At 67.9% G+C, this 57,671-nt stretch carries 45 protein-coding genes and 1 riboswitch (2 of these 46 running past the window's edge); of the genes, 19 read left to right on the top strand and 26 right to left on the bottom strand.

Annotated features, from left to right (window positions below; translation table 11 throughout):
* Positions 1-575, top strand: the 3' portion of a protein-coding gene (locus IHV25_RS03745; RefSeq protein ID WP_192533772.1) for an anaerobic ribonucleoside-triphosphate reductase activating protein. 91 nt of this gene lie to the left of the window's left edge; the window shows 575 of its 666 coding nt (coding positions 92-666); its start codon lies off the left edge, out of view; the stop codon is at positions 573-575.
* A 326-nt stretch (positions 576-901) separates the two neighbouring features.
* On the opposite strand, the gene IHV25_RS03740 is transcribed toward IHV25_RS03745, so the two are convergent.
* The 8 genes from IHV25_RS03740 to IHV25_RS03705 all read right to left on the bottom strand — a co-directional run bounded on the left by IHV25_RS03740 (position 902) and on the right by IHV25_RS03705 (position 12,036).
* The gene (locus IHV25_RS03740; protein WP_192533771.1) at positions 902-1,330 is read right to left on the bottom strand and encodes a PaaI family thioesterase; all 429 of its coding nucleotides are present in this window, start codon (positions 1,328-1,330) and stop codon (positions 902-904) included.
* Between the two features lie 251 nt (positions 1,331-1,581).
* Positions 1,582-3,717: a sodium-translocating pyrophosphatase gene (locus tag IHV25_RS03735; RefSeq protein WP_192533770.1), complete on the bottom strand. Its 2,136-nt coding sequence runs from the start codon at positions 3,715-3,717 to the stop codon at positions 1,582-1,584.
* 689 nt (positions 3,718-4,406) lie between these two features.
* Positions 4,407-8,204, bottom strand: coding sequence for a cobaltochelatase subunit CobN (gene cobN, locus IHV25_RS03730; RefSeq protein WP_197974943.1), 3,798 nt, complete (start codon positions 8,202-8,204; stop codon positions 4,407-4,409).
* A gap of 6 nt (positions 8,205-8,210) precedes the next feature.
* Complete coding sequence (gene cobW / locus IHV25_RS03725; RefSeq protein WP_192533769.1) at positions 8,211-9,314, bottom strand: cobalamin biosynthesis protein CobW; 1,104 nt, start codon at positions 9,312-9,314, stop codon at positions 8,211-8,213.
* Between the two features lies 1 nt (position 9,315).
* Positions 9,316-10,248, bottom strand: a complete 933-nt coding sequence (locus IHV25_RS03720; RefSeq protein WP_192533768.1) for an energy-coupling factor ABC transporter ATP-binding protein — start codon at positions 10,246-10,248, stop codon at positions 9,316-9,318.
* Positions 10,236-10,994 (bottom strand): cobalt ECF transporter T component CbiQ, encoded by a 759-nt coding sequence (cbiQ, locus tag IHV25_RS03715; protein WP_192533767.1) that lies wholly within the window; start codon positions 10,992-10,994, stop codon positions 10,236-10,238. The genes IHV25_RS03720 and cbiQ overlap by 13 nt, the downstream gene beginning before the upstream one ends.
* 14 nt (positions 10,995-11,008) lie before the next feature.
* On the bottom strand, positions 11,009-11,365 hold the full coding sequence (locus IHV25_RS03710) for an energy-coupling factor ABC transporter substrate-binding protein (protein WP_192533766.1): 357 nt from the start codon (positions 11,363-11,365) through the stop codon (positions 11,009-11,011).
* A gap of 2 nt (positions 11,366-11,367) precedes the next feature.
* Positions 11,368-12,036: an energy-coupling factor ABC transporter permease gene (locus tag IHV25_RS03705; RefSeq protein ID WP_192533765.1), complete on the bottom strand. Its 669-nt coding sequence runs from the start codon at positions 12,034-12,036 to the stop codon at positions 11,368-11,370.
* Positions 12,037-12,131: 95 nt separating this feature from the next.
* Positions 12,132-12,401: riboswitch (cobalamin riboswitch) on the bottom strand.
* Positions 12,402-12,885: 484 nt separating this feature from the next.
* On the opposite strand from IHV25_RS03705, the gene IHV25_RS03700 reads away from it, so the two are divergent.
* On the top strand, positions 12,886-13,269 hold the full coding sequence (locus IHV25_RS03700) for a pyrimidine dimer DNA glycosylase/endonuclease V (RefSeq protein WP_192533764.1): 384 nt from the start codon (positions 12,886-12,888) through the stop codon (positions 13,267-13,269).
* 345 nt (positions 13,270-13,614) lie between these two features.
* Here the strand turns inward: IHV25_RS03700 and IHV25_RS03695 are convergent, their stop codons facing one another.
* The 11 genes from IHV25_RS03695 to IHV25_RS03645 form a co-directional block, all read right to left on the bottom strand.
* Positions 13,615-14,154: a DciA family protein gene (locus IHV25_RS03695; protein ID WP_192533763.1), complete on the bottom strand. Its 540-nt coding sequence runs from the start codon at positions 14,152-14,154 to the stop codon at positions 13,615-13,617.
* A 13-nt stretch (positions 14,155-14,167) separates the two neighbouring features.
* On the bottom strand, positions 14,168-15,034 hold the full coding sequence (locus tag IHV25_RS03690) for a phosphoribulokinase (RefSeq protein ID WP_192533762.1): 867 nt from the start codon (positions 15,032-15,034) through the stop codon (positions 14,168-14,170).
* 660 nt (positions 15,035-15,694) lie between these two features.
* A complete protein-coding gene (locus IHV25_RS03685; RefSeq protein WP_192533761.1) occupies positions 15,695-16,759 on the bottom strand; it encodes a class 1 fructose-bisphosphatase in 1,065 nt (354 codons plus the stop codon).
* A gap of 596 nt (positions 16,760-17,355) precedes the next feature.
* The gene (locus tag IHV25_RS03680; RefSeq protein WP_192533760.1) at positions 17,356-17,649 is read right to left on the bottom strand and encodes a thioredoxin family protein; all 294 of its coding nucleotides are present in this window, start codon (positions 17,647-17,649) and stop codon (positions 17,356-17,358) included.
* A 31-nt stretch (positions 17,650-17,680) separates the two neighbouring features.
* Complete coding sequence (locus IHV25_RS03675) at positions 17,681-18,847, bottom strand: permease (protein WP_192533759.1); 1,167 nt, start codon at positions 18,845-18,847, stop codon at positions 17,681-17,683.
* A 190-nt stretch (positions 18,848-19,037) separates the two neighbouring features.
* Complete coding sequence (locus IHV25_RS03670) at positions 19,038-19,409, bottom strand: ArsR/SmtB family transcription factor (protein WP_192533758.1); 372 nt, start codon at positions 19,407-19,409, stop codon at positions 19,038-19,040.
* Between the two features lie 389 nt (positions 19,410-19,798).
* Positions 19,799-20,482, bottom strand: coding sequence for a ribulose-phosphate 3-epimerase (gene rpe / locus IHV25_RS03665; RefSeq protein ID WP_192533757.1), 684 nt, complete (start codon positions 20,480-20,482; stop codon positions 19,799-19,801).
* Positions 20,483-20,737: 255 nt separating this feature from the next.
* Entirely contained in the window at positions 20,738-21,817 is a 1,080-nt protein-coding gene (locus IHV25_RS03660) for a hypothetical protein (protein ID WP_192533756.1), read from the bottom strand.
* 547 nt (positions 21,818-22,364) lie between these two features.
* Entirely contained in the window at positions 22,365-24,230 is a 1,866-nt protein-coding gene (locus IHV25_RS03655) for an acyltransferase family protein (protein ID WP_242018777.1), read from the bottom strand.
* A gap of 667 nt (positions 24,231-24,897) precedes the next feature.
* Entirely contained in the window at positions 24,898-25,554 is a 657-nt protein-coding gene (locus IHV25_RS03650; RefSeq protein WP_274605234.1) for an MBL fold metallo-hydrolase, read from the bottom strand.
* A 12-nt stretch (positions 25,555-25,566) separates the two neighbouring features.
* A complete protein-coding gene (locus IHV25_RS03645; protein ID WP_338048581.1) occupies positions 25,567-26,238 on the bottom strand; it encodes an NUDIX domain-containing protein in 672 nt (223 codons plus the stop codon).
* A gap of 296 nt (positions 26,239-26,534) precedes the next feature.
* On the opposite strand from IHV25_RS03645, the gene ettA reads away from it, so the two are divergent.
* The 10 genes from ettA to IHV25_RS03595 all read left to right on the top strand — a co-directional run bounded on the left by ettA (position 26,535) and on the right by IHV25_RS03595 (position 41,399).
* A complete protein-coding gene (gene ettA, locus IHV25_RS03640) occupies positions 26,535-28,217 on the top strand; it encodes an energy-dependent translational throttle protein EttA (protein ID WP_192533753.1) in 1,683 nt (560 codons plus the stop codon).
* 574 nt (positions 28,218-28,791) lie between these two features.
* Positions 28,792-29,370 (top strand): manganese efflux pump MntP, encoded by a 579-nt coding sequence (locus tag IHV25_RS03635; protein ID WP_192533752.1) that lies wholly within the window; start codon positions 28,792-28,794, stop codon positions 29,368-29,370.
* 450 nt (positions 29,371-29,820) lie between these two features.
* Positions 29,821-30,762: a VPLPA-CTERM sorting domain-containing protein gene (locus tag IHV25_RS03630; protein ID WP_192533751.1), complete on the top strand. Its 942-nt coding sequence runs from the start codon at positions 29,821-29,823 to the stop codon at positions 30,760-30,762.
* A 457-nt stretch (positions 30,763-31,219) separates the two neighbouring features.
* Positions 31,220-31,972, top strand: a complete 753-nt coding sequence (locus IHV25_RS03625; RefSeq protein ID WP_192533750.1) for a VPLPA-CTERM sorting domain-containing protein — start codon at positions 31,220-31,222, stop codon at positions 31,970-31,972.
* Positions 31,973-32,277: 305 nt separating this feature from the next.
* On the top strand, positions 32,278-32,904 hold the full coding sequence (locus IHV25_RS03620) for a hypothetical protein (protein WP_192533749.1): 627 nt from the start codon (positions 32,278-32,280) through the stop codon (positions 32,902-32,904).
* Positions 32,905-33,238: 334 nt separating this feature from the next.
* Positions 33,239-36,337 (top strand): hybrid sensor histidine kinase/response regulator, encoded by a 3,099-nt coding sequence (locus IHV25_RS03615; protein ID WP_192533748.1) that lies wholly within the window; start codon positions 33,239-33,241, stop codon positions 36,335-36,337.
* Positions 36,338-36,439: 102 nt separating this feature from the next.
* A complete protein-coding gene (locus IHV25_RS03610) occupies positions 36,440-36,826 on the top strand; it encodes a response regulator (RefSeq protein ID WP_192533747.1) in 387 nt (128 codons plus the stop codon).
* 54 nt (positions 36,827-36,880) lie between these two features.
* Positions 36,881-38,107 (top strand): protein-glutamate methylesterase/protein-glutamine glutaminase, encoded by a 1,227-nt coding sequence (locus IHV25_RS03605; protein ID WP_242018776.1) that lies wholly within the window; start codon positions 36,881-36,883, stop codon positions 38,105-38,107.
* A gap of 4 nt (positions 38,108-38,111) precedes the next feature.
* The gene (locus IHV25_RS10635) at positions 38,112-39,437 is read left to right on the top strand and encodes a CheR family methyltransferase (RefSeq protein WP_197974941.1); all 1,326 of its coding nucleotides are present in this window, start codon (positions 38,112-38,114) and stop codon (positions 39,435-39,437) included.
* 729 nt (positions 39,438-40,166) lie between these two features.
* Positions 40,167-41,399: a LysM peptidoglycan-binding domain-containing M23 family metallopeptidase gene (locus IHV25_RS03595; RefSeq protein WP_192533746.1), complete on the top strand. Its 1,233-nt coding sequence runs from the start codon at positions 40,167-40,169 to the stop codon at positions 41,397-41,399.
* 281 nt (positions 41,400-41,680) lie between these two features.
* Here the strand turns inward: IHV25_RS03595 and IHV25_RS03590 are convergent, their stop codons facing one another.
* The 3 genes from IHV25_RS03590 to IHV25_RS10385 form a co-directional block, all read right to left on the bottom strand.
* Positions 41,681-42,208, bottom strand: coding sequence for a CHAP domain-containing protein (locus IHV25_RS03590; RefSeq protein ID WP_192533745.1), 528 nt, complete (start codon positions 42,206-42,208; stop codon positions 41,681-41,683).
* A 508-nt stretch (positions 42,209-42,716) separates the two neighbouring features.
* A complete protein-coding gene (locus tag IHV25_RS03585; protein WP_338048580.1) occupies positions 42,717-43,133 on the bottom strand; it encodes a bactofilin family protein in 417 nt (138 codons plus the stop codon).
* Between the two features lie 70 nt (positions 43,134-43,203).
* Positions 43,204-44,526, bottom strand: coding sequence for a peptidoglycan DD-metalloendopeptidase family protein (locus tag IHV25_RS10385; protein WP_274605233.1), 1,323 nt, complete (start codon positions 44,524-44,526; stop codon positions 43,204-43,206).
* 606 nt (positions 44,527-45,132) lie between these two features.
* Here IHV25_RS10385 and IHV25_RS03575 point away from each other — a divergent pair.
* The 7 genes from IHV25_RS03575 to IHV25_RS03545 all read left to right on the top strand — a co-directional run bounded on the left by IHV25_RS03575 (position 45,133) and on the right by IHV25_RS03545 (position 50,870).
* Entirely contained in the window at positions 45,133-45,633 is a 501-nt protein-coding gene (locus IHV25_RS03575; RefSeq protein WP_192533743.1) for a phosphatidylglycerophosphatase A family protein, read from the top strand.
* 70 nt (positions 45,634-45,703) lie between these two features.
* Complete coding sequence (locus IHV25_RS03570) at positions 45,704-46,243, top strand: CinA family protein (protein WP_192533742.1); 540 nt, start codon at positions 45,704-45,706, stop codon at positions 46,241-46,243.
* Positions 46,244-46,560: 317 nt separating this feature from the next.
* A complete protein-coding gene (gene fliI / locus IHV25_RS03565) occupies positions 46,561-48,048 on the top strand; it encodes a flagellar protein export ATPase FliI (RefSeq protein WP_192533741.1) in 1,488 nt (495 codons plus the stop codon).
* An 83-nt stretch (positions 48,049-48,131) separates the two neighbouring features.
* Positions 48,132-48,605 (top strand): flagellar FliJ family protein, encoded by a 474-nt coding sequence (locus IHV25_RS03560; protein WP_192533740.1) that lies wholly within the window; start codon positions 48,132-48,134, stop codon positions 48,603-48,605.
* Positions 48,606-48,621: 16 nt separating this feature from the next.
* Positions 48,622-49,527, top strand: a complete 906-nt coding sequence (gene exbB, locus IHV25_RS03555; RefSeq protein ID WP_192533739.1) for a tonB-system energizer ExbB — start codon at positions 48,622-48,624, stop codon at positions 49,525-49,527.
* Between the two features lie 3 nt (positions 49,528-49,530).
* Complete coding sequence (exbD, locus tag IHV25_RS03550; protein WP_192533738.1) at positions 49,531-49,983, top strand: TonB system transport protein ExbD; 453 nt, start codon at positions 49,531-49,533, stop codon at positions 49,981-49,983.
* Positions 49,980-50,870, top strand: a complete 891-nt coding sequence (locus IHV25_RS03545) for an energy transducer TonB (protein ID WP_192533737.1) — start codon at positions 49,980-49,982, stop codon at positions 50,868-50,870. The genes exbD and IHV25_RS03545 overlap by 4 nt, the downstream gene beginning before the upstream one ends.
* Positions 50,871-51,262: 392 nt before the next feature.
* Here the strand turns inward: IHV25_RS03545 and IHV25_RS03540 are convergent, their stop codons facing one another.
* The 4 genes from IHV25_RS03540 to IHV25_RS03525 form a co-directional block, all read right to left on the bottom strand.
* On the bottom strand, positions 51,263-53,803 hold the full coding sequence (locus IHV25_RS03540; protein ID WP_192533736.1) for a penicillin-binding protein 1A: 2,541 nt from the start codon (positions 53,801-53,803) through the stop codon (positions 51,263-51,265).
* A 285-nt stretch (positions 53,804-54,088) separates the two neighbouring features.
* Positions 54,089-55,603 carry a GGDEF domain-containing protein gene (locus IHV25_RS03535; RefSeq protein ID WP_192533735.1) on the bottom strand — a complete coding sequence of 505 codons (1,515 nt, stop codon included), beginning with the start codon at positions 55,601-55,603 and terminating at the stop codon, positions 54,089-54,091.
* Positions 55,604-55,706: 103 nt separating this feature from the next.
* Positions 55,707-57,149 carry an N-acetylmuramoyl-L-alanine amidase gene (locus tag IHV25_RS03530; protein WP_192533734.1) on the bottom strand — a complete coding sequence of 481 codons (1,443 nt, stop codon included), beginning with the start codon at positions 57,147-57,149 and terminating at the stop codon, positions 55,707-55,709.
* A 197-nt stretch (positions 57,150-57,346) separates the two neighbouring features.
* Positions 57,347-57,671, bottom strand: the final stretch of a protein-coding gene (locus IHV25_RS03525) for a heme biosynthesis protein HemY (RefSeq protein WP_192533733.1). It continues 1,073 nt past the right edge of the window; the window shows 325 of its 1,398 coding nt (coding positions 1,074-1,398); the start codon falls outside the window, past its right edge; it ends in the stop codon at positions 57,347-57,349.

Below are 57,671 nucleotides of genomic sequence, written 5' to 3'. Positions count from 1 at the left end.
CGGGAGAGCTGGTGGCGACGGTGTTCCTGCAGGGCTGCCCCTGGCGCTGCCCCTACTGCCACAACCCCCACCTTCTGGACACCCGGGCGGACGGAAGCGTCACCTGGCCCTGGCTGGAGGCCTTCCTGAAAACGCGGGAGGGCCTGCTGGACGGGGTGGTGTTCTCGGGCGGCGAGCCCCTGGTCCAGGGCGGCCCGAACGGCCCCCTTGCGGCCGCGATCGCGCACGTCCGGGCCCGCGGCTTCCGCCCTGCCCTTCATACCGGGGGCGCGTGGCCCGAGCGCCTGCGGGCGGTCCTGCCGCTTCTGGACTGGGTCGGCTTTGACATGAAGGCCCCGTTCGAGGACTACGACGCCCTGACCGGACGCGAGGGCAGCGGCCTGCGGGCGCGCGAGAGCCTGGAAGCGCTGCTGGAGAGCGGCGTGCCCCACCAGATCCGCACCACCGTCCACCCCAGGCTTCTGCCCGACGAGGCCCTGGACCGCCTGAGGGCGGACCTGGCGGCCCTTGGGGCCTCCGAGCCCGTCATCCAGAAATTCCGCAAGGAGGGATGCGTGACCGGGAGCCTGCTGTAGGCTCTCCCCTCCCGGTCCCGGGTCTCGGCCTTCGGTGCCGGATCCCCCTCCCGCGCAGGATTGCGGACCGTACCAGGTCACCCGGTGCCTGCCGGGTCGAGGGTGCGTACCAGGTCAGGGATCGGCCAGGACAACCCATTCAGGGACACCAACCGTTCCGGGGCAGTGACCGCACAAGACCACCCGACCAACACGCCCGAACAGGCGGCGACCGGGGTCCCTCCAGACAGTCCCATATGAGTGAAAAGGACGGGCGGAGCCCGCAAAGGAGGGACCGGCCCGCCCAACGGACCCGCCGGAGCGGCGCGGCACCTGAGCCCCACCCCTCAGCTTGTCTTGGGCGTCACAAGAAAGGTTGCGCTGGCGATGGCCACAAGGCGCTCCCCGTCATCGAGCACGTCCGCCCCCGCCACCATGACCGAGCGCCCCTTCTTGACCAGGGAGGCCCGGGCCAGAATCTCGCCCCCGGACGAGGACCGCACGGCCCGCAGATAGCGGATGTTCATATCCAGGGTCACCGTATAGACGTCCGGCTCCAGGCAGCTCAGAACCGCGTGGGCCATGGCCTCGTCGGCGGCGGTGGCCAGAACGCCGCCCCCGATCAGGCCGCCCCCCTGACACAGGTCGGGCGACGCGGGGATCCGGATCTCCGCAAGGCCGTCGCGGGCGAACTCCACCCGCCCGCCAAGGGTCTTGAGAAGAAGGTTCGCGCACTGACCCGGTTTCAGAACGGCTTTCAGATAGGACTTCGGCATGGAGGCATCCCCGTTTCATGGAAGTGGCTGTGCATGACCCCGCCTGGTCTGCCCGGGATCGTGCCCCCTCCCGCGAACCATCGGGACAGTGCCGGAGGCCACGCCTGCCGGAGGGGCTGAAAAGGGACGCAAAGTCGGATCATGGGCGCCTATCTTGTTTCCTTTCAAAGGTTCCTGGCAAGAAAAAAGCTCCGGCAGGTGTCCCCGCCGGAGCCTCCAACCGGTGTGATCCGGTCCCGTTGTACCTGTGCCTAGTGCGCCATGATGGCCAGCAGCAGAAGGGCAACGATGTTGGTGATCTTGATCATCGGGTTCACAGCCGGACCGGCGGTGTCCTTGTACGGATCGCCAACCGTGTCGCCCGTGACGGCCGCCTTGTGGGCTTCCGAGCCCTTGCCGCCGTAGTTGCCGTCCTCGATGTACTTCTTCGCGTTGTCCCAGGCACCGCCGCCCGCCGTCATGGACAGGGCCACGAACAGACCGGTGACGATCACGCCCATCAGCATGCCGCCCACCGCCGTCAGGGCCGCAGCCTTGCCGGCAATGATGGCAATGAAGATGAACAGGACAATCGGAGCCAGAACCGGCAGCAGCGAGGGAACAACCATCTCCCGGATTGCCGCACGGGTCAGCATGTCAACGCAGTGGCCGTACTCGGGCTTGGCCTCGCCTTTCATGATGCCCGGGATGGTCCGGAACTGGCGACGCACTTCCTCGACGACGGAGGCCGCCGCGCGACCGACCGCGGTCATGCCCAGCGCACCGAACAGGAACGGCAGCAGCCCGCCCAGGAACAGGCCCACCACCACGTACGGGTTCGAGAGCGAGAAGTCGAGCTCCAGCCCCTTGAACGAGGTGTAGACGTCCGAGTTCGAGATGAAGAACCGCAGGTCCATGGTGTAGGCGGTGAACAGCACCAGCGCGCCCAGACCGGCCGAGCCGATGGCATAGCCCTTGGTCACAGCCTTGGTGGTGTTGCCGACCGCGTCCAGGGCGTCGGTGGTCTTGCGGACGCTGGCCTCCAGGCCGGACATCTCGGCGATGCCGCCGGCGTTGTCGGTCACGGGGCCGTAGGCGTCCAGCGCCACAACCATGCCCGCAAGCGCCAGCATGGCCGTCACGGCGATGGCGATACCGAAGAGACCCGCCATCAGGTAGGTCACGATGATCGCGGCCGAGATGATCAGGGCCGGCAGGGCGGTCGCCTCAAGGGAGATGGCCAGACCCTGGATGATGTTCGTCGCGTGGCCCGTGGTGGACGCCGCCGCGATGGAACGGACCGGGCGGAAATCGGTGCCGGTGTAGTACTCGGTCACCCAGATCAGCAGGCCCGTCACCACCAGACCGACCACGGCGCACAGGAACAGGGCGAAGCCGTAGTAGGTCACGCCGTCCGTCGCGGTGGTGCCCAGGAAGCCCGGAAGCCACATGGTCACGAAGAAGATGCCGATGATCGACAGGGCAGACGACGCGATGAAGCCGCGATAGAGCGCGGTCATGATCGGGTTCGAGCTGAGCTTGGACATCCAGCCCTTCGCGTCCGACAGGCGCACGAAGAACGTACCGGCAATGGAGGCCAGGATACAGACCGCGCCGATGGCCATCGGGTAGGCCATCATGACCGTCTCTTTCGAGGTGCCCCCGAAGAACAGGGAGGCCAGAACCATCGTGGCGACCACGGTCACCGCATAGGTCTCGAACAGGTCGGCGGCCATGCCCGCGCAGTCACCCACGTTGTCGCCCACGTTGTCGGCGATCACAGCCGGGTTGCGGGGGTCGTCCTCGGGAATACCGGCCTCGACCTTGCCGACCAGGTCGGCGCCCACGTCCGCACCCTTGGTGAAGATACCGCCGCCAAGACGGGCAAAGATCGAGATCAGGGAGGCACCGAAGCCCAGAGCCACCAGCGGGTCGACCAGGCCACGGCCACTGGCACCGAACCCAAGGAGGATCAGGTAGTAGCTGATGACCGACAGAAGCGCGAGACCCACCACCAGCATGCCGGTGACGGTCCCGGACTTGAACGCCAGGTCAAGGCCGCGGGCAAGACCCTGGCGGGCGCCTTCCGTCACGCGGACGTTGGCGCGGACCGAAATGTACATGCCGATATAGCCCGCCGCGCCCGAACACAGGGCGCCGATCAGAAAACCGCAGGCAACGGCAAAGCCGAGAAGAATCCAAAGAATGAAAAAAACCACCGCACCGACAATGGCAATGGTTCTGTATTGTCTGTTGAGGTAGGCCTGAGCCCCCTCCTGGATGGCGCCTGCGATCTGCTGCATTTTCGCAGAGCCTGGAGCAGCCGCCAGAATGGCGCGGACGTTCCAGGCTCCGAAGAGCAGGGCCGCTACGCCACAGGCCAGGATGAAAAGGTAGATGTCAGCCATGAACGACATTCCTTGCACTGTTTTATATCCAACGGCGGCTTTCGCGAGGCCCTCCTGCCCGGTGTGTCTCGCCGGTAAACAGGCCGGGAAACATCATACGAGTCCGCCCGAGAGGCCTGGCAAGGTTGCCAGACTTGGCGCAGGGCCGCAACAAATCCATGACACAATTTGTCATGTTTCTTGCCACATTTGGCCCAAAATCCGGAACCGTGATAAAAAAGCGAATGGTCACAAGGGGCTAAGACGGCTGACCTATGTCTTGGACGACGCGAACTCCAGGAACGATTCCAGTTCCTGCCTTACCTTTTGCGTTTTCCAACCCGCACCCTGCGTCAGCGATGACCGGTTTCCGGGCCAAGGAGTCGGCTCCCGCGGGACCGGGGACCGCCACCCTTTTGCGAACACATCCGGCCAGACGGCACCCCTCAGGCGTGGGCACAGCAGCCGCCACTGCTGATCCCCGCTGGCAACCATGCTCGCGAATGAATTGAAAAATGGAGGTTTTCAGCGGCAGGACGGGACCGGCACCGGGCCCCTGAAACCGGGGCGCCCCCGGCTGGGGCATGCCTGTTCGCCGCGCCCCCCGCCCCCCTGCCCGCGGGGCCGTCGCACCCCGTGCCCTCCGCGCTGTGTGATCCATCGCCCTGCGGGCACTGCCGCCCGCTTCTCCCGGGGGACCAGATTGCCCGTCACCCTCCGGGCGGTGTCACCCGGCAGCCGCATCCCTGTCTGCCGCAGCAGTCCGGCTCCAACGACGCCCGGGCGGTATCACCCATCACCCTTCGGGCCGCGTCATCCATCGCCCTCCGGGCGTTATCACCCATCGCCCTTCGGGCTGTGTCGGCCAGCGCCTCGAGCTCCGCGTCCACCGCATTGCGCCGGACGGGCCACACACCCCGGCGGCGGGCGGACAGGAACCGCCCGGCAATGGCCAGTGCCGCAGAAGGATCCTGTTCCAGAATGAAGTTACAGACCCGCGTGTCCAGAACATACGCCTGAAACACCGCGTCCAGAAGGGAGGGCGCCACGGCGTCGGTGGTCTCGGCGAAGCCCACAAGACGATCCACGGTTTCCGCAAACTCCTGGGCCCCCCGGGGACCGAACGCCATCTGGCCCTCGATAAAGCGGGGGTTCACCGCCCGGGCATGGACCACCCGGGACAGGCTCTCCCCCAGGGCGCGGGCCCGCAGGCGCCCGGGCCTCGTGGTGTCGAGAACGATCACCTCGGCCAGGCCGTCCAGCGCCCGCACCGCCGCGGAGAACCCGCCCACAAACCCCACATCCGCCGAGCCCTCCAGCAGGTCGCGGGCCGGATCATCCAGCGTGTGGACCAGGGCATCCGCGCTTCGGACCCGCTCGCGAAACGCCTCGGGCCGGAAGACCCCGACGCTGTCCGCGTGGTCATAGGCGTAGCTGCCGGTCTCCAGGTACAGGTGCCCCAGGTCCGCCCGCTCCTCCCACGCCCCCGAGGCCAGACGGTCCTCGATCCCGGCGCCGTAGACCCCGGGCCGGGCCCCGAACACCCGAAGCGGCACCGCCCCCGAGGCCCGGGCCTCGTCGGCCAGAGGGTTCTCGCCGGGCGCGTCCTCGCGCGCCGCCACCGCGCGCACCGCCGCGTTCAGAAGCACCAGAAGGGCCGGAAACATGTCCCGAAACAGCCCCGAGATGCGAAACGTCACATCCACCCGGGGCCAGGGGAGCACGGCCGGGGGCAGAACCTCGATCCCCTCGACCCGGCCCGTGTCCGGGCTCCAGCGGGGCCGGCAGCCCATCAGCGCCAGCCCCTGGGCGATCTCCTCGCCGCCCGTGCGCAGGGAGGCGCTGCCCCACAGGTCCATCACCAGGCGCCGGGGGGGCTCGCCGTTGTCCTGCATGTAGCGGCGCACCACCTCGCCCGCCGCCCGGTGGCCCAGGTCGAACGCGGTCGGGGTGGGCATGGTCCGGGGGTCGGAGGCAAACAGGTTGCGCCCGGTGGGCAGCACATCGCGCCGCCCCCGCGCCGGAGAGCCCGACGGCCCCGGCCCGATCCGCTGCCCGTCCAGGGCATCCAGAAGAGCCGCCTTTTCCCGCTCGGCGCTGAGAACGCGCAGGGGATCGGTCTCGCCTTGCGGCGTGCGGCCAAAGACATGCTGGCCGTCCTTGATGGCGAAATCCTTGAGGTCGCACAGCCAGGCATCAATCCGGGCCAGGGCCTCGCCGGGGGCGGCGTTCTCATCCACCCCCACCTGGGCCAGAAGGCCGGTGGTGCGGGCGCTCTCCACAATCAGGTCCGCAAGACGGTCCCGGCGCCGGCTGTCCAGCCCCTCGGCCTGGGCGTACTCGTCCACCAGACGCTCCAGCCGCTGCTGGTCCGGGGTCAGGCCCGCATCCATCAGGGGCGGAGGCAGGTGCCCGATGGTCAGAGCCCCAAGCCGGCGCTTGGCCACCCCCGCCTCGCCGGGATTGGAGACAATGAACGGATAGATCACCGGAACCGGACCCACCAGCACCTCGGGCCAGCAGTGCGCGGAGAGGGCCACCGTCTTGCCCGGCAGCCACTCCAGCACGCCGTGTGCGCCCATATGCACAAGGGCATGCACGTCCAGATTGGTCTGCATCCACATCCCGAAGGCCAGAAGGGCATGGCGGGGCACCAGGTCCGGGTCGTGGTAGTCGGCCCGCCGGGAGTCCTCGCGCCCCCGGTCCGGAGGCAGGGCCACCGTCACGGACCCGAAGCCGAGAGCGCGAAACGAGAACGCGCCCTCCACCACGTCGTCGTCCTCGCCGGGCGGCCCCCAGGCGCTGTTGACCGCGTCTTGCATGCCGGTCGGCAGAGCCCGGAACCAGGTCTCGTAGTCGGCCAGAGGCAGCCGCACGTCCGAGTGCTCCAGCTCCCGCAGAAAGTCCCGGGCGGAGGGCGGCCGGGGCGCGGTGGTGTATCCGGCCTCCTCCAGGTCCGACAGAAGCACAAGCAGGCTCCCCGGAACGTCCAGCCCGACCGCATAGCCCGTCCGGCCGGACACCGCCGGATAGTGGGGCATCAGAAGCAGAAGGCGCCGGTCCGCGCGCGCGGTGCGCCTCAGGCGAAGGAAGGCCGCAACCCGGCGGGCCACGCTTTCGACCCGGTCCGGCACCGGCACGTTCACGGGCACGTTTACCGGCACGTTCATCAGCGCCGGGACGCCGAACTCCCGGGCCGGATCCTGGACCGCCTTGAAGGACAGGGCCCCCGCAAGCAGGCGACCATCCAGCTCGGGCAGGACCACATGCATCGCCAGATCCGCGGGGGTCAGGCCCCGGGGACTCTCCTGCCAGGCCTGCGCAGGCGTGGTGGCCACGATGGTCTGGAACACGGGAACATCCAGCCGGTCGAACAGGGTCTGCCCGGCCCCATCCCGGGAGCAGGCAAACGCCGTGGTGGAGATGATCACATCCGGGGCCAGATCCCTCAGAAGCGGCTCCACAAGGGCCAGGGATTCCGGATCCTTGAGCCCGGTAACGTAGACGGGCACGCAGGCAATCCCCTGCTGCCTCAGGGCGCCGAACAGGGCATCCACCGGAGCCACGTCATCGGTCAGCACCATGGAGCGGTACAAAAGAAGCGCTGCCCTGGGAGCATCCGGGGCGCCGGCCAGGGCGAAGTCCGCCACCGACAGGCCCGCCGTGCCCCGCCCGGGACAGTAGAGACCCGCCCTCGGCAAGGCCTCCAGCGCCGGAATGTCGCCGCTCCCCCCCGCAAGAACCGCCAGCTCCCGGGCCAGGGCCCCGTGATTGAGCGGCCCTCCCTCGCGGAACCGGGCCAGAAGACGGGCCCGCACAGCCGGATCCACGGTGGAGAGAGCCTCCATCCGGTCCGCCGGAGCCTCGCACTCCCCGGGAAGGATGACAAGGGCCGCCCCGGTCTCCCGGGCCACATGGGCCAGGCGCTCGCACCCGTAGGCCCAGGCCCCCACGCCCCCCAGAAGCCGGATCACGATCACCCGGGCCCGGCGCCCCACCCGCTCGACCCAGAGGTCCACGGACAGGGGATGTCTCAGATCCCGCAGACAGGTGAGGCACAGGGAGGGCACCGCCTCCTCCGGGGCAGGCCCCTCCCGCCCCATTGATCCGGCGTCGGGAGCGGGCACGCCACCCGCCCGGGCCGGGACGCCGCCAGAGCCGGGCGAGGCCGGTGCCGAAGTCTCCGCTCCCCCCGGAACACCCGTCCGCGGCCCCACCCCCGGAACGCTGGCCGGGGTCAGGCGGGCACCCGCATCCGGGCGCGCCCCCTCACAGGCTCCGGCAGACACGCCAAACGGACCGCACGCGCCACGGGAACCGCGCGCGCCACGGGGAGCGGGGGTGCCGCCCGCCCGGGCGCTGTCCTGAAGCCACCTCCAGCCCTCGGCCACCGCCAGCAGGTCGTTTTCCGCAAACGAGGCCACGAGAACGTCCGCGGGATCCTGGTTCAGGTCCACGGCCTCGTTCATGTCGTCGAGGGAAAGGGCAGAGGTGGCGAGAAGGTGCATGTCGGCCTACGACGCTCCGAGAATGGAGCCGATGCGGGCCCGGTCCAGGCCCCGCTCCCCGATGACCACAAGCCGGGAAACCCTCGGCTCACCCTCTTTCCAGAGCCGGTCGTAGTGGCTGGCCACCCGGGGCCCCACCGACTGGACCCGGTAGCGCATGGGCTTGCCCGCGACCTCCACGTGACCCTTGACCCGCAGGGCCCCGGCCTCGTGAAACAGGGTCTCGACCCGGCGGGCCAGATCGTCCGTGTCCACGACCGGATCCAGGGTCACCACCAGGCTCTCGAAATCATCGTGCTCGTGGTCCAGCATGCCGTCGTGCAGGGTCACCCGCCCCTCGATATCGTCCTCAACCGCCCGCTCCAGGCCCAGAAGCACACCCGGGTCCACCACCCCCCCGGACACGGGCACAATGCGCACCGCGCCCCCCAGGTGGGGCCGGATCCGGTCCTGCGCCGCCTGCCGGGCGGAAGCGTCCAGAAGATCGGTCTTGGTCAGGAGCACCATGTCCGCACAGGCCATCTGGTCCACGAACACCTCGTCCACCGGGCTGTCATGATCGATGGTGCTGTCCCCGCGGCGCTGGGCCTCCAGGGCCTCCAGGTCGGTGGCCACACGCCCCTCCGCCAGGGCCAGGCCGTCCACCACCGCAAGGACCGCGTCCACCGTCACCCGGCTGCGGACCGTGGGCCAGTTGAAGGCCTGGACCAGGGGCTTGGGCAGGGCCAGACCGCTGGTCTCGATCAGGATGTGATCCACCGGCGGGCTCAGGGCGAGAAGCCGGTCCAGGGCGGGGACGAAGTCGTCCGCCACCGTGCAGCACAGGCAGCCGTTGGCCAGCTCCACAATGCTGCCATCCGTCTCGCGGTCCTGGCAGGCGGGAATGCCGCAGCCCGCCCCGGCTCCGCCGTCCGCGCCAGCCCCGGAGCCACTGCCGGGGGTGCGCAGGATATCGCCGTCGATGCCCACGTCCCCGAACTCGTTGACGATGACAGCAAGGCGCCGGCCACCGGCGTTCTCCAGCAGGTGGCGGATCAGGGTCGTCTTGCCCGCGCCGAGAAAGCCGGTGATGACGCTGCAGGGGATGCGCCGTGTATCCAGATCGGACATGTCAGGTTCCTTGAGACAAAAGGGAAAACAGAGCCGCCTGCGTGCGGGGCAGCGGGTGGCCGGGAGGCAGAAGCCCCGCGTCGGCCAGCCTGCGGGCCACCCCGAAAAGAAGAGGCTCGCGCAAGTGAAGCGTTTCCAGAAGGGACAGGTCCCGGAAGATCGCCTCCGGCGGACCGCAGGCCACGATGCGCTGCCCGCCAAACAGGGCGATGCGATCGGCCCAGGCCCAGGCCTCGTCCATGGTGTGGGTGGCCACCACCACCGCCGTGCCCGACGCCGCCAGGGCTGCCAGCGTCTCGAGCAGGTCTTCACAGGCTTCCGGATCCAGTCCGGCGGTGGGCTCGTCCAGAAGAAGCACTCCGGGCTCCATAGCCAGAACCCCGGCGATGGACACCCGCTTCTTCTGCCCGAAGCTGAGGCTGTGGGGCGGGCGCTCCGCCAGGTCCGCAATCCCCAGCGCCGCCAGGGCCCGGTCCACCCGCTGGCGGGTAAGCGCCGCATCGCAGCCCTGGTTGAGGGGGCCGAAGGACACGTCCTCGAACACGGTTGGGGCGAACAGCTGGTCGTCCGGATCCTGGAACACCAGCCCCACCCGGGAGTGCCAGGCCCGGACCGCCCGACGCGACCGACCCCTCGGCTGTCCGTCACAAAGCAAAGTACCCTCCCGCGGGGTCAGAAGCCCTGCGAGCAAAAGCAGAAGGGTGGTCTTGCCCGAGCCGTTGGCCCCGGCCAGAACCAGGCGCTCCCCCGCATGAAGGCTCAGATCCACGCCGCGGAGCACTTCCCCGGCCTCGGGGTAGGCAAAGCCCAGTCCCCTCGCCTCCAGAACACACGCGCCCCCACCGGGGGACAGGCCTGCCCCGGAAGCATCGGGCGACGGGCGTGCCCCGGAGGCCTCCCGGGCCGGTCCTGCCGCCGGATCTAGCCGATCCATGCTGTCACCCCTCCGAGCACAAGAACACCTCCGGCAATCCCGCCAAGCCGCAGAAGGCTGGGGCGCTCCTCGCTGGACAGGGTTGCGAGGCTGCCGTCATAGCCCCTGGCCCTGAGCCCCGCATCCATCCGCGTCCCCCGGTCCAGAGCCCTGGGCAGAAGTCCCGCCGCCAGAAGGGCGCTGGAGCGCAGCCAGCGCGACCGGCTGGCGTAGCCAAGCCGGGCCGTCTGGGAGCGGCGACCAGTCTCCAGGCAGTGGAACAGAAGCCAGAGGAAGCGGAACATGAGAAGGGCCACGTCAGCCACATCCCTCGGCACCCCGAGACGCCGCAGCAGGGTCATGAGGGCGGGCAGCGGTGTGGTCAGGGCCAGAAACACCAGCGCCGAGACGCAGGCAGCCGAGCGCAGCCCGACGAAGACGGCGGCCTCCCGGTCCGTGGGCGGAACCAGGGCCAGGGTCACGCCCCCGCCCGCCTCGCCCTCCGCCCAGCCGACCGAGACAAAAAGCGTGAGCACCCCGAGCACCAGAAAGCCGGCGGGAAGCAGCAGCGCCCGAAGCCAGGTCCAGAAGGGAACCCCCGCCAGCCCCACGGTCAGCAGGGCCATGAGCGCGAAGATCAGAACCTGGCCGCCCGGCCCGGCCACCGCCAGGGAGACGGTCATGACCCCCAGACACAGGCACAGCTTCTCTGCGGCGGGCCGGCGTTTCCACCGGCCCGTCCAGGCCACGCTGTCCAGCTGGCGCATGGGAGTGCCCTGCCTCAGGTGCGGGGGCGGGCGTGGGTGCCGGGGCCGGAGCCGGCGCCGGACGCCCCGCCGGACGCCTCATCCCGGCGGCTTTCCGCCGAGCGCCGACCGAAATAGAAGCCGATCAGCCCCGCCCCCAGTGCCGCCTGAAGGGCGAACAGAAGGCTCTCGATCTCGCCGGAGGGCGGCTCCCAGAACGGCTCTGCAATGGGCTCATAGTCCGGATTGAGGGCAAGGGCGATCTCGCCCGCCTGACCGTCGGCTCCGCCGAAGATCTCCTCGTCCCCGGAGCCGTGATGCAAGACCAGGGGAACGAGAGCCAGAAGGATCACGCCCGCGAACATCCACGCGTTTTTCCGTGCAGTCGACATGATCAGACCCCCGCCATTCTGAGCTTGAGAACCGACATCTCCCGGCCGCTGTAGCGCTGGAGAAGGTTGTAGACGATGGCTGTCAGAAGCCCCTCGCTGATGGCAAGCGGGATCTGGGTCAGGGCAAACACGGACAGGAACTTGGCAGACGCCCCCCAGAAGCCCGAGACCGGGTCGGGGAAGGCGGCGGCCAGCTGGAACGAGGTCACCACATAGGTGGCCAGGTCACCCAGGGCGGCGGCAAAGAAGATGGCAACGGCTCCGGCCACGCCCGCGCCCCTCAGGCCCCGGAACAGGCTCCAGGCAACGATCGGCCCCACAATGGCCATGGAAAACACGTTGGCGCCCAGGGTCGTGAGCCCTCCGTGGGCCAGAAGAAGCGCCTGGAACAGAAGGACAATGGTCCCCAGCACCGCCGCAATCCATGGACCGAACAGGGAGGCGGCCAGGCCGGTCCCCGTCGGGTGGGAGCAACTGCCCGTCACGGACGGGATCTTGAGGGCCGAGAGAATGAAAACGTAGGCGCCCGAGGCCGCCAGAAGCAGCTTCAGTTCCGGGTTCTGGCGAACGGTCCGGATCAGGCGCCAGGACCCGTAGGCCACCACAGGCGCGGACACCGCAGTCCACGCGACCGCGTGCCCGACAGGCAGAAAGCCTTCCATAATATGCATGAAATACCCCTTTCTCGTGCTCACCCGCACGGGATCTGGAACAAGGCGGCCCGCCGGAGGCCTCCTGTCCACGACAGGGGCAGCGTCCGGGAGCCGGTTCGGGTGTGCCTCGGGCAGGTCTCCTGGCTTGCGGGTCGTCACGTCCGGTCCGCCTTCCCGGCCCCGGGGGGCCAGTGGCATTGTGGACCGTCGCTCTCCGCTCACAGTTGCGGGGGCAGCTCCGGATTCGGCTCCTGTCCTGGTGTCCGACACCCCGGGAGAGACACTCGCGGGGGCGGAACCGGGACGAAAACTCACCGGATTCCCTTTTCACCTCCGCCCCCCAACGCCCGGGGAGCGGAAGAACCAGAGGCCGTCTGGTCAAAGGTCACCGGATGGGCAGCCGTCGGCGCACACCCGGTAGGTAAAACGTTATCGAATGGGGACGGCGGCCGTCAATCCCCGTGTTGTCTCGCAGAGCACCGGCACGCGCGACTGTTCCGGGCTCCCCCGACCGGCCCGACCGGAGTTTGGGCCGGGGTACGACGCCCCCACACCCGATGGCAGACCCATGTCCCCGGTGGATCGGACCCGACGCCAGGCGGACACCATCCTCCCGACAACCGGGAGGGGGCGGACGCGCGGCTCGACAGCAAGCAAGCTATGGCACTGGCGAGCGCCGGCGCGACTGCACGGCAGCGTGAGGCACGACGCGGCAGCGTGAGGCACGACGCGGCAGCACGAGGCACGAGGAACGGCAGTGGAAAAGCCCCCCGGCGCGCGGTAGAACACTCAAAGAGAAAACACCCCCTGTGAGCCGGCCCGCTGCGGTGCCCCCGGCTCTCCACCCTCCGACCCAGGACCCGACGAGTGACGCGCATCAACTGCATCCCCCCCTCCGAGCTGAGCGGCCCCCACCTTGTGGCCGAGTACCGGGAGCTCCCCCGGGTCTTCACCCTGGCGAGGGCCGCGATCGCCCGGGGCGAACGGCCCGACGACCGGCGAAACCCGCGGGAGTACACCCTTGGCACGGGGCATGTGCGCTTCTTCTACACCCGTCTGGGCTACCTGGCCCTGAGGCAGGCCGCCCTGGTGGCCGAAATGAAGGCACGGGGCTATGCGCCCAAGTTCACGGATACGGACGGGCTTCTGTCCGGGATCCCCGGGGAGTGGTGCCGGGACTGGACCCCGACACCGGAGGCCATCGCCCTGAACCGGGCCCGCATTGCGGAGCGCGGCGGCGGCCGGACCTGAGCGGGGCGAGCCCGCACCCCGCTGAACAGACACCGGGCGGACCGGGCCGGATCAGACCGGTTGAGACGGGCCGGTTGGGGGGGACGCGAGGAGTACGGCCGGACGGTCTGAAACGCACCGGAAGGCGGCCAGTTCGGGCTGTGTGAGACGAGACGAGACGGGGCAGAACGGCATAGCCTGTCCGACCCCAGGCCGCACGGACCCGGGCGGACAGAATGGAGAGGCTGGCAGACAGGCAAAGCCAGACCGGAACGGATGTGGACCGCCCCCCGGGCGAGCGACGGGGCGCCCCCGAGCCAGAGGGCGAACAACACAACCGGGCGGACGACGCAAACGGCAGGGGCCTCAGCGCGGGGTCTGCCTGCGGGAGACAGCCAGCGCCAGCGCCTTGAGCTGCTCGCGCAGTTCGGGATCGGGAACCGGATCCACCAGGGTCTGGATCCGGGTCTGCTCCCTCGGCGGAACCGGCGGCGGCGGACGCCGAAGAACGGGCGTCTCGGGCCGGGGACAGCGCCCGACCCGCGTGACAATGCGTTCCACCGCCTGATAGCCCAAGAACCCGTTCACCCGCTCGATGATCTGGGGAAGGGTGTGATTGATCTCCAGCTTGACGCTGCCGCTGGCGGCCACCAGGTGCAGCACCCCGGCGCTTCCGTCCCGGGTGCCCTTCAGGCGGTCGGGCCAGACCATGCGCGACAGGGAGGGCCCCACGATGTCCTCCCAGTGCGCCAGAAGCGAGGCATTGGCAAAGCCCCGCCTGCGCAGAACCGGCGATGCGATCCGCGCCACCACATCAGCAAGGCGCTCCTGCCCCCGACGCCCGGGCTCCTCTGCCCGGCGTCCGGGTTTTTCCCCGGATGTGCTCCTGCGGTCTTTGGCCGCCACGCTCCCGCCTCCCCTAGCGCTTGCGGCGCTCCATCAGGCGCCACACGAACGGAGTGAAAATCAGCTGCATGGCCAGCTCCATCTTTCCGCCGGGTACCACGATGGTGTTGGCCCGGGACATGAAGCTGTCATCAAGCATGTTCAGAAGGTACGGGAAATCAATGCCCCGCGGATCCTTGAAGCGGATCACCACGTAGCTCTCGTCCGGCGAGGGCACATGGCGCGCGATAAAGGGGTTGGAGGTGTCCACCGTCGGCACCCGCTGGAAGTTCACATCGGTGCGCGCGAACTGGGGGCAGATGTAGTGAACGTAGTCCTGCATGCGCCGCAAGATGGTGTCCGTCACGGCCTCGGTGGTGTAGCCGCGGGCCGACTTGTCCCGGTGAAGCTTCTGGATCCACTCGAGATTGATGACCGGCACCACGCCGATTTTCAGGTCCACATAGCGGGCGATATCGACGGTGTCGGTCACCACAGCCCCGTGGAGCCCCTCGTAGAACATGAGATCCGAGTCCGGAAGCTCCTCCCAGGGCGTGAAGGTGCCCGCCTTCTGGCCGTAGGGCGCGCCCTCGTCGTCTGTGTGGAGGTACTTGCGGCTTTTGCCCTGGCCCGTCTCGCCATAGGTGCGGAACAGGGCCTCCAGATCCTCCAGACGGTTGGCCTCGGGGCCGAAATGGCTGAAGTGCGGATTGCCGTCCCGGATGGCCTGGGCCATGGCCTCCTTCATGGCCGCGCGCTCGTAGCGGTGGAAGCTGTCGCCCTCGATGATGGCCGCCCCCACGCCCTCGCGGCGGAAAATCTCGTTGAAGGTGCGGGTTACCGAACTCGTGCCGGACCCCGAAGACCCGGTAATGGCAATGATCGGATGCTTGACAGACATGGGCGCACCTCATGAGGGGGGACCAACCCGGTCCCCGGACAGGACAGAAGACGTATCCGCGTGCGGACAGGACGATCGAACAGGCCGCGGGAGCGGACGGCTCCCCGGACGCGGCAGCCGGGCCGGAAGGAAAAAGCAGCGGTCGCCGTGGGACGATATTACGGACCGGAACGGGGTGCCCGCAAGCATACTCTTGGGTCCGGGCGGTTTTCCTCCGCTCCTGCCCCCGCCTTCCACGCCCCGGACCGGCTCGCACGCGCCGCAAACGTGCAGGACCGGCCGGGAAAAACCAGGGCGAAGGGCCTTGAAACGCCCGCGAATCCCGGGTTCGGCCCGGCGGGCCACGGCCCCGGTGACAGCGGCATGCAGCCCCGGCGGGCAACGGGGCGCCGCCCTCACCCCACCCGGACACCTATTGATTTTTGTTATGGGCAAACACACGCGCGGGGCCGGCCGGACGGCAGGTGTCAGCAGAACGTCAGGGGGGATGGAGGACAGGAACCGCCCGCCGGACGCGACGGCGGATGACGGCTCCGGGGAACGGGAACGGGCCTCCCCGAACCGCCGGCCGCCGGTCCCACAGCCCCCCCCGTCGGCCACAAAAAAACCGGAGCAGGCAGCGATCTCTCACGCCTGCTCTGGCGGGTCTGTGCAAACGCTCTAGGAGCGGAACAGGGACCGGGAGTGGAACAGCGGGTTTTCCTGACCCGGCGGGCCCGAACGGTGCAGGGCCTCGACCCGGTCCACCTCCTCGCGGGAGCCGAAGAACAGGGGGATCCGCTGGTGGAGAGTTTCCGGAACCACGTCCAGGATCTCCGTTTCCCCCGCGATGCAGCGGCCGCCGGCCTGCTCCATCAGGAAGGCAATGGGGGCGGCCTCGTACAGCAGGCGCAGGCGGCCCGCCCGCGACGGATCACGGGCATCACGCGGGTACAGGTAGATCCCGCCCTGGAGAAGGATCCGGTGACAGTCGGCCACAAGCGCCGCAATCCAGCGCATGTTGTAGTCCCGGGCGCGGGGGCCCGTCCGGCCGGCCAGCAGCTCGTCCACATAGGCCCGCACCGGAAGCTCCCAGAAACGGTGGTTGGACGCGTTGATGGCAAACGTGTTGGTCTGGTCCGGAACCCGCATGTTGGGGTGGGTCAGGATGAAGTCACCGAACAGCGGGTCCAGCGTGAACCCGTGGACGCCGTTCCCGATGGACAGCACGAACATGGTCGAGGGGCCATACAGCGCGTAGCCGGCGGCCACCTGCTCGCGGCCCGGGCGCATGAAGTCCGCCTCGACCGCGTCACGGCCGTTGCCGTCATAGGGCAGGATCGAGAACAGGCTGCCCACGGTGCCGTTGGTGTCGATGTTGGACGAGCCGTCCAGGGGATCGAACGCAAGAAGGAAGCTGCCGCGCGACCGGGGATGGCGCACGGGAATGACCTCCTCCTCCTCCTCGGAGGCGAGCCCCGCCACGTGCCCCGTCAGCTCGCACGCCCGGACAAAGGCGTTGTGGCTGAGCTGGTCAAGACGGGCCTGGGTCTCGCCCTGGGGGTTCACGTCGCCGGTGTAGCCGTGCACGTTGCCAAGCTGGCCAAGCGCCGTGAGCCGCGCAATAACCTTGCACGCCTGGGCAACGTCCAGGAGAAGGCCGACCAGATCCGCCCACTCCGGCGGACTGTCGCGGGTCTCTTCGATAAGGAACTGGGCAAGCGTCGTTCTGTCTGTGGTGTGCATCACGAAAAAACCGGACCTGAGAGTGTGGAAAATCCCGCTGTATCACCGGATTCTCCCGGCAAACACAAGGCGATCTTTCACCAATGTCCACCCCGGGTCAAGGGAAACGACCGCGCCCCGCCGCGTGCCCCCTGCGGCCAGGCGGAAGCGGCCCCACACAGGATCCTGATACCCTGCGGCCCGGAACCACGGAGCGGCGCCCGGCGGAACCCCCACCCCGGCGGCCCCGCCCTCCAGCCCGGCGGGAGAGGGTCGGCGGCACACAACCGCTCACCGGAAGGAAACGGAACCGGCCGGGACACCGGGCGCGGACTCGGGGCCTCGCGCGACCGGGCCCCTGCGGGCAAAGGCAAGCGGCCCCCTCCCCGACCAACACGCCCTCAACCCGAGGCAAGCCGGGCAAGGCCGCGGCAAAGCGGCCCCCCTCGCCACTCCGCCTCAGCGGCACCGGGGCCCTCCACCGGGGCCTCCCGCCCCTGCCACCCGGCGAGGGGAAGCCAACGCCCGCCCCCGTCACCCGGAGGGAGGCCAACTCCCAACCCGTCCACCCGGAGAGAGGCCCGCTCCCTGCCCCTCCACCGGCGAACGGGGGTGCCTCAGTCTCCTCCGCCGCAGCGGCAGCCGGGCGAGGTGCAGTGCGCCCCGTGGTCGCCCGAGCCCTCACGGATCCAGCGCATGATGTCGTCGCGGGAGGGAACCCGGCCCTGACACCGAAGCTGACCGTCAATGGCAACGGCGGGGGAGGACAGCACACCCATCACCATCATGGCCTGGATGTCCGAGACCTTCTCGACCACCGCCGACACCCCGAGCTCGGCCACTGCCTCGCGGGCCATGCGCTCCGTATCCGCACACCGGGAACACCCCGGACCGTAAACCGTTATTTTCATCACACGTGCCTTTCTCTGTTGTGACCGGCCCCTACAGAACCCAGGGACCGATCGCGTTGAAAATCCAGCCCACCAGCGTGAACATCACCAGAAGCGTTGCCATGAAGACCGCGATCAGCCGGAGGGTCATCACCTGCCGGAGCATGACAAACTCCGGAATGCTAGCCGCAACGGTCCCCATGCAAAACGCCAGGGTCGTCCCCACCGGCAGGCCCTTCATCAGAAGGCTTTCCATAATCGGGATCGTCCCCGTGACATTCGCATACAGGGGCATGCCCAGGACCACGGCCGCCGGAACCGACCACCACTGGTCCGCACCCAGGTGCAGCGCAAACCAGTTTTCCGGAACCACCCCGTGAAGGGCCGCGCCGATGGCGACACCCACCAGAACCCAGCGCCAGACCCGGCCGAAAATCATCCGGGTTTCGGACCACGCAAACGCATGACGCGCACGCACGCCCAGCCGGCCGGCCGGCGCCTCCGGTCCCGAGCCCCCGGCCGCGACCGCAGGAGACGACCGCACCGCATCAAGAATGAACGGCTGAAGCCAGCGGTCCGCCCGCAGGGCATCCATCACCAGCCCGCCGATGATCCCGGCGCTCATGCCCACGACCACATAGGCCACGGTGAACTTCCAGCCCAGAAGGCCCCAGAGCATGACCACGGCAATCTCGTTGATCAGCGGCGAGGTGATCAGGAAGGCCATGGTGATGCCCAGCGGAATGCGGGCCATGGTGAACCCGAGAAACAGCGGCACGGACGAACAGGAGCAAAACGGCGTGACCGCCCCGAACGCCGATCCCGCAACGTAGCCCACGGCCCGCCCCCGCCCGGCCAGAACGTCCCGAACGCGCTCCACGTTCAGGGAGGCCCGCAGCCAGCCAACCACGTAGATCATGCCCACAAGGAGAAGCAGGATCTTGACCGTGTCGTACAGGAAGAACTCAACGGCAGCCCCCAGTCCCGACGTGTCGGACAGCCCGAAAACGGACACGGTCAGCCACGTTGCGGCCGGAAGGGCCAGCGCATACGCTCCGACCCAGAGCCCGGCCAGAACCAGGGCGGCCAGACAGTAGCGGACAAGCCAGCGCCCATCCGGGCCGGACGGAGCCTCCGGCTCGGGACCAGGGGGCTTTTGGGGCGCGGGAGAGGCACAGCAACAGCCGCTCCCCCCGCTTGTGTCACACTCGGGAGACATGAAACGACCTTTCTGAAAACGAATTCACACTGCCGGACGGGCCAGAGCCAAGGCCAGGACCACCCCCACCGCCGGACGGGCCGGAACCAAAGCGGGAACCAAAGCCGGAGCCACAGCGCGTGGGGGCCCGGGGCCCGCCTCGCCCGACGCTCATAATATTATGATGATTGTTGAAATATCAAATTAAAAATCAGGATGGGTCGCCATCCGGCCCGGGATCCTGAAACAGGCGTCCGGGCACGCCGCTTGCCGCCCGGAACTCCTGGCAGCGTCCGGGATCGCTCTGGCAGCACTCGGCGGTCAGAAACCGGACGATCTCGAGAACGAGGGGGATGTTCGCGCGATACCGGAGGAAACGCCCCTCCTTCTCGACGCCAAGAAGCCCGGCGTGAACCAGCCCCCTCAGATGGAAGGACAGGTTGCTGGACGGGATGCCCAGCTCACGGGCGATGTCCCCCGCGACAAGACCGTCCGGACCATGGCGGATCAGAAGCCGAACCAGATCCAGACGGATACCGGAGGACAGGGCCTCGAAGATTTTCGCTGCGGCAGGGGTTTCCATGCCTGAAGACTCCGAAAGGCGGAGACAAAAGTCAAGATTGACCGTCAGGGGAGCGCAGGCACCCCGGGGGCACCGCCCTGCGAGCGCACCATGTGCCGATGGTCCCGCAGACCGCGCGCCGAAGGGCGGCAGCCGCGCGCCCCCGTGTGTCCGACACCCGGGAAACAGGCACGTCCAACCGGACCGACACAGCGAGAGACCATAAACCCGAAACGCCCGGACATACACCCGGGGGAACCGGCCACCGGGAGCCGGGCCAGCCCCGGCAACCACCGGGGCCGCCGGATCCGTAGTAGCACACCGCGGCCCGGGCTGGCCTGTCGCGAGCCAGACACGCCGGTCCAGCGATCAAAGCGCCCGCCGGTCCAGCGATCAAAGCGCCCGCCGGCTCAGCGGTAGCCGCGACCCTCGTTGGCCTTGTCCCGAATGGCCCGGATGGCCTCGCCCCGGTCCGGCGCGCCGAACACCGCGGAGCCCGCCACCAGGACGTCCGCCCCGGCCCGGCCCAGCTCGAACGCGTTTCCGGGCTTCACGCCGCCGTCCACCTCGATCAGCACTTCGGGCTTGCGGGCGTCGATGCACTCCCGAAGCGCGCGGATCTTGGGCAGCATGGAGGGCAGGAACGCCTGGCCTCCGAAGCCCGGGTTGACCGACATGATGAGCACCATGTCCAGATCCTCGAGAACGTGATCCAGGACCGACAGCGGGGTCGCCGGGTTGAGAACCAGACCCGCCTTGCAGCCGTTGTCCCGGATGAGCTGGATCGTGCGGTGCACGTGGTCCGAGGCCTCCGGGTGGAAGCTGATCACGTCGGCACCGGCCTTTGCGAACATCTCCACCAGATTGTCAACCGGACGGGTCATCAGGTGCACATCGATGGGGACGCTGGAGTGCGGCCGCAGGGCCTCGCAGACCAGGGGGCCCACCGTCAGGTTCGGGACGTAGTGGTTGTCCATCACGTCGAAATGGAGCCAGTCCGCCGAGCCCCCGATCACGTCCTTTGCCTCGGACGCCAGGTTGGCAAAGTCGGCAGACAGAAGGGAAGGCGCAATCAATACGGAGGGAAGGGTCATGGAACAGCACTCGCTCAAACACAAACAGGCGGCGTCCTGCCGGGGAGCGGCAGGGGTGTGCTCCACACATGCCGTGATTCGGGGCGGGAGTCAAAAGGTTCCGACGCACCCGGGGGACTGGAGGCCGCCGGCCGGTGCCGCGATCCGCCCCGGGCTGCCCTCTCGGACACCGGAGAGACCAGGGCCGGGGAGCGCGGGAGCCGGAGACAGCTCCCCCCACCCGCACACGGCAGGCTCACCCGGCGCAGCCGCCCCTCACAGCCCGCGCCCGTCCCCGCCAGGCGCCGCAGGGGCGATATCCGGGGCAGCCTGTCCGTCCCCGCCAGCCCCCGAAGCCGGAGCACAGGGCTCATCCGGGACAGGGCCCGAGGCCGTGTCCCCGTCGGCGGCCATGGCATCCCTACCCCACCAGGCGTCGGAGGGATCCGCATTGCGGGAGACCCCGGCGCCCCCGGACGCCCCGGGGCCGCGCCCCTCCCGGCCGCCCGCATCCGTGCCCCCCGAACCATCACGGCCCGGGCCACCGTCCCCGGACCCCCGGAGATCCGGCGCCACCACATCAAGGACCGCCGCATCCGGCGCCACCACGTCCAGGATCGCCGCATCCGGGGCAAGGGGGTCGGACGCAAGCGCCCCGGACACGGCCCCACCCGGAGCGTCCGCCTGCCCGCCACCGCCCGCCTGCCCGCCTGTCGCGGGCGGGCGCCCCTCCGGCCCGCCACCCTCGGGGCCAGCCGGGACAAACGCCTCCGGCATCGTGTCATCCGGGAAGAAGCCCGGGGCCGGCGCTCCTTCGGACGGGGCCGTCAGGCGTGCCCAGGCGGCCTCAAGGCGCATCCGGCACACGTCCCGCTCCACCGCCAGACCCGGAGCCTCCACCGAGGCAAGCGCCTCCTGAACCCGGGCGTGGTAGGCCTCGAGGGTGGCCCGATCCGAAACCAGAAAGGGAACCGAGCAGACCCTGGCCAGAGACACGCCCCGGCGCTCCAGCATCAGAACCGCACACGGGTTCCGGGGCAGAGCCGACGCCAGGGCGATTTCCAGTTCCTCGGACGCCCGGGCACTTCGGCTCAGGGCGCCGCCTGCCGACAGACAGGTGCAGATCTCCAGCCACTCGGGTTTTCCCTCCGCGACCTGCTCCAGCAGCGGCTGCCAGGTTTTTTCCGGGGTCTCAAGAAGGCGGGCCACCACCCGGGAGGGGGGATGGCTGCGGCACATTTTCTTGACGGTGGCGGCGGTCAGGGGATCGTCCGGACCAATGGCGAGGGCCAACGGCGCGAGCAGGCTGCACGCAAGCGCGGCGCCCAGACACAGCCCGACAATGAACTGACGCACCCGTGCTCTCATAGTCGACCCTCAAAAAACAGGATCAGTTACCCCGCACCCCGGCCCCGCCGGACAGGCCTTCCGTCCCTGAAGGTCTCCCGGAGGTCACCGCTCCCCGGGGACCGGGACGCCACACCGCTCCCGGCCACGGGCGGACCCGAGCCTGTGACGGCCAGGGGCACCCCACCCTCCCCACGGGAGCAGAAGCGGACCGCGGATCGGGGCGATCAGGGTCTGACGTCGCCGCCGGAGGGATCGGTGCGCCCGACCCTCCCGGCAGACAGGACAGTCCCTGAAAATACTACATTGGAACCGGTGTAAAAAACAGCCTGAATCCCCGGTGTGTGGCCGGGCACGGGGAGAGCCAGCAGGATCAGGGCCCTGAACGGGGTGCTCCCGGCGCTGCCAGACCCCGCGGTCCGGCGTGGGAACCGGCGCCCGGGGGGCTCCCCACGCCAGCCCCCTCCAGACGCTTCACCGGCTCGGTGGCAGACGCATCGTCCGGAAAGCCATCCTCCGGCAAACACCGCCGGAGAACCATCCCCCGGCAGCCGCCTCACTCCCTGTCTGCCGACCGGTTTGTCAAGGCCTCGAGAGCCTCCGCAAACGGGGCTCGGGACAGCAGGCCGTAATGCCGGGAACCCCACTCGTTGATGTGATGCTTGTCCCGATAGACCAGACTACCGCGCCACATCGGCGCCGTGGAGAAAAACGGGCTCTGCCGAAGATCCAGGAAGGCCACGTTCGGATGCCCGTCCACAGTTTTTCGGATTGTCTCGTTGGCCTGGTCCGCCATCGGGTTTCTCTGGGGCTCAACATCCGGGGCCACAAGCCCCAGCCGCTGGAACCGCTCGAAGCGGACGGGGCTTTGCAGAAACTCAGGCACCTGCGAGACCACAAGAACGGTTTTTCCCCGCCGCTCCATCTCTGTGTAAAACTCTTCCAGGTCATCCGAGATCTCGGGGTAATTGAACCAGCGTGCCGCCAGGACAACCGTATCCGCCTCATCGAGATACGGAGCGACGCGGTCCATGCGCTCGGAGCACTTGCTCTGGTAGCTTGCGCGCACATGGCGGACCCCGATCGAGGGGATCATGTGACAGCCGGGGGACGTGGACAGATTGAAAACAAGCCCCTCCGAGCGGCCGACCTCATCAAGGAAGCCGCACAAGTGCTCTCCGTGACTGTCGCCCAGAACAAGAATGCGGTTTCTGGTGGCCGCCCGATCGCCGGCACGACAGACCGTATCGTCACACTCGATCTCCAGGGGGCTCCAGCCGTCCGCGGAAATGTCCGGAACCGGAGCGGCGAACATGCGGCGGCTCAGATCCTTGGACTCGGAGATAAACAGGCCGAAAACAAGAAGAAAGGGCACAAGGATCAGGAAAAACCGGCGGTTCCCGAGAACACGGCACGGCTCCTCGACAAAACGGTACGACAGCCAGGACAACAGAAGGGTCAGGGCAAGCGCGCACGCCAAAACCGGAAGCGGCAGGGCGTAGTCCATCCGAACGTAGCGGAACACGGACAGAACCGGCCAGTGCCACAGATAAAGCGAATAGGACAGGGCCCCGATCCCGACCATTCCTTTGGCGGACAGGGCGCGGTTCCAGAAGCCGGACGGAGTACACAGAAGAAGGGCCGTCCCGGTGCACGGAAGGAGCGCCGCAACCCCGGGAAACGGATCGTGCTCGCTGAGCCCGAAAAAGCTCACCCCCAAAAGGACAAGCCCCAGTGTCCCGAGCGCCGTGTCCCAGCGGGCCGGCACGCTCCGCCCCCGAAGAAAAACGGGGATCAGAACGCCAATCAGAAACTCGGGCACCCGGGCAAGGAGTGAGAAATACATGCGCTGGGAACCGTCCACATGATCCACCAGCTGAAACGTGGCCCACCCGAAAAGAGCCACAACACACACGGGGACAACAAGTTTGATGGTGCGCGAGGACAGAAGGACCAGAAGAAACGGCAAGGCGAGATAGAACTGCATCTCGATCGCCAGCGTCCAGGTATGCAGGAGCGGAATCTCGTAGGACTCCGGAGCAAAATAATCCCGGAACCCTGCAAAATAGTGCGCACTGTTGAAAACCAGGGCCTGGATCAGAACACGCCGGAAGCCCCTGAAATCGTCAGGTGAGAACAGAAAAAAGACAACGAGGGCAACAACGAAAAGCATCAAAACACAAGCAGGAACGATCCGCTTTATTCTTTTGATGTAAAAGCTCAGAAAGGAAAACGAGCCGGCTTCCCTCTCCTTGAGGATCAGGGAGGCAACAACGAAGCCCGAAATAACGAAAAAAACGTCAACCCCAGCAAAACCACCCGGGAGCCAGCTCTTGTCAACGTGGAACGCAAGAACAGCGAGCACAGCGACAGCCCGCAATCCCTGAATATCCAAACGAAAGCCAGACTTGTTAAGCCCCATAACGCGTTCCCCTCACGGAATACTCCCTGAACCACCCAAGCAGTCTCGTGATGGTCGGAAATAAAAAATGGGGAACTTATCCGCAAGACCCCTCGGGAACAAGCCGAAAAAGGGGGCAAATAACAAGTAATGCGCGTAAAAACAGCGAGAAAACCGGCCCCCGCTGCCTGACCTTACTTAAGACTGATATCAAGGAGTAGGAGAGGCATTTCCCGGACCCTCCCCGGACCATCGCCGGAACTCCGCCCTGCACGACAGGGGCCGCACCGCCGGGGGCGCTGCGGAAGACGGCCGACACGCGGGAGGGAGGGAGGGAGGGAGGGCCGGGGCCCATGGTCCCGGGGGGCGCGGCGCCCGGCGGATCCTCCGGACCCGTGGCCCGGACGAGCAAGGCAAACGCGCGACATGAACGCATGCACGTCCGGACGACCGAAGCAAACGCGCGACATGCACGCATGCACAGCGTCCGGACAGCCGACACGAACCGGCTGCAGGGACGGCGCCCGCAATCAGCGCCCGGGCCCTACACCCGGACACCGGTCCCGAGCGCCCGACACGGAACGGACGCACCCGTGCGCTTACAGTCGGCCCCCACACACCGGATCCGCCCGCCCCTGCACCCCGGCCGCGCCGGACAGGCCCCGGGTCCGTCAGGGGCTCCCGGAGATCAGCGCTCCCTGAGGAACGGGTTACCCAGCCGCTCCCGGCCAAGGGTGGACTCGGGCCCGTGACCGGGCACAAACACCACATCGTCCCCAAGGGGCAGGAGCGTGTCCCGGATCGAGGCGATCAGGGTTCGGAAGTCGCCGCCGGGAAGGTCGGTGCGCCCGATGCTCCCCGCAAACAGCACATCCCCCACAAACGCCACCCTGGAGCTGCTGTGAAAATAGGCCACGTGCCCCGGAGTGTGGCCGGGCACGTACAGAACCGAGAGGGTCTGGGCGCCAAACGTGGTGGTCTCGCCGCCGTCAAACCAGCGGTCCGGGGTAAAGACCTCGCCCTCGTCCAGCCCAAGACGGGCCTTCTGCTCGGGAAAGAGGCTCAGCAGCGCGGCGTCGCCGCGGTTCGGCCCTTCAACCGGAACCTGGTACAGATCCCGAAGGACGCTCACGGCGCCGATATGGTCCGCGTGGGCGTGGGTGACCAGGATCTTCTCCAGCCGGGCGCCGGTGTCCTCCAGCGCGGCCCGGATCACGTCCGAATCACCGCCGGGGTCCACAAGGGCGGCACGGTTTGTCTCCTGGCACACAAGCAAGGAGCAGTTCTCCTGGAGCGGAGTGACGGGAATGATATGGATGTTCATCGGGGTCGGGGTCGGGGTCATGGACGCGGTCTCTCACAGGAACACGGGCGGATCGGAAGCTGCCCCCGGCCAGCGCCCCTCTCTCAGGGCCGCGTGGTTCAGGGCCAGCCACTGGGCGGCAATCAGGGCGGTGGCGTTGCGGGTGGCCCCGGCCAGCGCGGCCCGGACAAACTCGGCCGCATCGACCGCGAAGGCGCGGATGTCCTCGCCCTCCTCGGGAACACCGAACAGGCCGCCCGCGCGGGCGCTGTCCACCCGCCCGAGGAACAGGGACACGGTCTCGGTGGAAAAGCCCGGAGACGGGAGATAGCACGCAAGACGCACCAGGTCACGGGCCTCAAGCCCGCATTCCTCGCGGCACTCCCGCAGGACCGTGACCTCCGGGGTGTCACTCCCGTCCACGATCCCCGCCACAATCTCGATATCCCAGGCCGGCAGCCCCGCATCCCACAGGCCCGGGCGGAACTGCTGCAAAAGCACAACCCGGTCACGCTCCGGATCATAGGGCAGCAAGGCGGCCGCATGCCCCCGGTGGACAATCTCGCGGCGGATCTCGGGCCCCGTGTCGCCGTCAAACCGCTCCACCCGCAGGCGCAGCGCATCGACCTGGAGATACCGGTTGCTCAGGGACGTGCGGTCCAGAAGCTCCACCCCCGTGGGAACGGGCGCGGTGCCAAAGGGCGCGGGCGTGTCCGATGCGGGCACGGATGCACCCTGCGGGGAGGCGCTGCCAGGGGCCCGGGCGCCGGCGCTCCCCCCGCAGGCGCAGGATGTGGTGTCAGGCCCGGGACGCGGGGCGGTCCCGCCGGACGTTTCGGGACACGGGCGTGGAGGGGTCGTGATGGCTGGACACTCCGAAGAAGGCGCCCCGCCGGACCCTGTGCCGGTTGAAAGCCCGGCGGCGCGGGTCGCCGGAGGCGGGCATCGGGGTCGTTGCATGTGCGGGACGCCCAGGGTACAACGGCACACTCATAAAATCCATCCTGTAACCGGAGTGCTCAATGGCCTCTTATCAGTACATCTATGTCATGAAAGACCTCGCCAAGGTCTATCCCGGCGGTCGCGAGATCCTCAAGGGCCTGACCCTTGCGTTTTTGCCCGGCGCCAAAATCGGCGTTCTGGGTCCGAACGGCGCGGGAAAATCCACGGTGCTGCGCATCATGGCCGGCCTGGACAAGGAGTTCGGCGGCGAGGCCTGGTCGGCCGAGGGCGCCCGGGTGGGCTACCTGGCCCAGGAGCCGGACCTGGACCCGGCCAAGGACGTGATGGGCAACATCCTGGACGGCGTGGGCGAGGTCAAGGAGTGGCTGGAGAAGTTCGAGGCCGTCTCGGCCAGGTTTGCCGAGGTCACCGATGACGACGAGATGAACGCCCTGATCGCCGAACAGGCGGAGCTCCAGGAGAAGATCGACCATGCGGACGGCTGGGATCTCCAGCGCCAGGTCGAGATCGCCATGGACGCCCTGCGCTGCCCGCCGGGCGACGCGGACGTGACCAAGCTCTCGGGTGGCGAGCGCCGCCGGGTGGCCCTGTGCCGCCTTCTGCTCTCGAAGCCCGACCTGCTGCTGCTTGACGAGCCCACCAACCACCTGGACGCGGAATCCGTCCTGTGGCTGGAGCGCTTCCTGCACGAGTACCCGGGTACCGTCGTGGCCGTCACCCACGACCGCTACTTCCTGGACAACGTGGCGGGCTGGATCCTCGAGATCGACCGCGGACGCGGCATCCCCTACGAGGGCAACTACTCCACCTACCTGGAAAACAAGCAAAAGCGCCTCGAGCAGGAGTCCCGCGAGGACACCGCCCGCCAGAAGGTCATCGAGCGCGAGCTGGAGTGGATCCGGCAGTCGCCCAAGGCCCGCCAGGCCAAGTCCAAGGCCCGTATCACGGCCTACGAGAACCTGGTGGCGGACGCCGGGCGCGAGCAGGTCTCCCACGCCCAGATCGTCATCCCCGTGGCCGAGCGCCTGGGCAACGTGGTGATCGAGGCCGACGGGCTGACCAAGGGCTTCGGCGAGCGTCTCCTGATCGACGACCTGACCTTCCGCCTGCCTCCGGGCGGCATCGTGGGCGTGATCGGCGCGAACGGCGCGGGCAAGACCACCTTGTTCCGCATGATCACCGGCTCCGAAACCCCGGACAAGGGCACCATCCGCATCGGCGAGACCGTCCGTCTGGGCTACGTGGACCAGAGCCGCGACGCCCTCGACGGCAACAAGACGGTCTGGCAGGAAATCTCCGACGGCCAGGACGAGCTGGACCTGGGCAAGCGCCGCATCCCGTCGCGGGCCTATGTGGGCCAGTTCAACTTCAAGGGCGCCGACCAGCAGAAGAAGGTCGGCCAGCTCTCGGGCGGTGAGCGCAACCGCGTCCACCTCGCCAAGATGCTGAAGTCCGGAGCCAACGTGCTCCTGCTTGACGAGCCCACCAACGACCTGGACGTGGAAACCCTGCGCGCCCTGGAAGAGGCTCTGCTCGAGTTCGCCGGCTGCGCCGTGGTCATCTCCCACGACCGCTGGTTCCTGGACCGCATCGCCACCCACATCCTGGCCTTCGAGGGGGACTCCCACGTCGAATGGTTCGAGGGGAACTTCCAGGCCTACGAGGAGGACAAGAAGCGCCGCCTCGGAGCCGACGCCGACCAGCCCCACCGGCTTCGCTACAAGCCGCTGGTGCGCCAGTAGGACACCGGCCCGCCCCGGAGCCGCAAACCGGTTTCCGGGGCAGGCAGCCCCCACGCCTTTCACGCGCGGTCCGGGCCCGGTCCGGACACGCTGCCGTAATGGGGAGGCGTTAAGGGCCGCCGGACGCGCCGCCTGCGGCCTCTTGCGCCGGCACGCACCGTCCACCGTGCGACTGCACGCACCTTACACCGTGCGACTGCACGCACCTTACACCGTGCGACTGCACGCACCTTACACCGTGCGACTGCACGCGGCCCGGTTTCACGCACGGTCCTGCGGGCCACCCGGCCGGGAGCCCTGCGGGTTCGCCCCGCCCCGCCGGATGGCGCACCGCTTCCGGTGCCCTGCCGGATGCTGCCCGGCTCCCCGCGTGCCGCCCGTGCCCCGCTTCCGGTGCCGCCTCCACAGGCCCGCACCATCCGGCCCTGCCGCCCCGTTTCTGTTGCCCGCCCTGTTGCCCGTCTGTGTTGCCCGTCTCTATGACCCTGTTTCTGTTTCCCCGCTCCCTGCCCGGCCCTGCCGTCCCCGGAGCGTAACCGCCCCTTCCTGCCCTCCCTGATCCGGACACCCGCCGATGACCCCCGCTGCGATCCTGATCCTGGCACTGGCCCTGGCCATGGACGCCTTTGCCGTCGCCCTTGTCACCGGCCTGCGCATGCGCTGCAACGCGGCCCAGACCCTGCGCATGGCGCTGGCCTTCGGCGGCTTCCAGGCCCTGATGCCCCTTGCAGGCTGGTTTCTGGGCCTGACGGTCCGCAGCCACATCGAGGCCTTCGACCACTGGATTGCCTTCGGACTTCTGGGCTTCGTGGGCTTCCGGATGCTCAAGGAGGCCTGGGAGGGCCACCCGCCTGAGGACTGCTCGGACCCCACCCGGGGCATGACCCTGCTGATGCTGGCCATAGCCACAAGCCTTGACGCCCTGGCCGTGGGCGGCTCCCTCTCGCTGCTGAATATCGATATTCTGACGCCTGCCCTGGTGATTGGCGCGGTCTGCTTCGCCATGACCGCCATCGGGCTGCACCTGGGCCGCCTGGTGGTCCGGGCCAGCACGCGGCTGGACCGGTGGGCCAACGCGCTCGGCGGCCTGGTGCTGATCGGGATCGGTGTGCGCATCCTGTTCGAGCACGGGGTTTTCGACACCATCATCTGAGCGGGCGTCTTCGACACCATCGTCGACCGGTGGTCCTCAACACCACCATCCGGGCGCCCGCCTGCCCCGGCAGCGGTCCCGTCTGGCCGGCCCGTCCGCCGGGCAGTGCGCCCCACCGCCCCTGAACGCCGCGCCTCCAACCTTCCCGCGAGAATCCACACCCGAAGCGAGCCGAGTCGACCTGTTTGCGCGGGGCGCGACGCCTGCGACTCCACCGCGCCCCCGGACACACCACGGACCGCCCCCGCCCCGCCGCCGCAGGACTCCGGGAAATTACACGAAAATGACGTCAAAATGAACTCGGGGGACGGATCGACCTTTACTTACACCCATGTGTTGTTAAACTTGAACATATGTCGTTATACGAATGGGGCAGATCTCCCAAAAAATAGCGCACCGGAGCCATCCCGGGCTCCCTGCGGGGCTTTGGGCAAGACAAACGAGGACATCATGACTGCACAAGTGAAAACTGGCGCCATGCGCGCCATGGTGCTGGGGGCCGCAGCTTTCCTTGCGTCGGCTGTGGTCGCGCCGCCTCCTGTGGCCGCCGCCCCGGCAAATGATGGCATCACCGACATGCACTTCAAGCTGGGGACCATCAGCCAGCCCCAGAAAACCCCCTCGGGACAGTGGGTTCCCGCAACCGGCGGATCCTTCGAGGCCTACTACTACACCGGAAGCAAGGGCGGCGGTGGTGGTGGCCACGGAAAAGGCCCGGGATATGGGGGCGGAAACGGTGCCGGCAACGGAAAGGGCAACGCGTACGGTGGCGGAAAAGGCGGCGGTAACGGGAACGGTCCCGGATTCGGTGGCGGCAACGGTGCCGGCAACGGAAACGGAAACGGGAACGGCCACGGACAAGGTGGTGGTGGCAAAGGAAAGATGAACGTGTTCGCCGAAGGCTCTGCCAGCGGCGCTCTCGGCGTGACCACAGTCCCCACCATGAGAGACTCGATGAAGGGCGACCGGTCCCCGAGAGCCTTCACCAACACCTACGACTTCTCGCTGCACAAGGACTCGTCCCTGAACCTCGCCCTGAACCTGACGGGCAAGGATGGCACACAGACATCGTTTGCCGGAGAGTCCCTGACCGTCCGGCTGACCGGCAAGAACGGGTTCAGCTTTACCGAAACTTTTGGTGGAGTGAACTGGAGCCACATCTGGGGCAACCTGAAGGCCGGGGACTACACCCTGTCCATCAGCGGGCAATACGGCCTCGACGCAAAGTGTACCCGCGACGGGTTCCTCCAGGGATACCAGGGCAGTTTTTCGGTCGGCGATGCAACGCCGGGTGACGTGCCCCTGCCGGGTGCACTGATCCTTCTGGGTTCGGCTCTCGCTGGAGCCGGTGCCTGGGGCCGCCGCAAAAAGGCGCGCACGACGAACGCCTGACAAGAAACGGGGCGGAACAGGGCCCGACCGCAGAACCGGGAGCCCGGCACACACGCCGGGCTCCCTTTTTTACGCACCCCGCCGGGGGCGGGTTTTCAAACGACCGGCGCAAGGCACAGGGCACAACCCGGCCACAGACACAGACACACACCCCGCCGCCTGCCGGAATACGCAGGACGACACGTGGTTTGCCCCCCCGGAAAGCGCCGAAAACTGTCCTTTGGCACCGACGCCGGCCCCGCGTGTGCACAGGTCGCCGAACAGCCGGAAGCATCGCCCCCTCATGCATTACAAATCATGCGCCCGGCAAATAGCACTCGTTCCTCGTGTTATTCGTGCTATGATAACTACATGCAACTTGCGGTGATTCATTTTTGCGTAACGGAATCACCCGTATGGCACACAACGAAACCGGAACCCGCGTTCTGCGGAAAAAGAGTAAATACAGGAGGGAATCATGCTCTCGCGGTCTGAAAGAGTGTTTACCGGCTGGCCACTGATGATGGGCATGGCCGTTCTTCTCGTCTCGGTCCTGTTCTCGCCGCTCACGGCAAACGCGGCTGTCAGGGACATGCACTTTGATCTCGGCACCATCAGCAAGGAAGGAACCGGGGGACACTGGAAGCCCTCTGCCGGGGGAAAGTTCACCGCAACCTATACCAGCGCGACCATTGTGGGGACCGGGCCCGTCGCTGCCTTCGGAACAGCGCGAGGGGAAAAGGGCTATTCTGAAGTGAAAGCCAGCCTGGGAGGGGTCTCCTTTCACAAACCCTCGAAGTCCTTCACCAACACCTATGCCTTCTCCCTTCACAAGGACTCGTCCCTGAACCTGGACCTGGCCGTCGGGAAGTACGCGGTGGAAACCAACCATCTGGGCGCGGCCACGGCCTTCGTGAACAACAGCCTTACCGTGACCCTCACAGGGAAAAACGGCTTCACGGAGAGCCTGACCGTGACAGGGGGGAAGTGGTCCAATCTCTGGGGCAAGCTGAAGGCAGGGGACTATGTCCTGAGCATCAGCGGCGAGTACGGCTTTGAAAAAGCCAAAGTGCTTGGCGCGTTCCACCAGGGCTACGCCGGATCCTTCCAGGTCGGCGATGTGCAGCCGGGAGACGTTCCCCTTCCGGGCGCCCTGGTCCTGCTGGGCACGGCCCTTGCCGGAGCCGGTGTGTGGGGCCGGCGCAAAAAAGCACAGGACAAGGCTGTCTGACATCTGTGCCACAACCCTTACCCGTTAGGGCCCGGAAACTCTCCGGGCCTTTTTCTTTGCCCTTGAAAGGGGTTCAAACCTTCCGATAGAGTCGGCCCGCACACAGCCGGGATCGGCCCCCATGCCGCCCCGGTGCGCTGTATCGGACGCCCCACGCAAGCGCCGGCTTCCCCCCTCCCCCCGCGAGACCGCGCCTTTCCTCCTCCACGCCGGGCTCCGCGGCCCCTGCAGCCCCGGTCCCGACCGGGCTCACCCCTGCCAGCCCGACCCGACTCACGGTCGGCGGCCCCATCCGGAGATCGGGCATGGATCACCTTACCCCCGTCATGGTCGCCGTCACCCGCCTGTGCCACGATCTGGCCGGCCCCCTGGGAGCACTGGAATCCGGCACCAGCCTGCTGGAGGAGGACTGCGCTGACGGCCAGCCCCTCGACCCGGAGATTTGCGCCCTTCTGAAGGACTCCGCCACGTCCGGAGCCCTGCGCCTGCGCCTGGTCCGCTTCACCCTGGGCCTGTCCGGCAGTGGATCCTCCGCAAGCGGCACCCCGGCGGCGCTTCTGGGCGCGTGCCTGTCTCCGGCCCACAGGGCGCTGGTCTGGTCGGGCGCGGACGTTCAGGACAGGGATGCAACGGATATCCGGCTTCTGACCCTGGCCGTACTGGGCTGTGCCGATCTCTGGCCGTCGGCGCCGGCGTTCCGCCTCTGCCGCCCTGCGCCGGACCGGTTCGAGATCGCCCCCGACCGCTCCGGCGCCTGCGGTCCGTTCCGGGGCGAGCTCCGGGAGCGGCTGGACCGGCCACCCGAAACCGCCAACGTGTTCCTGTGGTTCGCCGCCGGGCTTGCCCGGGAGCGCTCTGTCACACTGCAGTGGCCCGAAGACGGCTCCGCCCCCCTGCGGCTGACCTTTCCCGGAACCGGCCCCGGTCGCTGACCCCTCTGCCGGTTGCAGACCCACCCCCGTCCCGGCTCCGCAGACGCCCGCTTTGGGGCCCCGAAACCGGCCCCCGCCCCCTCCGGCAGGGCTCCCAAAAGTTCAGCCCGGCGCGTAAATAACGCTCTGGTAATGCGTTTTCCCAAGATCGCTCTTTATAAAGTCCATAAAAAAGGGTAAAACGGGAGGCAGACCCCACAAGGGGACAGTACTTTTTTTGCGCCTTCTGGTGGTCCCGGAAACATGTCATGCGGCCAGCCTGCTCCGTGCGAAAGCGTAAGGCGGATCGTCCGGTTCCTGCCATCAGGGGCCGGCGTGTCGCTGGAGGTTATTGATGGACGACCTGCTGAACGAGTTTCTCACAGAAACGGCTGAGAATCTGGCCACTCTCGACGTCGATCTTGTCAACCTCGAGCGCAGTCCCAACGACCGGGATATCCTGTCCAACATTTTCCGCCTGGTCCACACGATCAAGGGCACCTGCGGCTTTCTGGGTCTGCCCCGGCTGGAGGCCCTGGCCCACTCGGGCGAGAACGTGCTGGGCAAATTCCGGGACGGCGAGCTGGAAGTGACGCCGGACGCGGTCACGGCCATTTTGCACATGATCGACCGCATCCGGGAGATCCTCGCCCACATCGAGGAAACCGAATCGGAGCCCGAGGGCACGGACCAGGACCTCAAGGACATCCTCAACGCGTTTGCCAGCGGACTGTCCCCCGGTGTGGCGCCCGGAGCCCCTGCCAGTCCGGCCGCGCCCCCTCCGGTCGCATCCACCCCGCCTGCCGCCTCCACCACACCGGCGGCCGCGCCTCCTGTGTTCTCCCCGGCACCGGCCGGGCTGGATCTGGAGCCGGAGCCGGAACACGACACCGCGCCCGACGGCCCCGTCGAGGCGGACGGGGGTTTCCCCGTTGCCGCCGAGTTGCTGGCCGAGGTCGAGATGGCCACGGCCGCGGGCGTCCGGGCGGCAACGGCCGAGGAAATCGCCGCGGAGCTTGCCCTGGAACGGGCCCGCGAACAGGCCCGGGACGAGGCCGCGAGCGCACAGGCCGCCGCTGAAGCCGCAGCCCTGGCCGCCGCCGAGGCAGAGGCCGCAGCCGCCGCCTTTGCCGCAGCGGCAGCCACCCCGCCGCCGTCCGCACCCGCCGCGCCCCCGGCAGGAGACACGCCGCATGCCGCCCCGGCGGAAGCCACCGGTGACCGCAAGGGGCTGCCTGCCCGCACGGACAAGACCGTCGCCCCCGCCGGCGAGGGCAAGGAAACCTCCGTCGCGGCCCAGTCCATCCGTGTCAGCGTTGATCTCCTCGAGAACCTGATGACCCTGGTCTCCGAGTTGGTCCTGACCCGCAACCAGCTTCTCCAGATGGTGCGCGGTGCCGATGACTCGGTCTTCTACGGCCCGCTCCAGCGCCTGTCCCACATCACCACCGACATCCAGGAAGGGGTGATGAAGACGCGCATGCAGCCCATTGGAAATGCCTGGGCCAAGCTGCCGCGCATTGTTCGCGACCTGGCCATCGAGACGGGCAAGAAAATCGACCTTCAGATGTACGGCGCCGACACCGAACTGGACCGCCAGGTGCTGGAGCTGATCAAGGACCCCCTGACCCACATGGTGCGCAACTCCGCCGACCATGGGCTGGAGGAGCCGGAGAGCCGCATTGCCGCCGGCAAGCCCGAGGTGGGCGTGGTCAAGCTGAACGCCTATCACGAGGGCGGCCACATTATCATCGAGATCAGTGACGACGGCCGCGGCCTGAACCTGGCCCGCATCAAGGACAAGGCCTTCCAGAACGGCATTGCCTCGGAAGCCGAGCTGGACGCCATGTCGGACCAGCAGGCGGCCCAGCTGATTTTCCGCGCCGGCCTGTCCACGGCGGAGAAGGTGACCTCGGTCTCGGGGCGCGGCGTGGGCATGGACGTGGTGCGCACGAATATCGAGAAGATCGGCGGCACCATCGAGCTCAAGACCTTTGAGGGCCGCGGCTCGACCTTCACCATCAAGATCCCGCTGACGCTGGCCATTGTCTCGGCCCTGATCGTGGCGGCAGGCGGCGAGCGGTTCGCCATCCCCCAGATCTCGGTGGTGGAGCTTGTGCGCGTCACCCCGGACTCGTCGAACACGATCGAGCGCATCAACAACGCCCCGGTGCTGCGCCTGCGCGACCGCCTGATGCCGCTGGTCTCCCTGTCCACCCTCCTGAACCTCGACGCCCCCGGGCGGAACAGGCCCCCGGCTCCGGCCCCGTCCGGCACCCCGGGAAGCGAGGGCGCCCGCGCCGACGCCCCGGCGCCCGCCTTCGGAACGGGGGCCGACCCCATGACCGAGGAAACCTATATCGTCGTGTCCCAGGTGGGCACCTACAGCTTCGGCATTATCGTGGACCGGGTCTTTGACACGGAAGAGATCGTGGTCAAGCCGGTGGCCTCGCTGCTGCGCAACATCACCATGTTCTCGGGGAACACGATCCTGGGGGACGGCTCGGTCATCATGATCCTGGACCCCAACGGCATCGCCAACGCCATCGGGGAAACGTCCATGGGCGGAGCCTCCACAGCGGCCGACGCCCACGCGGCGCTGGGCAGCTCCTCCGAGGACAAGACCTCGCTTCTGGTGTTCCGGGCCGGCTCGCGGGAACTCAAGGCGGTTCCCCTTGCCCTCATCGCCCGGCTCGAGGAAATCGAGCTCTCCCAGATCGAGTACTCCGGCGCCCGCCCCCTGGTGCAGTACCGGGGCCAGCTGATGCCCCTGGTCGCCATCTCGGAGGCCACCGCCATCCGCAGCGAGGGGCGCCAGCCGGTTCTTGTGTTCAACGACCGGGACCGGGTCATGGGGCTCCTGGTGGACGAGATCGTCGATATCGTCGAGGACCGCCTGAAGGTCGAGCTGAAGGCCGACATGCGGGGCATCGTCGGCACGGCCGTGGTGAACGACCGGGCCACCGACATCATCGACACGGGCTACTACCTGACCCAGGCCTTCGGCAACTGGTTCGAGGCCTCGGCGGTGGACTCCCTCGGGAACGCCTCGCGCAAGCGCCGGGTTCTGATCCTGGATGACAGCGTGTTTTTCCTCAACGTCATGACCCCCATGCTCTCCGCGGCCGGGTACGAGGTGACCACCACCACGTCCTCGCAAAAGGCGCTCGGCCTGCGGGACAAGGGCGTCATGTTCGATGCGGTCATCAGCGACATCGAGATGCCCGACATGAACGGATTCGAGTTCGCCGAAAACGTCCGCAAGGGCGGCAAATGGGCGGACATCCCCCTGGTCGCCCTGTCCGGGCACGCGACCGAGCACGACCTGGCCCGGGCGCGGGACGCCGGTTTTGACGACTATGTGGCGAAGTTTGACAGGGAAGCCTTGCTCGAAGTCCTGTCTCAACTTATGCTTTGTGAATCCCCGGGAGCACACGAGGGTGAGAGTGCCTGAGCCAGCGGGAACTTGAGAAGTTTTCAGGAGAGAGCGCCGGAGACTGTCCCGACACCGGGTTCTCTCCCTTCCTTTCAATAAAAGATGCACGGGGGCCCATCCGTGAAAACATGTCTTGTTGTCGACGACTCTCGCGTTATTCGCATGGTGGCACGAAAAATCCTGCAGGAGCTGGGATTCAACGTCGCCGAGGCGGAGGACGGCCAGAAGGCCCTGGAGTACTGCCGGGGCCATCTTCCGGACGTCATCTTGCTGGACTGGAACATGCCCGTCATGAACGGCCTGGACTTCATGCTGGCGATGCGCCAGCTTCCGGGCGCCGGAAACGTGGTGATTGTGTTCTGCACGTCGATCAATGATCTGGATTCCATGGTCGAGGCCATGCAGGCCGGGGCGAACGAGTACGTCATGAAGCCCTTCGACAGCGAGATCATCCGCTCCAAGTTCGAGCACCTCGGCCTTATTGAATCCGACGGGTCCGAATTCTAGCGATCCGGCATACAGTTCCCAGGCGGACCGCCCCTTTAACAGAAAGTTTATGGAATGCTGTCTCCTCCCACCTTCGCCCGAAACCTGCAGGGACAGTCGGACACTCCGATCCGGGTGATGCTCGTTGATGACTCGGTGGTGATCAGAAGCATCTTCACACGCCTTCTTTCCGAATCCCCGGATATCAAGATCATCGCCTCGGCGGGAAACGGACAGGCCGCGCTGGACGCCCTTGACCGCTACGAGCCGGACGTCATCTTGCTCGACATCGAGATGCCTGTGATGGACGGCCTGACCGCCCTGCCCCTGCTGCTGAAGAAGCGGCCCGAGGCGAAGGTCATCATGGTCTCGACCCTGTCCATGAAGAATGCCGAGATCAGCCTGAGGGCGATGCAAAGCGGCGCGTCCGACTACATTCCCAAGCCCACGAGCACGGCCGGCATTTCCGCGGACCCCTGTTTCATCGAGGATCTGGCCGGCAAGATCCGCGCCCTTGGAGACAGTGTCCGGCGCCGGCGCCAGAGGCTGGCCGACACCCGGCCCGAGCCGCGCCCGTTCTCGGCCCAGAAGTTCCTGGCCCCGAAAACCGGACCGGAGACACCCGATCCCGCCAAACTGATCAACCGGAACCGCATGGCGCCCGCATCGGTCTCGCCGGCCTTTGCCTCCGCCCCCGTGACCTTGCGCAAGCCCTCCCTCGACCGGCCCGACATCCTGGCCATCGGCAGTTCCACCGGGGGGCCCCAGGCCCTGTTCCGCCTCTTCGAGGATCTGAAGAAAGGCGGGGGCATCCGCCAGCCGGTTGTGATCACCCAGCACATGCCGCCCATGTTCACGACCCTTCTGTCCGAGCAGATCGCCCGGATCACCGGCCTGCCCACCCGGGAGGGGGCCGAGGGGGACACGCTCGAGCCCGGGCACATCTACGTGGCGCCCGGAGGCTTCCACATGCTTCTGGAAAACCGGGGACGCCAGGTCCAGATCCGGATCAGCGACGCGCCGCCCGAGAACTTCTGCCGGCCGGCCGTTGATCCCATGTTCCGCTCGGTCGCCAAAATCTACGGCTCCCGCGCCCTTGCCGTGGTCCTGACGGGAATGGGCTCGGACGGGGCCAAGGGATCCGTGACGATCGCGGACGCAGGAGGAACCGTAATCGCCCAGGATGAGGGAACCAGCGTCGTCTGGGGCATGCCGGGGGCAACCGCGCACTCGGGCGCCTGCTCGGCGGTTCTGCCCCTTGATGACATCGGTCCCTACATTCTGCGAACTGCGAAGCGTTGATCCCATGAAACCGGAAGATTTTGAATTCATCGTCCAAATGCTGAGGACCAGATCCGGTCTGGTTCTGGGACCGGACAAGGCCTACCTTCTGGAAAGCCGGCTGATGCCGCTGGCCCGGAAGAAGGGGTTCAAGGGCATTGACGACCTGATCGACCAGTTGCGGCGGCGCAACCTGCCCCTGGAGAAGGAGGTCGTCGACGCCATGACGACCAACGAGTCCTTCTTCTTCCGGGACACCAAGCCGTTCGACCACTTCCGCAAGATTGTCCTGCCCCGGCTGATCGAGACCCGCGCGGCCAAGCGCTCGTTCCGCATCTGGTGCGCGGCCGCCTCCAGCGGCCAGGAGCCCTATTCCCTGGCCATGATCATCCAGCAGGAGGCCCAGAAGCTGGCCGGCTGGAATATCGATATCATCGGCACGGACATCTCGTCGGAAATCCTCAAGAAGGCGCGCTCGGGACAGTACTCCCAGTTCGAGGTCCAGCGCGGCATGCCTGCGGACTACCTGATCCGCTATTTCCACAAGGCCGGCGACGCGTGGGAGATTTCCCCGCAGATCCGCTCCATGGTCGTGTTCAAGGAGTGGAACCTGCTGGAGGAGCTGCGCTCCCTTGGCACCTTCGATGTGGTCTTCTGCCGCAACGTCCTTCTCTACTTCGACCAGAAGACCAAGGGCGATGTGCTGGAGCGGATCGCCAAGGTCATGACCGACGACGCCTGCCTGTACCTGGGCGGCGCCGAAACTGTTCTGGGCATTACCAATGCCTTCAAGCCCCTGCCCCGGGTCTCCAGCGTCTACTCCCTGACCCGCTCCACGGTCCCATGCATCGGCGCTGTCGAGGCGGCTCCGGGCACGCCGGCGGCGGGGGCCCCAATGGCCGCTGCCCAGGCACCCCGGCCCACCGCCCTGACGGCAGGACGGACCCCGGCCACGACGCCTGCACCCGGAGCCGGATCCCTGACCCCGCGCGGGGCCGCCCCGTCATTTTCCGCCCGGGGAACACCGGGAGCAGCACCGGGAACCACTCCGACGGCGGGAGCCCGGGCCGGTTCCCTGCCCCCCCGTCCGGCGGCACCCGCCCCGGCTCCGTCGCCCCGCCCCTTCAGCGCGGGCACAGGCGCGGGCACAACACCCGGCACCCCGAATACCCGCCCGCCGGGCGGTGTGAGCCCCCGACCGGCAACGCCGCCGCCGGGAACGCCCTCCCCGTCCCCACGGCCCGCCGCGGCACCGGCGCCCGCACCGCGCCCGACCTCGCCCTCCCCCTCGCCCCTGTCCTCTCCGACGCAGCCCCCGCGCAAGACAACGCCCCCGTTCGGCCGGAGCTGACAGCGTCCTCCCGCGTCCCGGCCTGTCCGGGTCGGGTGACGACCCGGCCTCGCCCTGACAGGGCAGCCCGCGGCCGGTGCGAGACTGAAACACGGGCGCAAGCACGCCCACAGAACGCCGTTCCAGACCCAAATTACAGGACGCGCCCTGTTGTCCAGGCTTCCGATCCGGCCGGTTTCGTGTCGGGGCCGCAGGGTGCCCCGCACGCCCCTGGAGACAGGTGCAGGTGCACACAAAAGGAGCGACCTCCCTCAGCCGCCCGTCACCCGCACCCTGCCGCCTGCTGCCTGCCCACATCCGAAGCACACACACCGCCCCCCCGGACCGCACGTCTTCCCTGATGTACCGGGCGCCCCCTCCCCGGGTTGCCTCCGACAGGAAAGCCCCCTGACAGGGAATCTCCCTGACAGGGCCCGGGGCGACGGCTTCCGGGGTTCACAGAGCCCGGGCACGAGCAGGCTCATAAACCTAATTCCAGAATGCCATTACACAGAAACGGTCTGGTCGGGCCTGCCCAACCTCTCGCGGAGGGCCCCGCATAAGCGGCCCAGCGCACCCCCGGAGACAGGTGCAGACACACACAAAAGGAGCGGACTCCCTCCGTCGCCGCCCCTCACCCGCCCGTGCACCCCTCACCCGCCCGCACGCCCATCCCCCCACCCGGTTGCCCTGCGGAACCCTGTGGATCCGCCCCCTCGCCCTCCCAGACCCGCGAAGGCGTTGAGACGCATGCAAAAGCGTTTTATAGTCCGTCTCATGGATACGCCCTCCCGACCTCCCGCCCCGCTGGCGGGCATTCGCCCCCCGCTCGGGCCCCTTTTCGGGCTGGGCGCGCTTCTGCTTGTTCTCGGTGGATGCGGAGAGGGCCTGTTCGGCTCCGGCTTCGGGGGGCGGGACTTCCGCTCCGGCGAACTCCACACCGTCCAGCCCGGGGATACGGTGTATGGCATTTCCCGTGCCACCGGCGTGCCGGTCCGAACCCTTATCGACGCCAACGGCCTGAAGCCCCCGTATCTTCTGCGCATCGGCCAGACCCTGTCGCTCTCCGGCACTCCGGGCGCCCAGCCGAGGGGCGTGGTGTCTCGGGGCCAGGGTACTCCTCTGGCAGCGGACAGGCCCGGCACAGGTTCGGGCGCCGGTTCCGGCACCCACACCGTCCTGCCCGGCGAGACCGCGTTTTCCATCGCCCGCCTCCACGGCGTGCGGGTGGCGGACCTGGCGCGCCTGAACGGGATGGACGACCGCTTCACGGTCCGGGCCGGAGAAACCCTCCGGATCCCTGGGAAACCCGACGCCGCACCGCTGCCTGACCCGCCGATGGACCGGCGCGCCCCCGCAGGAACGGAGCCGGAGCCGGAGCCGGTGCCTGTGTCCGTGTCTGTGTCCACGCCGCAACCCGCGACCGCGCCGGACGCCCCGTCCCAGGGCCCCTGGGCGACAGCCTCGGTCTCCCAGCCCGGCACGCCTCCCAAGGTGTCACCGCCCCGGGAAGCGGCCCCCGTGTCCGCACCGCCGGAGCGATCGGGTGCCTTCCTCTGGCCCGTAAGCGGCCCGGTGCTGATGGGCTACGGGCAGGTTGCCCCGAAGGTCCACAATGACGGCATCAATATCGGAGCCGGCCGGGGCACCCCTGTCCGGGCCTCGGAAAACGGCGTGGTCGCCTATGTGGGCAATGAGATCCGGGGCTATGGAAACCTGGTCCTGATCAAGCATAGCAACGACTTCATGACCGCCTACGCCCACCTGGACGCCTGGAATGTGGCCCGGGGGCAGACGGTCGAGAAGGGACAGGACATCGGGAAAGTCGGATCCACCGGGGGCGTCACCCGACCCCAGCTGCATTTCGAGATCCGCAAGGGCGGCAAGGCCGTGGACCCCGCACCCTACCTTGGGAGCCGGGGAAGCGTATCACCGGGACGGGGGACCGCCTCAAAGGGCCGGACACCCCCGCCGCCGCGCTAGGAGGGGACCAGGGCCGAGCGGCCATCAGCACCGCAGCACTGGAGGGCTGGCGCGGGCCTCCGCACCGCCACGCGAGAGGGTCACGGCTGGCACGGGCCTCCGCACCGCAGCACTAGAGGGCTGGCGCGGGCATCCGAACCGCAGCGCTGGAGGGCCACGGCTCGCGCGAGAATCCGCACTACAGCCTCCCCGCCCCGGCACAGGCCCGGGGCCCACCCGTCCACCGGACCGGGCGCGAAGACCTCACACACGAGACAGGGAACGGAGAAAACGGGTCCGCGTTACGGCAGGGACGCGACGCTGGTCTGCCGGTAGATAAAGCCGTGGGCCGGATAGGGGCGCCCGAAGGCCCCCACGGCCGGGTGCTTGAAACGGACCTCGGACCAGTCGTTGTTTGCCGACACATCAACCGCAGGCATGGAGCGGTACACCCGGCCCCGGGTCTGGGAGTTCCAGCCCCAGTTCGCGTGGTCCACGCTGATGGTCCGGGAGTCGTGAATGTCCGAAACCACCGCCACATGGCCGTCGGGCAGGCGACCGTCCGCCCGCAGCACCAGGACGGCTCCGGGTTTGGGCGCGTTGCCCCGCACATAGCGGCCCTCGGCCTGCTTCCACCAGGTCCGGGCGTCGCCCCGGATCTGGACGCCGGACTCACTGCGGGCAAACGGAACACACTGGAGAAAGGGCCCCGCCACAGGAGGCTCCGGGCGGGCCGACGAGCACGCCGACACCGCAAGAGCGGCCGCCAGAACCACCCAAAAGCCGAAACGGCCCGATTGTCCCGTTGCTGTGTCCTGAACCCCTGGCATGAGCACCCCCCAAGCTTGCCTGCACGGCGAAGAACCGAATGGCTCCATCATCGCGCGAAAGACTGAACAGGGAGTAAACCGGGGACAGGGCAGCCGCGAGCCCGCCCCTCACCATGGGGGCTCCGAAATGCGGCACACGGTGCCTCCCGGAACACCGCTACGGGGCAGCCGGGAAAGCGCACACCGCCCCGCACCCCGACCGGGGATGGGGCCCGGGTCGGGCCCCGGCCCGTGTCCGTGAGGCTCAGCAAGGCAGTCCGGCGAGCCCCCCGAAAAAGGAGCCCCCGACCAGCGCCCTATGTGCGAAAAAAAGGCCGCGCAGGGAAAGGGCCGCACCCCGGATCCGACGGGGACGCACTGTCCCGGGGCGGATGCGGGCCGCGAAGTTTTCCTCTGGCGGCCGGATGACCGGGCCGGTGGCTCCGGACGCAGGCTTCTTGACCGGTCCGCCCGGAGACCGGCCCCGGCGCCCGCCTGCACGGCACGCCGGTCTCGGACGCAGGGCCGTCTAGCCGACGGCGACCTGCGAATCATCCTTCGACGGGGTGTCCTTCTCGGAGCCCCCCGAGGACGCAAGCTTCACGGAAAACGAGGGGGCCGGCGGCTGGACCTCCACCGGCGTCGTCAGACGGCGGCAGTGCCCCTCGATATAGGCCCCGGGCTCGACCGCGAGGCTCTCATGGGAAATGTCCCCCATGATCCGGGCCGTACTGGCCAGGAACACGGACTTGGCGCTTACATGGCCGCTGACCGAGCCATGGAGGCGGAGCTTTTCCGCCTTCACCTCGCCGGTCACGTTTCCGGAGATGCCAATGATGAGGGAGACGCACTCGATATCGCCCTCCACCCGGCCATCGATCTGGATCTCTCCGGAACTGTGAAGATCGCCGGTCACAACGAGATCACCGCTCACGATAGACGGCACAAGCCTCTCCCCGGAACCAGAGGTGGAGGACGCCGCGTCCGCCGCCCTGTTTCTCGACTTTGCACTTGAGCTAGCCCTCGAAAACATCTTTTCCCGCCTTCATGAAAATTTGAGGGTTCCTGGGTCGTCCATTCACCCGGATTTCATAATGGAGATGAGGTCCGGTGGAACGCCCCGTACTCCCCACGGTCCCGATCACATCACCTTTTTCAAGCTTCTGCCCCATCTGGACAGTAATGGCGTCCATGTGGGCGTAACGGGTGAGAAGACCGACCCCGTGATCGACATCAACGACACGACCGTAGCGCCCCCGCCACCCGGCGTAAACAACTTTTCCGGGGGCCGTGGCCGCGATGGGCGTTCCGCGCGGAGCCCCCATATCCACGCCCTCGTGACGGGCGGCCAGACCGTTGAAGGGATCACTGCGCACACCAAAGGGCGAGGTGATCCGGTAGGTCTGGTTGTGCAGGGGGTCGGTCAGGGGGATGCGCTCGGTCAGGGCGACAATGGTGCCCCAGGTCTCGATCGCGTCCTGGAGCCGGGACGAGGCGTCCGGAAAGTCCGGATGGTCCACCTCCAGGACATCGAGGGGAATGAACGGACCGCCCTGCCCCACCGACTTCAGGAGTTCCTCTTTCTGCTTGCGCATCAGGACCGGAAGGTCCACCCCCGTGCCGCCCAGAGCGGTCTCGATGGCGCTGATGCGGGTGCGGGTGATCTCGGCAAAGCGCTCCACAAGACGGAGTTGGCCCATCTCCAGTTCCTGGATGCGCTCCTCATGGGCGACGACCCGCCCCTGGAGCTCCCGGTTCTCGGCCTTGACGAGATCGCGCTCCATCAGGACCTGGCGGACCTCCACCTGCTGCTTCTCAAGATCGGTCAGGATGTTGCGGGCATCGGACAGCTCACCCAGGCCGTGCTCGATATAGGCCAACTGGGTCAGAAGCTCCCGCTGCTCGGCCCGCTGAAGGGTGCCGGAGGCGGCTCCGGGCGCTGCGGCGGCCCGCGCCGGATCCGCGGAGGCCAAAGCGGCCCGGGCCCCGGTGTCCTCGCCCTCGACCGGCGTGTCCAGGGTCTCGCGAATGGCGCCGACCACGGACCGGTAAACACCAAGCTCTGCCAGAATCCCCTTGTATTCGTTACGGGTATCCGCGATACCCGCCTCCTTGGCCGCGAGGATCTCGTCAAGCCAGAAGACAACGACACTGGAGTAGGTCATCCAGCCAAAGAATAAAACGAAAACCGAAAGGGCAGACAACTGCCGAAAGCTGGTCAGTGAAATAACTTTTACGTGGCTGTCCGTCCGAACCATGATCTGACGTTCAGGAAACACACGCCCGAGCCAACGCTGAAATCTGGACGCTTCCCGTATTCGGGGATCGAACTCCGTCATACTCGCATGCCCTCACTCATTGTTCAGCCTCCACCTTCAACACGTACCGGAAACATTTACCGACGGGAGCGCGAGTGGGCCCGGCCCGTCACACAGGCCTCGCCGAATGCACACCGAACCCGGACGCATCGGAACGACACGCCCGCTGTCAACGAACCGGTCAGGCCTCAATGCCGCAAACGCACCCGTGTGCGTCCCGCGCACTCTCGCTTGAAAAAGCGGGCCTCCACCGCCGGATCAGCGCACCACATCGCGTGGCACACCCGGCACGCGTGACACGGGGTCACACTCGCGGAACCGGATAAAGACAAGGCTGGATACCCCGGCACCAGGAAAGGGACGGTCCGGCCTCCAGACAAACCCCACCTTTCTATCAGTGAGCGCACTTGACGAACAACTAAAAAATGGCTCTTTTTACTCATTCGGCCCCCGCAACGGGTACAAACCACCGAAACCGAGGGGTAAAATGACACCACACCGGATGCGGAGCCCCCCGCTGCCCGGCCCGCCCTCCGGATCCGGGCCACTCGCGCCCATCCGAACGGACCGAGCCTGATGCACGCCCCGGAAACCAAACGCCCCCAAAACACTCTGGAAAATACTGAAATGAGAAAAACAACAAGGTCCGCCCCTGGAGCCCCGCTTCCGATTCTGGCGCTGACCACCTGGTTCGGGGCCGGCGCCAGTCCGGTGGCTCCTGGGACGGCGGGCAGCCTGGCGGCCCTGCCCTGTGCGGCCCTGGTGGTCTGGCTCGCTGGGCCGGTCGGCCTGCTGATCGCTGCGGTTGTGGTGACGGTGGTGGGAATTTTTGCGGCCTCGGCCCATGTCCGCCACACGGGAGAGGACGACCCGGGCCGCATTGTGATCGACGAGGTTGCGGGCCAGTGGATCACCCTTCTGGCCGCCCCCCTGAACCCGGTGGCCTACCTGACGGGCTTTGTCCTGTTCCGGTTTTTTGACATTCTCAAGCCGTGGCCTGTGCGGGCCATCGACCGCGCCTTGAAAGGCGGCGCCGGGATCATGCTCGACGATGTGGCGGCGGGCCTGTATGCACTGGGCTGTATGGTCGCGCTGTCGTGGCTGTTCCCGTCCTATTTTGCCCTCTGAGTCCGGACCGGCTGCGTCCTGCGAACCCTCTGCGGCCGGGCCGGGCCCTGTAAACGAACGGATTGTCCTCATGCCTCCCAGTTTCTCGTCCGCCTTTTTCCCTCCCGATCTTGTTGCCCAGGCCAGCGCGGTTCTGGACATGCTCCGGGACCAGGCCCTGACCTGCGCGACCGCAGAATCCTGCACCGGCGGCATGGTGGCCGCCGCGCTGACGGCGGTTGCGGGCTCCAGCGACGTGTTCGAGCGGGGCTACGTCACCTACTCCAACGAGGCCAAGACCGAATCCCTGGGGGTGCCCCCGGGCCTGATCGCCCAGCACGGAGCCGTCAGCGCCCAGGTCGCGGCCGCCATGGCCGAGGGATGCCTCGAGGAATCCGGAGCCGCCCTCGCCCTGTCCACCACGGGCATTGCCGGACCGGGCGGCGGCACGCCGGACAAACCCGTGGGCCTGGTGTTTTTCGCCTGCTCCATTGCCGGAAGCCCCACGGTGGTGCGGCGCCGGATCTTTGCCGGTGACCGCAATGCGGTGCGCTATGCCACGGTGAACGCGGTTCTGGACCTCGCCCTTCAGGTTCTGAGCGGCGTTCCCACAGGCGACGAGATGGACTGACGGGCCGGCCCCGGGCCGGTGTCCCGGCCGGAACCCGGGCGCCCCGGGGCGAGAAACGCGGACCGGGCGGGCGCCCGTCCGGACCACCCGCGGGCGGGATCCGCTCACCGGACACGGAACGCGAGAAAAGACAGAACGGCCCATTTGTGGTAATCCGGAACTGGGACAGGAACCGGGTTTGATACAGGGGCGGGATCCGCATACCGGCCCCACAGCCGGGCAGCGGTCCGGAAGCAGGCCCGGGGCCTGCCGCCCCCCCCCCAAACCCTCGCCTCCTACCCCCCCAACCCCGAACCCGCGACGAACCAGGAAAATCCATGACCCCCAGCCCCTTCAGCACCATCATCAACGACATCTCCCGTCTTCCGGACTACCGGGTCTACGGGCGCGTGATGGGGGTTCAGGGCCTGGTGATCGAGATCGGCGGCATCCAGACCTCCATGTCCGTGGGGGAGCGCTGCTGGATCGAGACCCGCGACCAGGACCGGGTTCCGTGCGAGGTGGTGGGGTTCCGGGAAAGCCGGGCCCTTGTTCTTCCCTTCCGGAACCTGGACGGCATCGGCCTGGGCTGCCGGGTGGAGGTCGGCGAGGGACGTCCCGCGCTCTACCCCACCCGCGAGTGGCTGGGCCGGGTCATCAACGCCATGGGCGAGCCACTGGATTCCGGACCGCCCCTTCCCGTGGGCCCGGACCCCATCCCCATCCGCAACACCCCTCCCCCCGCGCACCAGCGCCGCCGTGTGGGCGGCAAGCTGGACCTTGGCGTGCGGGCCATCAACACCTTTGCCACATGCTGCAAGGGGCAGCGCATGGGCATTTTCGCGGGCTCGGGCATCGGGAAGAGCTCGCTGATCTCCATGTTCATCCGCAACACGGACGCGGACGTGATTGTCATGGGCCTGGTGGGGGAGCGCGGGCGCGAGGCACGGGAGTTCATCGAGGACGACCTGGGCGCCGAGGGCCTGGCCCGCTCGGTGACGGTGGTCTCCACCTCGGACGAGAGCCCCCTGATGCGCCGCCAGTGCGCCTACACCACCCTGGCCGTGGCCGAGTACTTCCGCGACCAGGGCCTGGACGTGCTGTGCCTGATGGACTCGGTGACCCGCTTCGCCATGGCCCAGCGGGAAATCAGCCTGTCCGCCGGGGAGCCCCCGGCCTCCAAGGGCTACACCCCCTCGGTGTTTGCCGAGCTCCCCCGCCTGCTGGAGCGCGCCGGGCCCGGCCGCGAGGGCTCGGGCACCATCACCGGGCTGTTCACCGTCCTTGTGGAGGGCGACGACCACAACGAGCCCATCTCCGACGCGGTGCGGGGCATTCTCGACGGCCACATTGTTCTGGACCGCACCATTGCCGAGCGAGGCCGCTACCCGGCGGTGAACGTCCTGCGCTCGGTCTCGCGGACCATGCCCGGGTGCAACACCCCGGAGCAAAACGCCCTCGTCCAGGAGGCCCGTCGCCTGATCTCCACCTACGAGGACATGGCCGAGCTGATCCGGCTTGGGGCCTACCGCAAGGGCTCGGATCCCCTTGTGGATACGGCCATCGCCCACCACCCGGCCCTCGAGGCCTTCCTCTCCCAGAAGAAAACCGAGGGAACGGACCTGGAAACCGGCTACCGCATGCTGGCGGCCGCCCTCGCTCCCGCCCATCCCCAGGGGCACCCCCCGGGCCCGGACGGGCAGCCCCTCGGCCCCGACGGGTACCCTCACGGCCCGGACGCGGGCAGCGCCCACCCCGGGGCGGAGGCGAACCCGGGCGCAAACCCCTTCGGCCAGTCCTTCACCCTCGGCGGGGAGCCGTCCTGATGGCCGAACGCCGCACCCCCGCCCGTGCCCGAACCCGTGCCCGAGCCCGGGGACCGGCCCTCCCCTGCAGCGGAGCCTGAGCCGTGGGCAAGGATCTTCACAGCCTGATCCGCCTGCGGGACTACGAGGTCGACGAGTGCCGCCGCAAGCTCGGTGAGCTGCTGCGGGTGGAGGAAGCCCTGCTGGAGGCCCGGGCCGCCCTCGAGGAGGACTACCGCCGGGAGGAGACCTTCGCCCGGGAGCACCCGGAATTCGGGCAGACCATGGGCGCCTACCTGACCCGCTACAACGACCAGAAGGACCAACTGACCCAGAAGCTGATGGCCATCGCACAGGCCATTGAGGTGGCCCGGGAGGTTCTGGCCAACGCCTACAAGGAGCTGAAGACGGTTGTCCTGACCCAGGAGAACCGGGACCGCCAGGCGCGGGAGGAACGGGACCGGAAGGAACAGCTCTTTCTCGACGAACTTGCTCAGGAGCGCTATCGTCGGCGGCAGCGGAAAGACCCGTCTTCATCCCCGCCTTCATCCTCATCCTCGTCCTCCACCGACCCCTGACCCGATCGAGCCTCCCATGCCGGACAGAAACCCCACTGCTGCCCCCTCCGACCCCTCGCCCTACTTTCAGGGGTTCACCCCGGCCCGTCCGGATCCCCTGACCTCGGGCTTTCCGGGTGTCGCCCCCGGCAGCGGCCTTGCCCTGCCTCCGGAGACCGGCGCGGGCACCGGGGCCGCCATGCCGGTGGACCTGTCCCCGGTGGGCATGTTCATGGGCGCAGACCTGGTGGTCCAAAGCGTGATGCTGCTGCTTCTGGCGGCCTCTGTGGTGACCTGGACCATCGGGCTTCTGAAAGCGCTGCAACTGGGTCTGGCCCTGAGACGCTCACGGCGCCTTCTGGGGGTTCTGACCGACGCCGACAGCCTGACGGGCGCCACCCGGGCCAGCCTGGCCCTGGGCGGCCCCGAGCGGAGCCTTCTGGCCCTGAGCCTGGACGAAATCGGCCGGTCCGCGACGCCGGCCCTCCCCCACCTGATACGCCCGCTTGACAGCCAGAAGGGCCTTCTGGAGCGCCTGTCCTCGGTGCTGGAACGCATGGAAAGCGCCGCCGGGCGCAAGGCCTCGCTGGGCATGGGCTTCCTGGCCACCGTGGGCGCCACCTCGCCTTTCATCGGCCTGTTCGGCACGGTCTGGGGCATCATGAATAGCTTTATCGGCATCTCGCGGGCCCAGACCACCAATCTGGCCGTGGTGGCCCCCGGTATCGCCGAGGCCCTTCTGGCCACGGCCCTGGGCCTGGTGGCAGCCATTCCGGCGGTGATCCTCTACAACCTGTTCTCCCGCGGCGCCACCGGCTACGGCGCCACCTTGCGGGACGTGTCCAGCGCCATCTTGCGCCTTGTCTCCCGGGATCTGGACCGGGGCGCCCTCGACACGGCCGCCCTTGAGGACGCCCGCACCGCCCTGCTGCGGAGGGACTGAGCCATGGCCTTCGGCTTCCGGGACTCCGGGCAGGGCGGCAATGCCGAAATGCACGAGATCAACGTCACCCCGTTTATCGACGTGATGCTGGTTCTCCTGATCATTTTCATGATCGCCGCACCCCTGTCCACGGTGGACATCAAGGTGGACCTGCCCTCGTCCAGCGCCAGCGCCGCAAAACCGGTGGATGACAAGCCCATCGTGATCTCCATCCGCAAGGACGGCAGCCTGGCCCTGGGGGAGACGGACGTCACCCTGTCCGATCTGACGGACCGCGTCCTTGAGGAAACGGGGGGCGACAGAACCCGGCGCCTGCATGTCCGCGCGGACCGGGCCCTGGAGTACGGCGCCCTGATGGATGTGATGAACGTGCTGCGGTCGTCGGGCTTTCTCAAGGTCGCCCTTGTGGGCCAGGAGGGAGCGGGCGGACAGCGCGGCGGAGCCCCCGGCCCATGACCGCAGAAGGGGGGCCCCGCCCCCGGTTCTCCCGGGAGAATCCCTTTGCCTGGCGCTGGTGGTCTCTTCCCCTGGTGCTTGCGGCCGTGCTGTTCATCTGCGCCCTGCACGTGCTTTTGTTCCTGCTGCTGTTCGGGAGCCCGGGAAAAAACGCCGTCTCCATGCCCATGGTCCTGGAGCCGCCCCCCATCGAGATCGACCTCGAGCCGGTGGACAGCATTCCCGCCCTGACCCCGCCCTCCGACACCCAGCCCCGGGAGATGGCCCAGGCGTCCGAACCCGTGCCCGAGGACCGGCCGGTGCCGCCGCCTCCGACGCCGCCCGCGCCCGAGACGGAGCCCGACACACCGGAGGATGAGCCCGACGACGCCCCGCCGCCGGACGACCTCCCCCTGCCCGAGGAGGACACGGCCCCGGACCCGCTTGTCCAGAAGCCGGAGAAGACCGAAAAGCCGGATACCGAGAAGAAGGCCGAGACACCGAAGCCCCGGCGCCCGGCCAAACCGCACCAGCCGGAGGCCCCGCCCCCGTCCCGGGCCCAGCCGCGCTCGGCGGCGAACCTGCCTCCGCCGGGAGCCCTGCCGGGGCGCACCCGCTCGACCAGGGAAAGCTGGCGCAGCCGGGTGATGATGCACCTGGACCAGCACAAGAAATACCCGCCGGTGGCGGTGGCCCGGCGTGAGCAGGGCGAGGGCATCGTGCGCTTTGTGGTGGACCGCCAGGGCCGGGTCCGGAGCGTGCAGCTTCTGCGCTCCACCGGCTACATGCTCCTGGACCGGGAGGTCCATGACCTGATGCGCCGGGCCCAGCCGCTCCCGCTGCCTCCGGACGACACCCCCGGGGACAGCTTCGAGATCGAGGTGCCCGTCCGCTTCCGCCTGTACTAGCGCCTGGCCCGGAATGTACCGCCCCCTGGCGGGGCATGCGGATGGGCTCCCGGGACATGCGCACGAGGTGGCAACGCCCGGACCTGCCGGGACCGGAAGCGAGAGCCCGACAAGGCGGACCGACAAGGCGGACCGACGGGACGCAACCCGCACCCCGAAAGGAATGCGTTCCCGAACGGCGTGGCCTCGGGGCCCGGGGAACCTCGTCCACGACATGCCCAGGGGACATTGACGACCTTGAAACCGTCGGGATCGACGGCGCCCGCACCGGACACGACCGCCCCCTGCCTCCCGGCCACAAAAAAAGACCGGCCCCCGAGGGGACCGGTCCAGCACGTTTCAGGACGGATGCGCCGGGGCGCAGAAGCCCCAGAGCGCACACGCACGCGGGTCTAGTACACGTCCCCCGCCACAGGAGCCGTGGACGGAGGCTCCCCGTAGCCCGGCATTCCGCCCGGAGCGCCCGGGACACCCGGGCCCTGGGGCTGGGACGGATCCCCCTGGCCGCGGCCGATGTAGTAGCCGTCATCACTCCAGAGATTGGGATCGTCGTATCCGTCGGCGCCCATGGATCCGTCAAGCGGGGTCATCATCTGGGCCATGGAGGGCTCGGTGCCCGGCTTGAACGCCTCGAGGAACGCGTTGGGGTCATCGGGACCGGCGCGGTAGCCCAGCAGGCGGTCAATGCGCACGAAATTGATCCCCGGCGGAACACGGAAGGGGATGTCCGGCTTTCCGGCCAGAGCCTCTTTCATGAACGCGGTGAAGATCGGCGCCGCCACCGTGGAGCCGGCCTCCCGGCTGCCCAGGGAGCGCGGTGTGTCAAAGCCGACAAACACGCCCACCGCCAGATCCGGGGAGAAGCCCACGAACCAGGTGTCCCGGGAATCGTTGGAGGTTCCGGTTTTGCCGGCCACGGTCTTGCCCACGGCGGCCACCCGGGCGCCGGTTCCGCGCTGGACCACGCCTTGCAGGATGGAAACCATCTGATAGGCGGACAGGGGATCGGTCATGATCTCCCGATTGTCCTCGATGGAGGGGATGTGGGCGGTGTCCGTTCCCTGGCACTCGTCACAGGGGCGGGTGTCCGAGCGGAACACGGTCACGCCATGACGGTCCTGGATCCGGTCGATGTACACAGGGTGGATCCGACGCCCGCCGTTCACCAGCATGGCGTAGGCGGTGGTGATGTCGATGACCCGGGTCTCGACGGCGCCCAGCGCCGCGGACAGAAGCCGGGGCATCTTCTCCACAACGCCGAAGCGCTCGGCGTACTCGGCCACAGTGTCCATGCCGACCGCATTGGCCAGGCGCACGGTCATCAGGTTCCGGGACTTCTCCACGCCGATACGCAGCGTGGTCGGGCCAAAGAACTGGCCCCCGTAGTTGCGCGGGCTCCAGGCCGGGGCGCCGGGCACCTTGTAGACGAAGGGCTCGTCCAGGATCAGGGTCGCGGGCGTGTAGCCGTGGTCCAGAGCCGCCAGATACACGAACGGCTTGAAGACCGAGCCGGGCTGGCGCAGCGCCTGGGTCACCCGGTTGAACTCGCTGCGCTCGGGGGAGAAACCGCCCACCATGGCCAGGACGCGGCCCGTGTGCGGGTCCATGGCGACCAGAGCGCCCTCCACCGCCGGGATCTGGCGCAAGGAGAACGTTCCCGCCGGCAGGGCCTTGCCCCGGGCGTCCTTCTCCCTGGGCTCCACAAGGATGATGTCCCCGGGCGCCAGAATGTCGGACGGCTTCTTCGGCGTGGCCCCCATCTGGCCGCGCTCATTCACGGGGCGGGCCCAGGTCATCTCGGACATGGGGATCTGGCCCCCGTACCCGTCCTCGAAGCCCAGCTTGACCTCGGTGGGATCCACCCGCAGGACCACAGCCATGCGCCAGCGGGACGGCATCCCCTGAGGCCGGGACACGGCCTTCAGGTTCTCGGCCCACTGGTCGTCCACGCCGGGCAGGCGGGCCACCGGACCGCGCCAGCCATGGCGGCGGTCGTACTCCATCAGGCCGTTCTGAAGGGCCCGGGTGGCCATTTCCTGAAGCGCGGGGTCCATGGTGGTGCGCACATAGAGCCCGCCCTTGTAGAGGGCATCATCCCCGAAGCGGGCCTGGACAATCCGGCGGACCTCCTCGGAGAAGAAGCCGGCGTTGCGCGCACTTTGGGTCTCGTCGCGGGATCGCAGCACGATGGGCTCGGCCCGGGCGGCGTCCGCCTCGGCGGCGGTGATGTAGCCGTCCTCCTGCATGCGCTGGAGCACCCAGTCACGCCGGGCCTTTGCGGCCTCGGGATGACGCTCGGGGTGATAGTTGTTCGGACCCTTGGGCAGGGCGGCGAGGAAGGCGGTCTCGCCCAGGGTCAGCTCGTCCAGGCTCTTGTTGAAGTAGTTCAGGGCCGCGGCCGCGACACCGTACGAGCGCATGCCCAGGAAGATCTCGTTCAGATACAGCTCGAGAATGTAGTCCTTGGAAAACGCCTGCTCGATGCGGAAGGCAAGGATGGCCTCCTTGATCTTCCGGTCCAGGGTCGGCGCCGGGGTCAGGAGGAAGTTCTTGGCCACCTGCTGGGTGATGGTCGAGGCCCCCTTGGGGCGGCGCCCGCTTCCCAGGGATTCCACGTTCTGCCCCATGGCCCGGACCATGGCCACGAAATCCACCCCCGAGTGGGTGTAGAAGTTCTTGTCCTCGGCGGCGATGAACGCCTTGCGGATCCGGTCAGGCATGGCGTCGATGGGGACGTAGATGCGCTTTTCCGTTGCGTACTCCGCCATGAGGCGGCCGTCGCTGGCCAGAACTCGGGTCGTGATATCGGGCTCGTACTTTTCCAGGGCCTGGTAATCCGGCAGGTCGGCGCTGTAGCGGTCATAGACGACCGCACCGGCACCCGCTCCGCTTACCGTGAAGAAAAGGGCGAGAGACAGAAAAAGCTTGAACATACGATGCGACCGGGGTGCAGGTGTAAAGGTTGAGGGCACTTTGTCCCGGGCGGGAACGGCCTGGGGATCATCAGTCATTGTGTATCCATACCATCAGGGGACGCCAAGCGGTGTCAGCGCCGACAGTGTGCAGCGCCGTCGGCCGGAAAGCCAGCCCCGTGACAACCAAAAGGGGCGCAAAACACGCAAAAAATGCCGAAAGCGGCGCCTGTCAGGCCCACAGCGGCCGGGTCCGCAGGCCACCGGCCCCGCCCGTCACCCCGGCAGACCGGAAACGGGTTCGGCTCATGTCAGGCCGCCCGCGCTTTCCGGGGCCATCTCCACGGTCCCGTCGGGGAAGACCGCGCGGTTCTTGCCCGAGCGTTTCGCCGTATACATGGACGCATCCGCCCGCGCAATCAACTCCTCGGGTGTATTTCCGTCGGTCGGGTGGTGGGCGACTCCGATGGAGGCCCGGCAGACGGCCTGGCCGTCCCGCAGAACCCAGGGCTTCTGGAAGTACTCCAGGACCTTGCGGGCGATGGCCCGCACCCGGACGGAATCCGTCTCCGTATAAATGAGGACAAACTCGTCGCCGCCGTGGCGATAAAGGCGCCCCCGGAAATCCGGATCGCTCTGGAGCGTGTCGGCCATGAGGCGCAGAAGCTCGTCTCCGGCAAAGTGCCCCAGGGTGTCGTTGACCGCCTTGAAGCCGTCCAGATCGAAAAAGAACACGTAGACCCCGTGCCCGCCGTCCCTCGCCTCCTCCAGGCACCGGGCCAGGTCCGTGTTCAGCCGGGCCCGGTTCGGAAGCCCGGTTCCCTCGTCGAGGTAGGCCATCCGGTAGATGATCTCCTCGTTGCGCTTGTTCTCCGTGATGTCCACCGAGCTGACCACATGCACGAACCGCCCGTCCACCCAGCGGAACACCGCGCAGATCTTGCGAAACCAGGCGCCATCCTCCGGGCGCTGGATGTCCGAGAGAAGGGGCTCGGGCGAGGGATCGTCCCCGCCCTGCGGCACGGGCATGCGGGGCTTGGGACAGTGCGCACACCGCCCCTCGGACCCGCGGTGGAAGACCTCCCAGCAGGTACTCCCCAGAACCCGCGTGAGCCCGCCCACCGGATCGGCCAGGTGGGGCGTGGCGTAGAGAACCTCGTCGGTGTGATAGTCGGTCACGTAGATGTCGAACCCGATGTTGTCCATGATCCCCGTGAGGAAGGTCCGCGAGGCCTCGAGGTTGCGGTTTGAAATCCGGATTTTCACATAGTTGATCAGCAGGTTCAGAAGAACCCGCGCCGTATGGACGTCACTGTCGTTCTCGAAGACCTCGATGCGCCGGTCCACCATTCCCACCACGGCGATCAGGTTCCCGTCCGTGCCGTGAACCGGCATCAGCAGCACGGTGTTGGCCTTGAAGAACCGGGAAAACGGGGTGTGGGGGCGCTCGGTTCCCTGCCAGAAGCGGGAGAAGAACATGGGCCGCCGGGACAGCTCGTCGATTTCCTCGGCCGAGAAGATGTCCTCGAGGGCGAAGCGCGGGTGAACCGGGTGGCCCCGGTAGGTCTCGTAGTACTCCATCAGCTCGAGCACGCTGGAGCCCTTGACCTCATAGACAAAGCCGCAGCCCACCCCGAAGGTGGTGCAGATGTCCCTCAGGATCTCGTTGACGATCTTCCGGGTGTCCAGCTCGCCGCTCAGTTGCTCGACGATGCGAACAAAAAGAGCCTCGAAGTTCCGGGGACCGCGCCGCGGAAAGCTGGCACGGCTCTCCTCCAGGAAACTCCGTGGACAGGTAATATCAACAGGTTTGCGTGCCATCTGTCCGGTTCAGCCTCTTGCGGTCAAAGGTTTTTTGGGGCTGTTCCGAGCGTAGCGGAACCCCCGGCCAGGGTAAATAGCGAAAGGCGAATGTAATTCACCCTCAGGGTTGAAACGGGGTGCGTTCCTGGAGCCGGGAGTACGTGTCGATACTGGACACAATGGCGCTGGCCAGCCGGGCCCGGTGCGCCTTGTCTTGCAAAAGCGCCTCGTCACGCGCGTTGGACAGGAAGCCCATTTCCACCAGAACCGAGGGCATGTCCGGCGCCTTGAGAACCGCAAACCCGGCGGACCGGTGGGGCTTGTTCAGAAGCGGAACACTGGAGGGCAGCTGCCGGATCAGGGTGCTTGCAAACAGGGCCGAGTGGTTCATGGTCGCCCGGCGGGCCAGGTCGATCAGGATCGACGCCACATCCGGACTTTGCCCCGAAAGATCGGCGCCCAGCAGGATGTCGGCCTTGTTCTCGCGCTCGGCCAGGGCTCCGGCCTCCGCGTCCGAGGCGGTTTCCGAAAGGGTGTAGACCGAGAACCCGCGCACCGACGGATCCGTCAGCGCGTCGGCGTGGAGCGAGATGAACAGGTCACCCCCCGCCTTGCGCCCCACCTCGATACGGTCGCGCAGCTTGATGGACGTGTCCGCCCCGCGGGTCAGGGTCACGCGGTAGCGGCCGGTCTGCTCGAGCGCCGCCTTCAGATCCCGGGCCATGGACAGGGTGAGGGTCTTTTCCTGGGTGCCGGAAATGCCCAGGGCCCCGGGATCGCGGCCGCCGTGACCCGGATCCAGGACGATCATGGGCCGGTAGAGGGGATCGCGGCCCGGCGTCGGCTTGGGTATGGGCACCGGAACCCGGCGCCCGTTGGCAAGGCGGACAAACACCGGCTTGCCCGGAGTGCCCCGGACGGACGCCGCACCGGCACCGGCGGCACCCGCCCCGGAACCGCCCCCGGACACCGCGCCAGCCGCACCCGCCCCTGCCGCGCTCTGCGCAGCCGCGGGAGCGTCCGATCCGGCCCCGGGGCTTGCGGTGCCCAGACGGGTCGAGGGCTCGGGCGTGACTGTGTTGGGGATGACCGGCTCGGGCACCAGCCCCGCATTGCGCGAGAAGGCGGCCTTTTCCACCGGCACCAGGTCAAGGACAAGACGCCAGCCGAACCCGTCCCCGGGCTCCACCAGAAAATCCTTGTCCGGCAGCGCGGGGCGCGCCAGGTCCAGGACCAGGCGCAGGGCGTTGGGCTCGGTGCGTCCGGCCCGGATGCCCGAGATCACCCCCAGCCGGGGAAGGGGTCCGGCGGCCTCGAACGTGGCGCCGGGAATGTCGAGAACAAGGCGCGCCGGGTTTTCCAGCACGAAGGTCCGCCAGGTGACCGGGCCCGAAATCTCCAGGACGAAACGGGTGGACGTCCCGTGGTCGCCCAAACGCACACGGGTGGCCCTCACGCTCCCGGCCGCAAGGCCCAGGGAGGACACAAAAAAGCCCGCGCCCAGCGCCGCACCTCCCGCAAGAAGGGCACGCCGGGAAATCCGGTTTTTTGGGGCATCGCTCATGGAAAAAGGATCTCGGAGGCTGGGACGTTCGGGCACCTTCCAAACAGGAAAGCAGTTTAGGGGAGCCGGAGTCGATCAGGCAAGCCCGTAATGCAACCGCACCCCGGAGCGGGCCCCGGGACCGCTGCCGGCTGCCACAAAAAAACCTCCGGAGCGGGGCCCCGGAGGCGTGGTGCATGTCCAGGTGGCAGGCCGGCTCAGGCGGCCTTTCCGCCCTTGTCCTCGGTCTTGGCCTTGTCCCCGGCGTCGGCCGGTGCGGCCGGCTCCGACGGCTTGGGCAGAGTGGTTCCGGACGCGGGGGCCTCGCCGGGCAGCGTGTCCCAGATCAGGGTGCCCAGGCTGCCACAGGCGGGGCAGATCGGCTCCCAGGTGTTGTGGACCGCGTCGCAGCGGCGGCAGAACCAGCCCTCGGTCGGTTTGGCCGCGATGCCCAGCATCAGCCACTGGTTGGCCAGAGCCATATCCCGGTTCTCGCCCTCCTCCAGCAGCGCCACAAGGCGGCACAGGGACGGGGACGGCTCG

The sequence above is a fragment of the Phaeovibrio sulfidiphilus genome, assembly GCF_014861485.1.
In the GTDB taxonomy this organism is placed as follows: domain Bacteria; phylum Pseudomonadota; class Alphaproteobacteria; order Rhodospirillales; family Rhodospirillaceae; genus Phaeovibrio; species Phaeovibrio sulfidiphilus.
This window is presented reverse-complemented; position numbering and strand designations above follow the sequence as displayed.

What these genes read in the sequence shown, in the direction of transcription:
- IHV25_RS03740 (WP_192533771.1), bottom strand. Translation starts at nt 1,330, where the DNA reads ATGCCGAAGTCCTATCTGAAAGCCGTTCTGAAACCGGGTCAGTGCGCG.
- IHV25_RS03735 (WP_192533770.1), bottom strand. Translation starts at nt 3,717, where the DNA reads ATGGCTGACATCTACCTTTTCATCCTGGCCTGTGGCGTAGCGGCCCTG.
- cobN (WP_197974943.1), bottom strand. Translation starts at nt 8,204, where the DNA reads ATGCACCTTCTCGCCACCTCTGCCCTTTCCCTCGACGACATGAACGAG.
- cobW (WP_192533769.1), bottom strand. Translation starts at nt 9,314, where the DNA reads ATGTCCGATCTGGATACACGGCGCATCCCCTGCAGCGTCATCACCGGC.
- IHV25_RS03720 (WP_192533768.1), bottom strand. Translation starts at nt 10,248, where the DNA reads ATGGATCGGCTAGATCCGGCGGCAGGACCGGCCCGGGAGGCCTCCGGG.
- cbiQ (WP_192533767.1), bottom strand. Translation starts at nt 10,994, where the DNA reads ATGCGCCAGCTGGACAGCGTGGCCTGGACGGGCCGGTGGAAACGCCGG.
- IHV25_RS03710 (WP_192533766.1), bottom strand. Translation starts at nt 11,365, where the DNA reads ATGTCGACTGCACGGAAAAACGCGTGGATGTTCGCGGGCGTGATCCTT.
- IHV25_RS03705 (WP_192533765.1), bottom strand. Translation starts at nt 12,036, where the DNA reads ATGCATATTATGGAAGGCTTTCTGCCTGTCGGGCACGCGGTCGCGTGG.
- IHV25_RS03690 (WP_192533762.1), bottom strand. Translation starts at nt 15,034, where the DNA reads ATGTCTGTCAAGCATCCGATCATTGCCATTACCGGGTCTTCGGGGTCC.
- IHV25_RS03685 (WP_192533761.1), bottom strand. Translation starts at nt 16,759, where the DNA reads ATGCACACCACAGACAGAACGACGCTTGCCCAGTTCCTTATCGAAGAG.
- IHV25_RS03680 (WP_192533760.1), bottom strand. Translation starts at nt 17,649, where the DNA reads ATGAAAATAACGGTTTACGGTCCGGGGTGTTCCCGGTGTGCGGATACG.
- IHV25_RS03675 (WP_192533759.1), bottom strand. Translation starts at nt 18,847, where the DNA reads ATGTCTCCCGAGTGTGACACAAGCGGGGGGAGCGGCTGTTGCTGTGCC.
- IHV25_RS03670 (WP_192533758.1), bottom strand. Translation starts at nt 19,409, where the DNA reads ATGGAAACCCCTGCCGCAGCGAAAATCTTCGAGGCCCTGTCCTCCGGT.
- rpe (WP_192533757.1), bottom strand. Translation starts at nt 20,482, where the DNA reads ATGACCCTTCCCTCCGTATTGATTGCGCCTTCCCTTCTGTCTGCCGAC.
- IHV25_RS03655 (WP_242018777.1), bottom strand. Translation starts at nt 24,230, where the DNA reads ATGGGGCTTAACAAGTCTGGCTTTCGTTTGGATATTCAGGGATTGCGG.
- IHV25_RS03650 (WP_274605234.1), bottom strand. Translation starts at nt 25,554, where the DNA reads ATGACCCCGACCCCGACCCCGATGAACATCCATATCATTCCCGTCACT.
- ettA (WP_192533753.1), top strand. Translation starts at nt 26,535, where the DNA reads ATGGCCTCTTATCAGTACATCTATGTCATGAAAGACCTCGCCAAGGTC.
- IHV25_RS03635 (WP_192533752.1), top strand. Translation starts at nt 28,792, where the DNA reads ATGACCCCCGCTGCGATCCTGATCCTGGCACTGGCCCTGGCCATGGAC.
- IHV25_RS03630 (WP_192533751.1), top strand. Translation starts at nt 29,821, where the DNA reads ATGACTGCACAAGTGAAAACTGGCGCCATGCGCGCCATGGTGCTGGGG.
- IHV25_RS03625 (WP_192533750.1), top strand. Translation starts at nt 31,220, where the DNA reads ATGCTCTCGCGGTCTGAAAGAGTGTTTACCGGCTGGCCACTGATGATG.
- IHV25_RS03620 (WP_192533749.1), top strand. Translation starts at nt 32,278, where the DNA reads ATGGATCACCTTACCCCCGTCATGGTCGCCGTCACCCGCCTGTGCCAC.
- IHV25_RS03615 (WP_192533748.1), top strand. Translation starts at nt 33,239, where the DNA reads ATGGACGACCTGCTGAACGAGTTTCTCACAGAAACGGCTGAGAATCTG.
- IHV25_RS03605 (WP_242018776.1), top strand. Translation starts at nt 36,881, where the DNA reads ATGCTGTCTCCTCCCACCTTCGCCCGAAACCTGCAGGGACAGTCGGAC.
- IHV25_RS10635 (WP_197974941.1), top strand. Translation starts at nt 38,112, where the DNA reads ATGAAACCGGAAGATTTTGAATTCATCGTCCAAATGCTGAGGACCAGA.
- IHV25_RS03595 (WP_192533746.1), top strand. Translation starts at nt 40,167, where the DNA reads ATGCAAAAGCGTTTTATAGTCCGTCTCATGGATACGCCCTCCCGACCT.
- IHV25_RS03590 (WP_192533745.1), bottom strand. Translation starts at nt 42,208, where the DNA reads ATGCCAGGGGTTCAGGACACAGCAACGGGACAATCGGGCCGTTTCGGC.
- IHV25_RS10385 (WP_274605233.1), bottom strand. Translation starts at nt 44,526, where the DNA reads ATGACGGAGTTCGATCCCCGAATACGGGAAGCGTCCAGATTTCAGCGT.
- IHV25_RS03575 (WP_192533743.1), top strand. Translation starts at nt 45,133, where the DNA reads ATGAGAAAAACAACAAGGTCCGCCCCTGGAGCCCCGCTTCCGATTCTG.
- IHV25_RS03570 (WP_192533742.1), top strand. Translation starts at nt 45,704, where the DNA reads ATGCCTCCCAGTTTCTCGTCCGCCTTTTTCCCTCCCGATCTTGTTGCC.
- fliI (WP_192533741.1), top strand. Translation starts at nt 46,561, where the DNA reads ATGACCCCCAGCCCCTTCAGCACCATCATCAACGACATCTCCCGTCTT.
- exbB (WP_192533739.1), top strand. Translation starts at nt 48,622, where the DNA reads ATGCCGGACAGAAACCCCACTGCTGCCCCCTCCGACCCCTCGCCCTAC.
- exbD (WP_192533738.1), top strand. Translation starts at nt 49,531, where the DNA reads ATGGCCTTCGGCTTCCGGGACTCCGGGCAGGGCGGCAATGCCGAAATG.
- IHV25_RS03545 (WP_192533737.1), top strand. Translation starts at nt 49,980, where the DNA reads ATGACCGCAGAAGGGGGGCCCCGCCCCCGGTTCTCCCGGGAGAATCCC.
- IHV25_RS03540 (WP_192533736.1), bottom strand. Translation starts at nt 53,803, where the DNA reads ATGTTCAAGCTTTTTCTGTCTCTCGCCCTTTTCTTCACGGTAAGCGGA.
- IHV25_RS03535 (WP_192533735.1), bottom strand. Translation starts at nt 55,603, where the DNA reads ATGGCACGCAAACCTGTTGATATTACCTGTCCACGGAGTTTCCTGGAG.
- IHV25_RS03530 (WP_192533734.1), bottom strand. Translation starts at nt 57,149, where the DNA reads ATGAGCGATGCCCCAAAAAACCGGATTTCCCGGCGTGCCCTTCTTGCG.